This is a genomic window from Phenylobacterium sp. J367 (genome assembly GCF_024699985.1).
In the GTDB taxonomy this organism is placed as follows: Bacteria; Pseudomonadota; Alphaproteobacteria; order Caulobacterales; family Caulobacteraceae; genus Phenylobacterium.
The window spans coordinates 4,629,925-4,685,387 of sequence record NZ_JAJONA010000001.1 but is presented as its reverse complement, the minus strand read 5'-3'; the positions used below and the strand labels follow the sequence as shown (position 1 = coordinate 4,685,387).

Genomic DNA, 55,463 nt, shown 5'->3' with positions numbered 1-55,463 from the left:
CCACGGGGACGAGCCCGCTGCTGCCCTACGAGGAGGTCCGCGACTTCTTCCACTTCAAGGACAACTACATCGACGCGATCGACCGGGCGGCCGAGGAGCTCGCCCAGGAGATCGGCATCCAGGACGGCCGCGCGTCCGACATGCTGCTGGAGATGCACCTGCGCGAGCGCCTGGGCGTCAACGTCCGCTACGACAGCGCCGGCGACGTCATGCGCCGCTACGACCCCGCGACCCGCGTGCTCAGCCTCAACGCGGTTCAGCCGGCGGCCACGCGGGCGTTCCAGATGGCCTATCACGTGGCCTCGACCGTTCTGGCCGACCTGATCGAGCGGGAGCTGGAGGCGGCGCGCTTCCGCAGCCGCGAGGCGGCCGACGTCTGCCGGATGGGTCTCGGCAACTACGCGGCCGGCGCCTTGCTGATGCCCTACGCCCGGTTCGCGGCCCAGGCCCGCGCGCGCCGGCACGACGTGGAACAACTGGCCGCCCAGTTCGGCGCGAGCCTGGAGCAGGTCTGCCACCGTCTCAGCAATCTGCAGCGGCCCGGGGCGCGGGGCGTGCCGCTCTACTTCGTGCGCCTGGACTTCGCGGGGAACATCACCAAGCGGCACAGCGCGACCCGCTTCCGCTTCGCGCGGTTCGGCGGGGCCTGCCCCTTGTGGAACGTCCACGAGGCGGTGAGCGCGCCGGAGCGCTTCCTGGTGCAGCTCGCCGAGATGCCGGACGGGGTCCGCTACCTGTGCGTGGCGCGGGCGGTGGTGAAGCGGTCGGAGAGCTACCTGGAGCCCGACCGGCGCTACGTCCTGGGTTTCGGCTGCGAGGTCGAGCACGCCCACGAACTGGTCTATTCGGCCGGCGTGGACCTGAAGGGTCCGGCGACCCCGATCGGGGTGAGCTGCCGGATCTGCGAACGCGACGACTGCGCCCAGCGGGCCTTCCCGCCGGTGGACCGGCCCCTGAGCGTCCCGCGCCACGAACGCCGGAGCGTGCCCTTCAGACTTGGCGGTTAGGCGTCCCAACGCTCGGCATCATGTTACCGCTAACTTTTCCGTTGACAGCGTTATCAGTCACTCGCAGTCTGCTGTTCGCATAACAGCGGCCACGCGCGAACGATGGCCGGGAGGAGACGACCAGATGAGCCTGCCTCGCGGCCGCCGTGACGCCTGTGCGTCCGCTTTCTTCCCTTCCCCTGACTGGCGCGGCGTGCCCATCGCCGCGTCCTCCTTCTTCCTCGCCTGACCGGGCATGAGGGGGCGCCGCACATCCCTGCAGGCTCGCGCCCTGGCGGGCGTGGCCGCCGCGGCCTTGCTCGCGGCGCCGGCGCATGCCCAGACCCCCGGCGTGGCGCGCCCCGAGGTGTTCCCGAAGGCCCAAAGCGTCGGCCTCGTGAACCCCACGACCGAGGCCTTCGTCACCGACCTGATGCGCCGCATGACGCTCGAGGAGAAGGTCGGTCAGCTGATCCAGGCCGACCTGTCCACGGTGAAGCCCGAGGACCTGCGTGAGTATCCCCTGGGCTCGATCCTGGCCGGCGGCGACAGCCCGCCGACCGGCGCGCCCGACCGCTCGCCCGCCGGCCCCTGGCTCGCCACGTCGCGCGCCTTCCGCGCCGTCTCGCTGGAGCCGAAGCCCGGCCGCACGCCGATCCCGGTGATCTTCGGCGTCGACGCCGTGCACGGGAACAACAACGTCATCGGCGCGGTGGTCTTCCCGCACAACATCGGCCTGGGCGCGGCGCGCGATCCAGACCTGATCCGCCGGATCGGCGACGTGACCGCGAAGGGAGACCGCCGCGGTCGGCATCGACTGGGCCTTCGGTCCGACCGTGGCCGTGGTCCGCGACGACCGCTGGGGCCGCACCTACGAGGGCTACGCCGAGGATCCCGAGGTGGCCGCGGCCTACGCCGGCGAGCTCGTCCGCGGGCTCCAGGGGGACGCCGGACCGGTGGCCCGCGCTCAAGTCCGGCCATGTGGCCGGCTCGGCCAAGCACTTCCTGGGCGACGGCGGCACCGAGAACGGCAAGGACCAGGGCGACAACAAGGATACTGACGCCGAGCTCGCCCGGATCCACGCCCCCGGCTACGTCGCGGCGATCGACGCCGGGGTGATGACGGTGATGGCGTCCTTCTCGTCCTGGCAGGGCGTGAAGAACCACGGCAACAAGAGCCTGCTCACCGACGTGCTCAAGGGCCGGATGGGCTTCGACGGCTTTGTGGTCTCCGACTGGAACGCCCACGGCCAGGTGGCCGGCTGCACCAACGAGAGCTGCCCCCAGGCGATCAACGCCGGCATCGACATGCTGATGGCACCCGATAGCTGGAAGGGCATCTACCGCAACACCCTGGCCCAGGTCCGCTCGGGCGAGATCCCCATGGCCCGTCTGGACGACGCGGTCCGCCGGATCCTGAGGGTGAAGGTCAAGACGGGCGTGTTCGGCGAGCGGCCGCTGGAGGGCAGGCTCGAGCTGATCGGCGCGCCCGAGCACCGCGCGGTCGCCCGCGAGGCGGTCCGCAAGTCCCTGGTGCTTCTGAAGAACAACGGGGGCGTGCTGCCCGTGCGCGGCTCGGCCCGGGTGCTGGTGGCCGGCGACGGGGCCGACAATGTCGCCAAGCAGTCGGGCGGCTGGACGCTGTCGTGGCAGGGCACCGGCAACAAGCCTGGCGACTTCCCGAATTCACAGTCGATCTGGGGCGGCGTGAAGGCGGCCGTCGAGGCCGGCGGCGGCAAGGCCGAGCTGAGCCCCGACGGCAGCTTCACCGCCAGGCCCGACGTGGCCATCGTCGTCTTCGGCGAGGACCCCTACGCCGAATTCCTCGGCGACCGGCCGAACCTGGAATACAAGCCCGCCGACAAGTCCGACCTCGCCCTGCTCAGGAAGCTGAAGGGGCAGCGGGTTCCGGTGGTGGCGGTCTTCCTGTCGGGCCGGCCGCTCTGGACCAACCCGGAGATCAACGCCGCCGACGCCTTCGTGGCCGCCTGGCTGCCGGGGACGGAGGGCGGCGGCGTGGCCGACGTCCTGATTGGCGACGCGGCCGGCAAGGCCCGCCACGACTTCCGGGGCAAGCTCTCCTACTCCTGGCCGAAGCGCGCCGACCAGTACGTCCTGAACCGGGGCGACAAGGGCTACGACCCGCTGTTCGCCTACGGCTACGGCCTGACCTATGGCGACAGGCGCACCGTGGCCGCGCTCTCCGAGGTTTCCGGCGTCACCAATGCGCTGGCCAACCCCGACCGCTACCTGATCGCCGGCAAGATGGCCGAACCATGGAAACTCTCGCTGCGCGACGGCGGCGGGGCGACCGAAGCCGGGGCGGGCGACGCCCGGAGCCCGGGCGGGGCGCTCTCCGTCGCGCTCGTGGACGCCGGCGGCGTACAGGGGCGCCGGGCGGGGCTTCACCTGGACCGGCCCCGCCCAGGCCGTGGTCGACGGACCGCCGGTCGATCTCAGCCGCCAGGCCAACGGCGACATGACGCTCTCCGTCACCTACCGCCTGGACCAGAAGCCCGCGGGCCCCGTCCGGCTCGGTCTCGGCAAGTCCATGGTCAGCCTTGACGGCGAGCTCGCGAAGGCCGCGCCGGGCGAGTGGAGGACCGTGAAGGTCAAGCTCGCCTGTTTCCGCAAGGACGGCGAGGACCTGACCCAGGTCACCGCTCCCGTCTCGATCGCAGCGGCCGCCCGGCTTGGCCTTTCGGTGTCCGAGCTGCGGCTCGCCCCCAATCAGAACGATGCGGTGTGCCCATGATCCGCCGTCCTGAAAGTTTCGACGTTCGAGTCAAAAGTTCGCGTCACCAGGGCCCCGGCGACCGCCTAAACCCCTGATAAATGTCAGCGTTGTCAAAAAACCATGAACCCAGCTTGACTAAATCGGAGGACGGATGATATCGCTACCATAGTCAGAGATAGAGCATCCTGGACGTTCGAATTCAGTATTCGAACGACGAGGATGTTGCAGTGCAAAAAGAAGCCAAGTCCATCTCGCGCCCGAATCCTTAGGGGGATCAGCCATGAAGCGGCGTCACCGCTTGCGCACGTCTGCGTCGTTTGTCGCCTTGTCAGCCGCCTTCTTCGCCGCTGGCCCGACGGCCGCACAGGAAGTCGAAGAAGTCATCGTCACCGGCATCCGCGCCTCGATCGAGCAGTCGATCGACATCAAGCGCTCGGCCGACGGGGTCGTCGATGCGATCGCCGCCGAGGACATCGGCAAATTCCCGGACACCAACCTCGCGGAATCGCTCCAGCGCATCCCGGGCGTGTCCATCGACCGTACGAACGGTGAAGGTTCGCAGGTGACGGTCCGCGGCTTCGGCGGCGGCTTCAACCTCGTGACCCTGAACGGCCGGTCCATGCCGACCGCCAACGTCGTCACGGTGGGCGGCGACGGCAGCGCCGACTTCGCCGGCGGCACCAGCCGCTCGTTCGACTTCAGCAATCTCGCCTCGGAAGGTGTGAGCACGCTGGAGGTCTACAAGACCGGCCGCGCCTCGGTGCCGTCCGGCGGCATCGGCGCCACCATCAACGTCCACACCCGCCGCCCGTTCGAGGCCGGCGCCGGCCTGTCCGGCAGCCTCGGCGTCAAGGCCGCCTACGACACGAGCGTCGAGGAGAGCCTGGAAGACGCCGACAAGATCACGCCGGAACTGTCCGGCCTGGTGAACTGGGTGGCTGACAACGAGGCCTTCGGCGTCACCGTGTTCGGCAGCTACCAGAAGCGGAACTACACGACCCGCAGCGCCACCCAGAACGACTGGAACATCCGCACCTACGCGGACTTCATCAACCCGTCGAACGGCTTCGTCCGGAACAACAACTCGACCCAGATCACCGGCGCGCCGGCCAGCCCGTCGACCCTGGTCGCGATCCCGAACGACAGCCGCTACCACTTCTCGGAAGGGGGAGCGGGAGCGCCTGAACGGCCAGGCCAGCGTGCAGTGGCGTCCGATGGAGACGCTCACCATCACGGCCGACGCCCTCTATGCGAAGAACAAGGCGTTCGAAGAGCGCAGCGACCAGACCAACTGGTTCAACCGCCCCTTCGACCAGGTGACCTTCGACGGCAACCCGATCGTCTCCACCGCCACCTTCCTGCGTGAGACGCTGAGCGGCACCAAGGACGTCGGCTACGAGCAGCAGTATCGGGCCAACACCGACACCCTGCAGTCCTTCGCCCTGAACGGCCTGTGGGAAGTCTCCGACACCTTCCGGGTCTCGCTCGACGGCCACAAGTCGAAGGCCGAGAGCAAGCCGGGCGGCCGGAACGGGGCCAGCTCGACCATGGTCTCGATCGGCGCGCCGATCATCTCGTCCCACTCGGTGGACTTCACCGGGAAGATCCCGGTCCAGGCCAGCACGATCAACGACGCCGCCCCGCGCGGCAACGGCAACGGCCGTCTCGACGCCGGCGACCTGGGCAGCCAGGTTGCCCGGACCTCCGCCCAGTGGCAGAGCCAGGACATCACCGAGTTCCGCGGCGATATCACCTGGGACCTCGACGACAACGGCAGCCGCTTCGACGCCGGCGTGAACTGGCGCAAGTCGGAGATGGAGCAGTCCAACATCAACACCCAGCAGGACCTGGGGTCGTGGGGCATCTCCAACCCGCGTGACGTGTCGCAGTACGCGGGCAACCTGATCAGCGAGTTCTGCCTCGCCTGCTCGTTCAACAACTTCGATCCGAAGCAGAGCGGACCCGGCCTCGTGGCCTTCCGGGCCAACGCCATCGACCTCTATGAGGCGCTGTCGCCGGTCTATGTCGCGCGCGGCAACGCGGTCGGCGTCACCGGCCAGAACCAGAATGCCGTGAACGAGGACATCCTCTCGGTCTACGGCCAGGTGACCTGGAAGGGCGAACTGGCAGGCCGTCGGGCCAGCATGCTCGCCGGCGTCCGGTACGAATGGACCGACGTCGACTCGGTCTCGGCGATCCGCACCCCGTCCGCGGTGGTGTGGACGGCGGACAACGACTTCCGGATCGACACGTCGAGCACCTACCTGCCGGTCGAAGGCAGCGGCAAGTACAACAACCTGCTGCCGGCCCTCGACTTCAATATCGAGCTCATGGAGGACGTGACGGCGCGGGCGTCCTTCAGCCGGACGATCGCACGGCCTGACTTCGGCAACCTGTTCGCCGCCCAGACGGCTGGGGCGCCGAACCGGCCGATCGCCAACGGCGCCATCCCGCTCGGCACCTCCGGCAACCCGGACCTGGAGCCGCTGATCTCGGACAACTTCGACCTCTCGATCGAGTGGTACTACAAGCCGGGAAGCTTCGTGTCGGCGGCGGTGTTCGAGAAGCGGGTCAAGAACTTCGTCGGGACCGGGACCTCGAGCCGGAACCTGTTCGGCCTGCGTGACCCGAGCTCCGGCCAGGCGGGCACCCGCTCCGGCGACGCTGTCACCCTGCTGAACAACGTGGGCGCCGACCGGACGGACGTAAACCTGTTCACGGCCACGGCCCTGATCATCCAGACGGGCTCCGTGGCCGCGGCCCAGGCGATCTTCCAGGCCAACCGGACCGCCGGTCCGGGCGGGACCTTGGGCGATCTCAACCAGGGCTTCGTCGACCAGATCCTCGCGGCGGTGGACATCGCGCCCAACGGCCAGGATCCGCTGATGACCTTCCAGGTGTCCCAGCCGGTGAACAACCAGGAAGCCAAGATCTACGGCTTCGAGCTGATGGGCACCCACTTCTTCGGCGACACCGGCTTCGGGGGTGCAGGCGGCCTACACCTATGTGGACGGCGACGTCGGGTTCAACATCGCGTCCAATCCCAGCCAGGACCAGTTCGCCCTGCTCGGGCTCAGCGACACGGCCAACGTGACGCTGATCTACGAGAAGTACGGCATCTCGGCCCGGCTGACCTGGAACTGGCGCGACGAGTACCTGTCGGCCCTGAACCGCGGCGGCTCGCGCAACCCCGTGTTCGTGGCGCCGTTCGACCAGGTCGACTTCAGCGTCTCCTACGACATCAACGACCAGTTCGCGGTGTCGCTGGAAGGGATCAACATCCTGGAGGAAAGCGTCCGGACCTACGCCCGCGACGAGAACCAGATCTGGTTCGCCCAGGAGTTGGACTCCAGGTACCTTCTCGGCCTGCGCTACAAGTTCTAGCCTGACTTCAGAGCTGGATAGGATCGGGGGAGGTCGCTGCTCGCAGCGGCCTCCTTCGTCGCTCCGGTCGGCCGGAAGGCGGACATGACGAACAGAGTACTGCTCAACAACGTCGACCACGCGGACCTGCGCGTGATCGCCCGGCACGGGCCGGAGTTCGGCGACAGCGTGAACCAGGTGCTGGTGCTGCCCACCGAATTCGAGGCGGTGCAGCGCGAGTATCCGATCTTCTTCCGCCGTGACGCCAACGGCGAGTTGCAGGCCGTCGCCCTGCTGGGCCTCGACCGCGACGAGAACCTCTTTCTTTCGGGTGGCGGCTGGAACGCCCGCTACGTGCCCGCCGTCCAGCAGCGGGGACCGTTCTCCATCGCCATGCAGTCGAGCGGGGAGCCCATGCTGCACATCGACCTCGACCACCCGAGGGTCAGCGCGACGGAAGGCGAGGCGCTCTTTCTTCCGGCCGGCGGCAACTCGCCCTATCTGCAGCACGTCGCGCGCCTGATGGGCCTGATCTATGACGGCCTGGAGGTCAGCCGGCCGTTCTTCAAGGCGCTGGAGGACGCGGACCTGATCGAGGCGGTCGACGTGCAGGCGACCCTGGGCGACGGCCGCGAGTATGCGCTGCCCGGCCTCTTCACGATCGGCCAGAACCGCCTGGCGGCGCTGGGCGGGGAGGACCTCGAGCGGCTGCACAGGACAGGGGCGCTTCGCGCCGCCCACATGGTCGCGGCCTCGCTCGGCAACATGCCCGACCTGATCGACGCCAAGCGCCGCCGGCTGGCGGCGGCCTGATGGCGGTCCCCCGGCCCGTCGAAGAGGTCCGCGGCGTCACGCCGGACGCGATCCCCTTCGACGAGATCCTCGAAGGCCAGCGGCCCATGGTGTTCAAGGGGATGGTCGCCGACTGGCCGCTGGTCCGCCAGGGCCTGCAGTCCCCCGGCGCAGCCATCGCCTACCTCAAGGCCTTCGACGGCGGCGAACCGGTCGTGGGCTACACCGGCGGGCCGGAGATCGGCGGGCGGTTCTTCTACGACGACACCCTGACGCGCCTGAACTTCCGCGCCGAGCGCGTCGGGCTGTCGGCGTTCCTGGACCGCATGGCCGCGACGCCGGACGACGGGGATGCGCCCTCGCTCTACATCGGCTCCACCGATCTCGACGGCTACCTGCCGGGCTTCCGGGCGGAGAACGACCTCGGCCTGGACCCCGCGGCCTTCGGCGGCCGCGACCCGCTGGTCAGCATCTGGATCGGCAACCGCACGACCGCGGCGGCGCACTACGACATGTCGAACAACATCGCCTGCTGCGTGGTCGGCCGCCGGCGCTTCACGCTCTTCCCGCCGGACCAGGTGGCGAACCTCTATCCGGGCCCGCTGGAGCCGACGCCGGGCGGCCAGGTGGTGACGACCGTCGACCTGCGCGACCCGGACTTCGAGCGCTTCCCGCGGGTCCGCGACGCGCTCGCCCGCGCCCAGGTGGCCGACCTCGAACCCGGCGACGTCCTCGTCTATCCGGCGCTCTGGTGGCACGAGGTCGAAGCCCTGGAGCCGTTCAACGCGCTCGTGAACTACTGGTGGAACCCGTCGCCCGGCTTCGTCGACACGCCCCAGACCACCCTTCTGCATGCCCTGCTGAGCCTGCGCGACCGGCCCGAGCACGAGAAGGCCGGGTGGAGGGCGCTCTTCGACTACTACGTCTTCGGGCCGAGCGACGCCGCGGCGTCGCACCTGCCGGAGGCCGCCCAGGGCCTGCTTGGCCCGCTCGATGAGATGAAGGCGCGGAGGCTTCGCGCCCAGCTGATCAACCGCCTCAACAGATAGAAGAGGGGCGGGGGGAGGAACGAGATGGCGGAACAGGTCGTGAAGAAGGTGGTGGTGGCCGGCGGCGGCACCGCGGGCTGGATGGCCGCGGCCGCGCTCTCCAAGCACCTCGGCAGCCTGGTCGAGATCACGCTCGTCGAGTCCGACGACATCGGCACGGTCGGCGTGGGCGAGTCGACCATCCCCACCGCGCGGACCTTCAACCAGCTCCTGGGCATCGACGAGCGCGAGTTCATGCGCGCGACCCAGGCGAGCTTCAAGCTGGGCATCCTGTTCGAGGACTGGGCCAGGATCGGCGACCGCTACGTCCACGCCTTCGGCCAGGTCGGCAAATCCACCTGGATGGCCGGTTTCCATCACGTCTGGCTGCAGGCGCGGGCCGAAGGTCTGGCCGGCCCGCTGGACGACTACTGCCTGGAGGGCAAGGCGCTCAAGGCTCAGAGGTTCGTCGCCGGCGAGAACGGTCCGCTGAACTATGCCTACCATCTGGACGCCACGCTCTACGGCCGCTTCCTCCGCGGGATGTCGGAGAAGGCCGGCGTCCGCCGCGTCGAGGGCAAGATCCAGCGCGTCGACCAACACCCCGAGACCGGTTTTGTCCGCGCGCTGGTGATGGAGTCAGGTGAGGAGGTGGCGGGCGACCTCTTCGTCGATTGCACCGGCTTCCGGGGGCTGGTCATCGAGCAGACGCTGAAGGCCGGCTACGAGGACTGGAGCCGCTGGCTGCCGACCAACAGCGCCGTGCCGCTGCAGACCGTGTCGGTGGGGCCCGCCGTGCCCTACACCCGCGCCATGGCCCACACCGCCGGCTGGCAGTGGCGGATCCCGCTGCAGCACCGGGTCGGCAACGGCCTCGTCTACTGCAACGAATTCATGTCCGACGACGAGGCGATCGCCATGCTGCTCGACCAGGTCGAGGGCGAGACGCTGATGACGCCCCGGGTGATCCGCTACGTCACGGGCAAGCGGCGCAAGACCTGGGACAAGAATGTCGTCGCGCTCGGCCTCGCCAGCGGCTTCGTCGAGCCGCTGGAATCCACCTCGATCCACATGATCATGATCGGGGTGTTGCGGCTGATGCAGCTCTTCCCGCTGAACGGCGTCTCCGACGCGCTCGCCGAGCGGTTCAACCGTCTGCAGGACGCCGAGCTGGAGGCGATCCGCGACTTCATCGTCCTCCACTACAAGCTGACCGAGCGGACGGACGCCCCGTTCTGGAACCACTGTCGGGAGATGCCCATCCCGGACACGCTCGCCCACCGGATCGCGCTCTTCCAGGAGGGCGCCCAGGCCTACCAAGCGGCCGGCGAGCTCTTCCAGGTCGACTCCTGGCTGCAGGTGATGCTGGGCCAGCGGCTGGAGCCCCGGGCCTGGCATCCGATGGGCCGGCTGATGAAGCGCGACCAGTTGCGCGGCGCGCTCGGCGACCTGCGCAGCAACATCGCGCGCGCCGTCGACCGCATGCCGACGCACCAGCAGTTCCTCGATCAGTACATGGGCCAGGCGCCGTCGGTGAAGGCGGCCCGCCCGGTCGCGGCGCGACGATAACAACAAGAAGACGAGGTTCTGGGAGGACCCGATGCAGGATCAGGTTGTGAAGAAGGTGGTGATCGCGGGCGGGGGCTCGGCGGGCTGGATGACCGCCCAGGCCCTGGTCACCCAGCTTGGCCCGCTCGTCGACATCACCCTCGTGGAATCCGACGCCATCGGCACGGTCGGCGTGGGCGAGAGCACCATCCCGACGGCCCGGACCTTCATCCACCTGCTTGGCCTCGACGAGCGCGAGTTCATGCGCGAGACCAAGGCCACCTTCAAGATCGGCATCCTGTTCGACAACTGGGCCCGGATCGGCGACCGCTACATCCACTCCTTCGGCGAGGTCGGGAAATCGACCCTGCTGGCCCACTTCCATCACATCTGGATGAACGCGCGCGACCGCGGCATCGGCGGCGACCTGGGCGACTACTGCCTGGAGCTGAAGGCGTCCGAGGCGAGCCGCTTCTTCACCAGCGAGAACGGCCTGCTGAACTATGCCTATCACCTCGATGCGACCCTCTTCGGGCGCTACCTGCGCGGCCGCTGCATCCAGCAGGGCGTCACCCGCGTCGAGGGCAGGATCGAGCGGGTCGAACAGAACGGCGAGAGCGGCTTCGTGGAGGCCCTCGTCATGGAGAACGGCGAGCGGATCGCGGGCGATCTGTTCATCGACTGCACCGGCTTCCGTGGCCTGCTCATCGAGCAGACCCTGAAGACCGGCTTCGAGGACTGGGGACACTGGCTGCCGAACGACCGGGCCGTGGCCATGCAGGTCAGCGCCACCGAGCCGGCCGCCCCCGCTGACCCACGCCGAGGCCCACTCTGCCGGCTGGCAGTGGGGCATCCCGCTGCAGCACCGCGTCGGCAAGGGCTGGGTCTACTGCTCAGAGCACATGTCGGACGATGAGGCGCGCGACACCTTCATCGGCCAGCTCAAGGGCGAGAAACTGACCGAGCCCTGGCTGATCCGCTTCCGGCCGGGCCGCCGGCTGAAGAGCTGGAACAAGAACGTCATCGCCCTGGGCCTGGCCGGCGGCTTCATCGAGCCGCTGGAATCCACCTCGCTGCACATGATCATGATCGGCATCACCCGGATGCTGCAGCTCTTCCCGTTCCAGGGGATCAAGCAGCCGCTGATCGACCGGTTCAACCACCTGGCGGACCAGGAGATCATCCGCATCCGCGACTTCGTGGTCATGCACTACAAGCTGACCGAGCGGAACGACACCGCCTACTGGGACCGCTGCCGGACCATGGAGGTTCCCGAAAGCCTCTCCGAGCGGATCCAGCTCTTCCGCGAAACGGCCCAACTGCACCAGGTGCCGGGCGAGCTGTTCCGCATCGACAGCTGGCTGCAGGTGATGATGGGCCAGCGCGTCATTCCCGAGACCTATCACCTGATGGGCGCGATGATGTCCGACGAGCAACTCGCCAGGGCGCTGTCGGACCTCGGCGGACACGTGGCGCGCGCCGTCGAGCGGATGCCCCCCGCACCAGGAGTTCGTCGACTGGTACGTGCGCCAGCCCGCCCCGGAGCCCGCCTAGGGCAGGGCAGGGGCGTCGGACGCCTTGCCGGGGAAGCTCGGCGCCCGCTTCTCGAGGAAGGCGGCGACGCCCTCGCGCACGTCGGGGCCGGCGCCGAGCTGCATGGCGAGCGCGCCGTCGACCTTCAGCAGGCCGAAGGGGTCCGGCTGGCCGGCGTAGCGCCAGAGCATCTGGCGGGTCAGGGCGATGGAGACCGGCGCGGTGTTCTCCGCGATCTCGAGCGCGATCTCGCGGGCGCGGGCCAGGAGCTGGTCGTCCGGGACCACCTCGCTGACCAGCCCGCCGGCCTCCGCCTCCCGGGCCGGGAACAGCCGTCCCGACAGGCACCAGCGCAACGCCTGCGGCAGGCCCACGAGCCTCGGCAGGAACCAGGCGCTGCCGGCTTCGGGCACGAGGCCGCGGCGGGCGAAGACGAAGCCGAACTTCGCGCTCTCGGCGGCGATCCGGATGTCCATCGGGAGCGTCAGGGTCACGCCAACGCCGACCGCCGCCCCGTTGATCGCGGCGATGGAGGGCTTCCGGCAGTGGAAGATCGCGCCGACGAACCCGGCGCCGCCGCCGGAGGCGGGGCTGGCACGGGGCGTGGCGAAGGCCACCGAGCCCTCGCGCCGGAGATGTCCGCCCCGGCGCAGAAGCCGCGGCCCGCGCCGGTCACGATCACCACGCGGACGGCGTCGTCGGCGTCGGCCTGCCGGAAGGCGTCCCGTCGGCCTCAGCTCGGCGTCCATGGTCGCGGTGTAGGCGTTCAGCTTTTCGGGCCGGTTCAGGGTGATGGTGAGGATCGGGCCATCGACCTCGTAGAGCAGGGTTTCGTAGGGCATCGGGACCTCCCAGGCGAAGGAGCCTCCGCCCCCCGTCCGCCACGTCAGTCCAGCGCGCCGGAGATTCCCTAACTGGGGGGCGCCCTATCAGTTCTGTTAGCTTGCGCCGCCTGACCCGCGCGCCGACCGTTGGCCCAAGAACCGGCGGGCACGTCGGCAGCCGTTGGGAGGCGGCCCGTGACGACAGTGAAACGCGCCGCCCGGCCGGGCGAGCTCGAGCCCCGCAAATGGCCGCGGCAGGCCCGGTCCCAGGCGACCTTCGCCGCCATCCTGGACGCCTGCGCCCGGATGCTGGCGCAAGGGCCGTATGACGCGCTCACGACCAACGCCATCGCCGAGCGGGCCGGGGTCAGCATCGGCACCCTCTACGAGTACTTCCCGAACCGCGAGTCGATCGTGGCGGCGCTCGCCGCGGAATCCTGCCGGCGGCTGGTGACGCGGATGGAGGCCGCGATCGTCGAGACCATCGGCATGCCGCCGTTCGACGGGGTGGAGCACCTGATCCGCGTCGGCGTGGCTTCGCTGCGTGCGCCGGAGAACGTCTTCACCGTCCTGATCCGGGAAGCGCCCTTCGTGCTTCGTCTGCCGGCCTTCCAGGCGGCGCGCGAGGCCCTGACCGAGCTCTGCCAGGAGATCCGCGTCGGATCGCCAACGCCGCTGACCCTTCCCGAGCCCCAGGCCGACACCTGGCTGATCTCCCAGATGCTGTTCAGCGCCATGCTGGAGATCGCCTTCATCGAGGGGCCGGGACAGCCGCCGGTCCATGCTGGAGACCGAGCTCGCGAAGCTGACGGTCCGCATGGCGCTCGGCTGCGATCCGAGAGACCTAATCCGAGCGGCGGCCGGTCGCCCCGAGGGCGCAGAAGCCGAGTTTTCCGAGCCTGGCTCGGCGAGTGCCGTTTAGGATAGGCCCATGAGCATTCTCGATGCAGGCGCCCGCATGACCGCGCCGCGGCTTGGCTCCTGTCGGGAGGCCGGGTGAATTACCTGGAGCCGAAGGGCGATCCCGGGTTCTTCGGGCCGGACTCCATGGCCTGGAAGGTCCACGCCAACCCGATCGCCCTGGCCATCGGCGGCGTGGCGGCAGTGATCCTGGAACTTGCCGAGCCCCGCGTGCGGACCGGGGTCTGGGAGCACTCCATCTTCCGGACCGACCCGCTGACCCGGATGCAGCGGACCGGCGAGGCGACCCTGATCACGACCCAATGCCCGACCGCGGCCGCTCAGGCGCGCGTCGACATGGTCACCCGAATGCACGCCCGCGTGGGCGGGGTGACGCCGGAGGGGCAGGCCTACGCCGCCCTCGAACCCGAGCTGATGGCCTGGGTCCACGTCACCGCCGGCTGGGGCTTCCTCACCGCCTACAGAGCCTATGTCGAGCCGGGGATCAGCCGGGCGGATCAGGATCGCTACTACGGCCGAGGGCGCCAGGCTCGGCCGGGCGTTCGGGGCGGTGGATCCGCCGGGCAGCGTCGCCGAGGTGGAGGCCTGGTTCGACCGGATGCGGCCGAAGCTCGTGCCGCATCCGATCATCGACGAATTCCTGAACATCGTCTCCACGACCTCGCCCGCCGGCGCCGTCGGCCGGGCGCTGCAGCCGCTGGTCGTCCAGGCCAGCATCGACCTCGTGCCGCGCGACCTGATCCAGAAGCTGGAACTGCCGGCGGACCGCAGCCGCCTGGCGCTGGCGCGGCCGACCCTCAAGGCGATGGCGTTCGCCGCGAGGCTCGCGCCCGGCGACGTTCCGCGCCAGGCCCGGGCCCGCATGGCGGCGGCCTGATCGATCAGGCGTCGGCGGTGTGAGGCCTGTGGCTTCGCTCGGCGCCGATGTAGCCAGGCCCGCGGCGCGTGGTGGATCGCCTGGGAGCGGCCGGTGACGCCCATCTTCCGCGAGGCGTTGGCGATGTGGAAGCGGACCGTTGGGAGCGAGATGCCGACGATCTGGCCGACCTCCACGTCGGTCTTTCCGGCCGCCGCCCATTTGAGGCACTGGATCTCCCGGCGGGTCAGCCTGGCGGTCAGCCGGGCCAGGTCGGCGCCGCCCGCCTCCGCATAGGTGGCGACGAACTTCAGCGCGAGCGTCTGCAGGTCGCCGGCCCGGGCGGCGAACACCGCCTCCCCCCACGTCGAAGCTCTCGTCCGAGGTCGCCCAGACGACGGCGGCCGATGACGCCGCCGGGCAGGTAGGCCGGGACGACGATGGCGGCGCCCACGCCGAAGGTCTCGATCGGCCCCTCGGCGGTCAGGGCGTGGAGCTGGGCGTTCGGCCGCCAGGAGCCGAAGACTCCGCCGCGGAACCAGAACGGCTCCGAACAGCGCCGGCAGGCGTGGATGAAGGCGGCGCGGAGCGCGAAGCCGCGATCCTCCCAATAGCGGAGATCAGGATCCACCCAGCGGAACAGGGTCTCGGCCAGCGGCCGGCCGTCCACGCCGATCGGTGGGTGAGGATTCGAGATGTCGGCGGCCGCCGCCAAGGTGGGGCAGGCCGATCGACGCGCCGACCTCCACCAGCTCGCGGGCGAAGTGCTCCGCAAGCTGGAGGTCCGAGGCTGGTCCCGAACTCATGGCCCGGCCGTGCTCCCTATCACTTCCGCTAGCTTGTTCGCTGGCGTTCCACTCCGCAAGCTCCGAGCATCGCTCGCTTTATGCGGGCCCAGACAGAGCCGCCCGGCCAAGGGCGGACGGGGAGGACGAATGAGGATCCAGAAGTACGCCGCTTCCGCGGCCGTGATCGCCCTGGCGTGCGCCACCCACGTGCAGGCCCAGACCGAGGCGCAGGAAGTGGAGGCGGTGATCGTCACCGCCCAGAAGCGCGAACAGAACCTGCAGGACGTTCCGATCGTCGTGAACGTGGTCTCGGGCCAGCAGCTCCAGGACGCCGGCGTCCGCGACGTGAAGGACCTGCAGGTCCTGACGCCGGGTCTCAGCGTCACCTCGTCCACGGGTGGGGCGCAGACCTCGATCCGGATCCGCGGCGTCGGCACGATCGGCGACAACCCCGGCCTCGGAGTCGTCGGTGGGCACGGTCGTCGATGGCGTCTACCGCGCCCGCAGCGGGGTGGCCTTCGGCGACCTGGGCGAACTGGAGCGCATCGAGGTGCTGAAGGGCCCGCAGGGCACCGTGTTCGGCAAGAACACCTCGGCCGGGGTGATCAACGTCATCACCAAGGCGCCGGAGTTCGACTTCAGCGCCCAGGGCGAGGTGACCGCCGCCAACTATGACGGCTTCGGCATCGCCGGCTCCGTGACCGGCCCGATCAGCGAGACCGTGGCCGCGCGCCTCTACGCCGCCCGCCGCGTCCGCGATGGCTTCTACCATGTGCGCAACGGCGCGGGGCCGAGCAGCCAGAAGGACAATGACGACCAGGACGTGTGGACGGTCCGCGGCCAGGCGCTGTGGCTGCCCACCGACACGCTGTCGCTGAAGTTCCTCGCCGACTACACCAAGCGCGAAGAGCAGTGCTGCCTGAACGTCACGACGCTCGTCGGGCCCACCGGCGCGATCATCGACGCGCTCGCCGCCGACGAGGGCACCCCTGCGCCCCGCCGACCCGGGCCGCCGCATCGCCTACGCCAACCGCGGATCCAGCCAGGACATCGAGGACTACGGCGCCTCGCTGCAGGCCGACTGGGAGATCAACGACGACATCACCCTGACGTCGATCACCGCCTGGCGCGACTGGACCAACTACCAGGCCAACGACATCGACTTCTCGTCGGCCGACATCTGGTACCGCCCCGACGACGGCCGGACCTCCGGCAAGTTCGAGACCTTCTCCCAGGAGGTCCGGCTGGCCGGGCGTCGCCGGCCCGCTCGACTGGCTGGTGGGCGGCTACTATTCGGACGAACAGCTCGAGACCAGCGCCTTCACGCCGAACGGGACCGCCTATGAGACCTATTTCGGCCTGCTGCTGTCCGCCGGCGCCAACCCGGCCACCGTCTCGGCGCTGACCGGCATTCCGTTCGGCCAGAACTTCATCGCCGGCCAGGGCGCCTACGACCAGTACGACCACTCGGCCAAGGGCTGGGCGTTCTTCACCAACAACACCTGGCACGTCACCGACGCGCTCGAGTTCACCTTCGGGCTCCGCTACACCGACGAGACCAAGGAGGTCACCTCCCGGTACTCGAACACCGCCCCGGGCAATGCCTGCGCGGCGGCGATCGCCCGGCCGATCCCGGCCGCGGCCCGCTCGGCGATCTGCGCGCCCGGCCAGGACCCGGCGTTCAACAATGTCACCACCGAACAGAAGCGCGGCGAGGACCGCTGGGGCGGCACGGCGAAGCTGAGCTACCGGCTCAACCCGTCGCTGATGACCTATGTGTCCTACGCCAAGAGCCACAAGAGCGGGGGCTTCAACCTCGACCGCGCCCGCCTGTCGGCCGGGGGTGATCAACCCGGACACCAGCTTCCCGGCCGAAACTGTCGAGAGCTATGAGGCGGGCTTCAAGAGCAACCTGGGCTCCGCCCTGGTGCTGAACGCCGCGGTCTTCGACCAGACGTTCAAGGACTTCCAGCTCAACACCTTCACCGGCATCAGCTTCGTGGTCGCCTCGATCCCCGAGGTGACGACCACGGGCGTGGACCTGGACTTCGTCTACCGGACGCCGTTCGAGGGGCTGACCCTCAACGGCGGCGTCACCTATGCGGTGACCCAGTACGGCGACTTCACGCCCGGCCCCGGCATCGGTCCGCGCCTTCCGGGCTCGCGGCTCTCGTACGCGCCGCTGTGGTCGACCTCCTGGGCCGCGGCCTATGAGACCGACCTCGGCTCGGAGATGAAGCTGCGCGCCAGCCTGTCGGGCCGCTACACCTCCCGGTACAACACGGGCTCGAACCTCGACCCGCTCAAGGACCAGCCGCCGATCACGCTCTGGAACGGCCGTGTGGCGGTGGGCAAGGCCGACGACCGGTGGGCCGTGGAGCTGTTCGCCCAGAACCTGACCAACGAGCGCTTCTACCAGGTGGTGGTCGACCAGCCGCTGCAATCCGGCACCTACGCCGCCTTCCTTCTGGGCGCCCCGCACACCTGGGGCGTGACGCTCCGGACGGAGTTCTAGGACCCCCGATGGATCTCGAGCTCACCCCCGAAGACCTGGCGTTCCGCGACGAGGTCCGCGCCTTCTTGGACGCGAACCTGACGCCGGAGCTTCGGGCGGTGGGCCGGGCCACGACCAGCGTGTTCTGCGAGCCGCAGCACACCCTGCCGTGGCAGCGGATCCTGAACGCCCGCGACTGGGCGGCGCCTAGCGTCCTAGCGCGAGGGCGGGCCGGTGTGGAACGAGCTGCAGCGCTCGATCTTCGCCGCCGAATGCGCCCGGGCCGGCGCCCCGCCGCTGGCCCCCATGGGGCTGCGGATGGTGGGCCCGGTGATCATGGGGTTCGGCACGCCGGAGCAGAAGGCGCACTACCTGCCGCGCATCCTCTCGGGCGAGGACTACTGGTGCCAGGGCTACTCCGAGCCGGGCGCGGGGTCGGACCTCGCCGCGCTGCAGCTTCGCGCCGTAAGCGACGGAGATGATTACGTTCTCTCCGGTTCGAAGATCTGGACGACCCACGCGCAGTTCGCCAACCGGATGTTCTGCCTCGTCCGCACCAGCACCGAGGGCAAGCTGCAGGCCGGCATCACCTTCCTGCTGTTGGACATGCAGACGCCCGGGATCAGCGTGAAGCCGATCATCACGCTCGCCGGCGAGCACGAGGTGAACCAGGTGTTCTTCGATGCGGTGCGTGTGCCGAAGTCCGGCCGCATCGGCGCGGAGAACCAGGGCTGGACGGTCGCCAAGCACCTCCTGGAGTTCGAGCGGGGCGGCGGCTCGGCGCCCCGGGCTCCAAGTGGCGCTGGGCCGCGTCCGGACCATCGCCGACGACGAGGGCGCCGACAGCCCGGACTACCGCCGCCGGCTGGCTGAGGCCGAGATCGCCACCTGGGCCATCGACGTCTCGGAGCGCCGCGTGCTCTCGGCGCTCGCCAGCGGCAAGAACCCCGGTCCCGCCTCCTCCATGCTGAAGATCAACGGCACGGAGCAGATGCAGCGGATCGACGAGCTCGCCATCGAGGCGGCCGGCGCCTACGCCCATGTGGACCAGCCGCAGGCCCGCGAGCCCGGCTCCAACGTGGCGGCCGTCGGGCCCGGCCACAGCCTGACCGCAATGCCCCGCTACCTGAACAACCGGGCGGCCTCGATCTACGGGGGCTCGAACGAGATCCAGCGCGACATCATAGCCCGTCTGGTGTTGGGACTCTGAAGGAGATGACCATGCGACCCAACCTGCGTCGTCCACCGTACCGGACCTATTCGATCACCCAGCTGTGCCGTGAGTTCGGCGTCACCGCCCGGGCGCTCCGGTTCTACGAGGAGCAGGGCCTGGTGTTCCCGGGCCGCCGGGACCTGCAGCGGGTCTATTCCTACAAGGACCGCGCGCGCCTCGCCCTCGTGGTCCGCGGCCGCCGCGTCGGCCTGTCGCTGGCCCAGATCCGCGACATCCTCGACCTCTACGAGGAGGAGGGCGCCGGGGCCCAGAACACCAAGGCGCTCGACATCTTCCGCGAGCGCATCGCCGAGCTGGAAGCCCAGCGCAAGGACGTGGACGAGGCCATCGCGACGCTGGAGCGGGCTTCCCAGAGACTGGCCGGCGTCGGGATCGCCGCCGAATAGACGGCGTCCGCCGCCGCGACGCCGCGGCGCTGGACTGACGTTGCGGCGGGTGTCTAGCCTCACTCCGACAACCGCAGCAGGAAGGCTGCGGGAAGGGAGTTGAGATGGCGGATTTCGGCGGCGACGTGGACCTCGAGGCGTTCCGGGCGGAAGCCCGCGGCTGGATCGCGGAGAACTTCCCCAAGAGCCTGGAAGGCAAGGCCGGCCTCGCCATGGCCATGATGGAGGGGCTGCAGCCCACCGGCGACCTGAAGCTCTGGAAGGAGCGGATGGGGGCCAAGGGCTGGGGCACGCCCACCTGGCCGACCGAGTACGGCGGCGGCGGCCTTTCCAACGCCCAGGCCCGTGTCCTGCAGCAGGAGATGGCGAAGGCCGGGGCCTTCAACCCCCTGACCTTCGGCATGGGCGTGACCATGATCGGCCCGACGATCATGGATTACGGCACCGAGGAGCAGAAGCGGAAGCACATCCCGCCGATCGTGAAGGGCGAGGTCCGCTGGTGCGTCGGCTACTCCGAGCCCAACGCCGGCTCCGACCTGGCGAGCCTGCAGATGCGCTGCGAGGACGCCGGCGACCACTGGAAGATCAACGGCCAGAAGACCTGGACGTCCGGCCCCAGTGGTCCGATTGGTGCGGCGCCCTGGTCCGCACCGACTTCTCGGCCAAGAAGCATGAGGGCATCACCTTCATGCTCATCGACATGCACCAGCCGGGCATCGAGCCCCGGCCGATCTCGCTGATCAGCGGCGCCTCGCCGTTCTGCGAGACCTTCTTCACCGACGCGGTGGCGCCGAAGGACGCGGTGTTGGGCAAGATCAACGAGGGCTGGAGCGTCGGCAAGCGGCTCCTCCAGCACGAGCGGGCCAGCCAGACCGGGGCTGCCGGCGGCGGCAAGGTCACGCCGCTGCAGGACATCGCCAAGAAGTACGTCGGCACGGACGAGCAGGGCCGCATCGCCGACGGCGAGCTGCGGCTCAAGGTCAATCGCAATGTCATGGACGCGCGCGTCCACGGCCTGACGCTGGCCCGGGCGATGGCGGAATCCAAGGGCAATGGGGCGACCAACGCCGCCTCGGTGCTGAAGAATTCGGCGACCCACGTCGCCCAGACCCGCGCCGAGCTGCTGCTCGAGATCATGGGCCACCAGGGCCTCGGCTGGGAGGGCGAGGCCTTCTCGAACGAGGAGCAGGAGGCCGTGAAGAGCTGGCTCTGGGGCAAGGCGATGTCGATCTACGGCGGCTCGGCCGAGATCCAGAACAACATCATCTCCAAGCGCATCCTGGGCCTGCCGGACAGCACCCACTCGACCTGATCAGGGCGCGGCGGCCACGCGAACCCGCACGCGGGCGCCGTCGCGCACCTTGTCGGAGGGGAAGACCACCACCCGCTCGCCGGGCTGCAGGCCCTGCCGCACCTCGGCGTCCTTGTCCGTCACGGCGCCGACCTCGATCGGCGTCAGGCGCGCGCGGCCGCCCTCGATCCGGAACACCGCCCAGCGACCATCCGCGCGGACCAGCGCGCCCACGGGCGCCGTGGTGGCCGCCGGCGCCCGCCGCAGGATCACCCGTCCCCACAGACGGTAGCCCGGACCGAGGCGCGCCCAACGGTCGGACGGTCCGTCGAACTGCAGGAGGACCAGGACGCGCTGCTCCTCCACGCCCAGGGCCGAGACCTTGGTGAAGCCCTGCGGCTCGACCCGCCGTACGATGGCCGGGATCACGCCGTCCCCGCCCCAGTCATAGATCTCGGCCGGCATCCCCTCACGGATGCGGACCGCGTCCTGGGTCAGGAACTCGACGGCGGCTTCGAGCCCCGCCTGGTCCCCGATCTCCACCAGCGGCGCGCCCATGACCACCGTGCGCTCGCTCTCCTGGAGCACGCGGGTGACATAGCCGGAGGCGGGCGACGTCACCGGGATGGCTCCGCCGCCGGGCGCGTCCGGACCCAGAAGGGCGGCCCGCGCGGCCGCCAGCTCCGAGCGCCGCATGCCGAGCTGGGCCGCGGCGGAGCGGACGGCGGCCCGCGCGGCGCGGGCGTCCGCCTCGGCGTTCTCGACGGCGCGCGCAGCGGCGAAGCCCTGCTCCGACAAGGTCTGCGCGCGGCGCAGTTCGCTGTCGGCCCGCCGCGCTTCCGCCGCCAGCTGCTCCTGTTGGGCGGTGGCCGCGCCGACCGCCGCCGCGGCGGCGGCGACCTGGGCCTCGGCCTGCGCTCGTGCGCGGGGATCCATCAGGTCGGCGCTGGCCGGAAAGAGCCGGGCCACCACGGTCTGGCCGGCCGTCACCCGATCGCCCACGTGCATGTCGAGGCGCTGGAGGCGGCCTGAGACGGGCGCGGCCACGACATACGCCTCCCGCACCCTGGCGTAGCCCTGGTCGGCGACCGTCTCGGCGATCGGGCCCCGGCGGACGGACGCCGCATCCACCTCGACCGGACGCGGCGCAAAGAGGAGGGCGAGCACCGTCGCCACCAGCGCCGCGATCGCCAGGCCAAGGCCCCAGCGCGCCCATCTGACCTTTCCCACGTCTATTCCCTCGTCTTCAGGACAGCCACCAGATCGAAGCCCCAGATGCGCCGGCCCACGAGGACGGCCGCCAGGGTCACCGCCGCCAGGAAGGCCAGCAGGGAGATCCCGTAGCTGCGGGGCGCCGATCACGGCCGGGAGCCGCAACTCGTCACGGGAGTAGGCGGCCACCAGGCCGTGCGCGAGCGCCTGGCCGCCCAGCATGCCGAGCGGGATGGCCACAAGCGTCAGGACGGCGAGTTCGCCCACCAGGATGTAGGCGCAGTCCGCGCGGCCAAACCCCAGGACCTGCAAGGTGGCGAGATCGCGTGACCGTTCGGAGAGCGCGATGCGGCTCGTATTGTAGGCGACCCCGAAGCCGATCGCCGCGGCGAAGCTCACGTAGAAGCTGATCATCACGCGAAAGGCCTCGGCCATCGCCAGCCGCCAGCTCGCCACCGTGTCGTCGCGCGACGATGCGCCGGTCACCTGGGGCGTGCTTTCGATGGCGCGATAGAATTCAGGCCGGGCGTCGGCGGCGATCAGCAGTTGCGCCCCGCTGATCACGTCGCCTTCCTCAAGGAGGCGGTTGAGGGCCCGCCGCGGCAGGTAGGCGGCGAAGCCGCTGTAGTCGCGGGTCACCGCCAGGATCCGCATGTCCGCCGCCACCGGCCGCCCTTCGACCGGCTCCACCCGGACCAGGGCACCCTCGCGAACGCCAAGCCGTCCGGCCAGCGCCTCGCTGAGCACCAGCCCGTCGCCCCGGAACGGGACCGGTCGTCCGCGGGCGTCGAGCGGGGTCTGAAGGGCTGCTGCGGGCTCGACCCCGACCAGGCGCGAGAGTTCCTGCCGGCCGCCGGCTTCGAGGCGCGCCGCCACGATCCTGACCGGCTCGGCCGCATAGACGCCGGGCAAGCGTCCCACCTCCGCCAGGGCGGCGATGCTGCGCGCCTCGGCGAACCCGACCGCCTCGTTCCACCTCTGGCTGCGGAAGTAGGTGTGGTCCAGGACCGCGTCGAGGCTGTCGAAGAGGAACTGGGTGCCCACCAGCAGCGACAGGCTGGCGGCCAGACCCGCCGTGGCGAGCGCCGCGCGCCCGGGAAAGCGCTCGAGGTTGCGGACGATCATCCGCGTCGCCTGGTCCACGGCCGGCCCGCGCACCCAGCGATCGAGCAGGCCCTTGCGGTAGGCGGCCGGGCGCAGGGGCTGCATGGCCACCGCCGGCGACAGGGCCGCGGCCCGCCGCACGGCCGAGAGGGAGCCGGCCAGGGTCGCCGTCACCGCGACCGCCGTCGCCCCGGCGAAGGCGGCCAGGTGGAAGCGCGGCTCCAGCACCGGGAAGCGGAAATACTCGCGGTACTGCTCGACGATCGCCGAGGCGAGCAGAACGCCGGCCAGGCCGCCGGCCAGCGCCCCTGTCGCGCCGATGATGGCGGCGAGCCGGAGATAGGGGAGGCGGCCTCGCCGTTGCGGTAGCCGAACGCCTTCAAGAGGCCGATCTGCTCGCGCTCGGCCTCCACCAGCCGCGAGACGGTCAGGTGCACCAGCGCCGCGGCCACCAGCAGGAAGACAGGAGGCAGGATCGTCGCGGAGGTGGACAGTTCCTTGAGTTCGGCCGCCAGGAAGGCGTGGGAGGCCTGGTCCTCGCGGGCGTAGGCGGCGCGTCCGCCATAGGGGGCGAGGCGCTGGTCGAGCGCCTGCACCACTGACGGAACCGAGGCGCCCGCCGCCACGCGCACGGCGATGGCGTTGACCGTGCCCGCCATTCCCGTCGCCCGTTCCACCGCATGGTGCGGGCGCCCAGATGACCGCCTGGTGGGCGTCGTCGGGCATGAAGGATTCCTGGGCCGGCACGTAGACGTATTCCGGCGACAGGGCGGCGCCGACCACGGTGAAGGTGAAGGCGCGGCCGTTGACCACGGCGTCGAGACGATCGCCCAGGCTCACGCCGGCCGCGTCCATGAAGGTCTTCAGCGCCACGGCCTCGTCCGCGCGCGCCGGGTCGGGCATGCGCCCGGCGGTCAGGGTGATGCGGTTCAGGGCCCGGGCCTCGTCCACGGGCAGCGACACGAGCCGGACCGTCGCGGGCCGGGCAAGGCCCGGCACGTCCATCAGGCCGGCCTCGACAATGCGGGCGTCGACCGCCACCACGCCGTCGAGCCGCGCGAGGTCGCGGACCCGCGAGGCCGGGATACGCCGGGCGGTGGCGAACACGTCGGCGAAGCGGCTCTCGGCGTAGAAGCCCGCCTGGGCGACCACCAGCGCCCGCTGGGCGGAGAAGGACATCACCGCCACCGCGACGCCGCAGGCGACGAGGAGCGCGATCGCCAGCGTCTGCCAGCGGAGCCGCCAGAGGTCGCGCAACAGCTTGCGGTCGAGGGGCGAGAGCCTCACCAACTCATCTCCCTTGGCGGAACCTTCGCGGCGTTGCGCTCGGCCACCTGGATCCGACCGTCGCGGAACCGCACGATCCGGTCGGCCAGGCCGGCGATGGCGGTGTTGTGCGACACGATCATGGTGGTCGCCGCGACCTCGCCGGCCACGTCCACGATCGCCTGCAGGACCTGGACGCCGCTCTCGGTGTCGAGGGAGCCCGTGGGCTCGTCGCACAGCAGCAGCTCCGGCCGCTTGGCGATGGCCCGCGCGACGGCGACCCGCTGCTGCTGGCCGCCCGAAAGCTGGGATGGGAAGTGGTCCATCCGGTCGGCGAGGCCGACGCGCGCCAGGGCTTCCTCCGGGGTCATGGGGTCCACGGCGATCTCGGTGATCAGGGCCACGTTCTCCCGCGCCGTCAGGCTCGGCACCAGGTTGAAGAACTGGAAGATGAAGCCCACCGACCGGCGCCGGTAGAGCGTCAGCTCCCGGTCGCTGGCGGCCGTGAGTTCGACGTCGTGGAAGCGGACCTGCCCGGCGCTCGCGCGGTCGAGGCCCCCAGGATATTGAGGAGGGTCGACTTCCCGGAGCCGGAGGGTCCGAGCAGCACGAGGGTCTCGCCAGGCGCGATGTCGAGATCGACCCCCCGCAGCGCGTGCACGTCGCCCGCGCTGCTGGGATAGACCTTGTCGAGGCCGCGGATCTCGAACGCCGGACGGACGGTGGAGGCAGGAACCGACATGGCGCGTTGCTAGCCGCTCCATCAATCCGCGGTTTGATGCGCCGCAAGGGCTCGCCAATGATCTTTCATTGTCGATTTGACGAAGCGCAAGGTTTCGCGACCGCGGAAGCGCAAGTTGCGGTGCAGGTCGATGATGGAGGCCAAGATGACGGTGACAGACAAGGACCTGATCCCAAGTATCCAGCGCAACGCAGCCGCGGCGTTCGCCCCGCTTCAACGGGAATTCAACCGCCTATTCGACGAACTGGGCGAGGGCTGGAACGCCATCGCGGAAATCCGCCCCACACCGCGGATGGACGTGGTCGATACCGCGGCGGGCCTCGAGATCAGCGTGGAACTGCCGGGCATGACCCGGGACCAGGTGAAGATCACGGTCCAGGACGACATGCTGACCATCAGCGGGGAAAAGACGGCTAGCCGCGAGACGGCCGACAAGGCCTACCGCCTGCTCGAGCGCAGCTACGGCGCCTTCTCCCGCTCGGTCTATCTGCCGCGCAGCCTCGACGCCGGCGGCATCGCGGCGACCATGGCCGACGGTGTCCTGAAGATCGCCATTCCGAAGCGCCCCGGCGCCGAGAGCAAGACGATCGAGATCCAGTCCAAGTAGGAAATTCCCCCAGACATCCTGCGGACTGGCGGAGCGCTCCGGACGACGGGGCGCTCCTTGCGTTCTGCCCCAGGCCATCGCGCCGGGCGACCGGCGCCGGCGTTTCGCCGTCTGGGCGCCTGAAAGGCAGGCGAACTCATCACATCCGCCTGATCTCGCCATGCCGGTTGTTGCCGGGAAACGCCCCTGTGGCGCAGGGTTCGTCCGCGGACGCACGGTCACGCCCAAGGGGGCGGCGGGGCGCAGGCGTCACAAACCATCCGTAGGGTTTCCTCGGCCCGCCGGCGCGCGGCGGCGCGAGGAGTGACGCGTATCACCGGGCGCGCGCGCCGCCCGTTCCGGATCAAAAGGAGCCCCCCCATGCCGACCATCACCGTCAAGGATGGCGCCGAGATCTTCTACAAGGACTGGGGCTCGGGGCAGCCGATCGTGTTCAGCCACGGCTGGCCGCTGACCGCCGACGACTGGGACATCCAGATGATGTTCTTCGCCGACCGCGGCTACCGGGTGATCGCCCACGACCGGCGTGGCCACGGGCGCTCCAGCCAGACCTGGACCGGCAACGAAATGGACACCTACGCCGACGACCTGCGCGAGCTGGTCCTGGCGCTGGACCTGAAGGACGCCATCCACGTCGGCCACTCCACGGGCGGCGGCGAGGTGGCCCGCTATCTCGGCCGCCACGGCACGGACCGCGCCGCGGCGGCCGCCCTGCTGGGCGCGGTGCCGCCGGTGATGGTCAAGAAGGACAGCAATCCCGAAGGCCTGCCGATCGAGGTCTTCGACGGTATCCGCGACGGCACGCTCAATAACCGCTCGCAGTTCTACAAGGACCTCGCATCGGGGCCGTTCTACAGCTTCAACCGGCCCGGCGTGACCCTGAACCAGGGCATCGTCGACAAGTGGTGGCTGCAGGGGATGATGGGGGGCGTGAAGGCCCACTACGACTGCGTGAAGGCGTTCTCGGAAACCGACTTCACGGAGGACCTGAAGAAGATCGACGTGCCGGTCCTGCTGATGCACGGCGACGACGACCAGATCGTGCCGATCCACGACAGCGCGATGAAGGGCATCAAGCTGCTGCAGAAGGGCACGCTGAAGGTCTATCCCGGCCTGCCGCACGGCATGGCGACGACCCATGCCGACGTGATCAACGAGGACCTGCTGGCCTGGCTCGCCGAGGTGGGGGGCTTCGGCGTCGAAGGCCAAGCCCGTGCTCGAACCGAGCTGAGCCCGAGGGCGCTCGGAACCGGCGGACCTACTCCGCCGGCTCCGGCGCCAGGTCCAGCCGCTTCACCACCTTCACGCGGGCGACGTCGTCGCCGGTCCGGCGGCCGAAGCCGAGGTTCTCGGCCAGTTCCAGCATGCGGTCGTTGTGCCGGGCGACGTCGCCCCAGACCTCCTTGATGCCCCGCGCCTTCGCATGGTCGAGCACGGCGCGGAGCAGGAGGCCGCCGAGGCCGCGATGCTGGCGGTCGGAGCGCACCATCAGGGCGAACTCGGCGGTTTCGCCCTCAGGGTCGCCCACCAGCCGGCTGACCCCCAGGATCTCGCCGTCGGCGTTCTCGGCGACCAGCGCCATCTCGCGGTCGTAGTCGATCTGCGACAGGCGCGCGGCCCAGCCGGGCGGCAGATGGCGGAAGCCTGACGCGAAGCGCAGGCGCACGTCCTCGGGCGTGGAGCGGTCGATCAGGTCCTCGATGCGCGGCGCGTCCTCCGGCCGGATCGGGCGGACGTGCAGGGCGCCGCCGTCCTCGAACGTGATGTCCCGTTCCAGGGCCCGGGGGTAGGGCAGGATGGCCGGGCGCGCCGCCGCCTGGCCGGGCGCGCGCAGGCGGATCCTGGCGTCGAGGCAAAGCACGCCGCGGTCGTCGGCCAGCAGGGGGTTGATGTCCAGCTCGGCGATCTCGGGCACGCCGCTGGCCATCTCACCGAGCGTCACGAGCACGTCGGCGATCGCCGGAAGGTCGGCGGCGGGGCGGTCGCGGAAGCCGGACAGCAGCTTCGCCACCTGGGTCCGGCGGATCATGTCGCGGGCCAGGACGTCGTTGAGCGGCGGCAGGCCGATGCTCCGGTCGGCGAGCACCTCGGTGGCGACGCCGCCGTGGCCGAACAGCACGACCGGACCGAACGTCGGGTCGCGGGTGACGCCGCAGAGCAGCTCGTGGGCATGGGGGCGGGCGACCATGGGCTGGACGACGAAGCCCTCGATGCGGGCGTCCGGCCGCGCGGCCTGCACGCGGGCGATCATCCCCTCGGCGGCTTCCAGCACGTCGGCGGGTCCGTCGAGGCCGAGCGCCACCCCGCCCACGTCCGTCTTGTGGCTGATGTCGGGCGACAGGATCTTGAGCGCCACCACGCCACCGATCTCGCGGGCGGCGGCGGCGGCCTCGGCCGGATTGCGCGCCGTGCGGTCCTCCACCACCGGAAGGCCATAGGCCTTGAGCACGGCGCGCGCCTCGGGATCGGTGAGCACCAGCCGGCCTTCGGCCAGCGCCGCGTCGACCACCACCCGCGCGGCTTCGGCGTGCTGCGCCAGCGGGCGCCGGTCGGCCGGGGTCTGCATCAGCAGCTCCTGGTTCCGCCGGTGGTCGACGAGGTGCATGAAGGCGCGCACCGCCTCGTCCGGTGTCTCGTGGGTCGGGATGCCCGCAGCGGCGAAGATCCGGCGGCCTTCGCCGGCCGCCTGGTCGCCGAGCCAGCAGGTCAGCACGGGTCGGCCGAACGGACCCTTCGGCGCAACGGCGACCACTGCCTCGGCGGCGTCGGCCGAGGAGGCCACCGCCGTCGGACAGTTCATCACCAGGATGGCGTCGTTGTCCTTGTCGGCCAGCAGCGCCTCGAGCGCGTGGCCGTAGAAGCCGGGCCGGGCGTCGCCCAGGATGTCCACGGGATTGGCGTTCGACCATCCGTGCGGCGCGAGCTTGTCGATCGCCGCCACCGTCTCCGGCTTCAGCGTCGCGAGGCGGCCGCCGCGCTCGGCGAGCGCGTCCACGGCCATGACGCCGGCGCCGCCGCCGTTGGTCAGGACCGCCAGCCGGTCGCCGTGGACCCTAAGGCCGGCGGAGAGCGTGGTCACCGCGTCGAACAGTTCCCGCAGGCCGCCGACCCGCAGCATGCCGGCGCGGCGGAAGGCGGCGTCATAGACCGCGTCGGAGCCTGCCAGGGCCCCGGTATGGCTGAACGCGGCGGCCGCGCCGGCCGCCGTCCGTCCCGCCTTGATGACGACGACCGGCTTGGCGCGGGCGGCGATCCGGCCGGCGGTCATGAACTTCCGCGCGTCGCCGATGCTCTCCAGATAGACGAGGATGCCCTTGGTGTCGGGGTCGAGGGCCAGGTAGTCCAGCAGGTCGCCGAAATCGACGTCGGCCGCATCGCCGATGCTGATCACGTGCGAGAAGCCGATGCCCCGCGGCTGTGCCCAGTCGAGCGCCGCGGCGCAGATCGCCCCGGACTGGGCGACGAGGGCCAGGCCGCCCGGCGCGGGCGTCAGGTGGGCGAAGCTGGCGTTGATGCCGACGCGTGGCGAGATGAAGCCCAGGCAGTTGGGGCCTACCAGCCGGAGCAGGTGCGGCCGCGAGGCGTCCAGCATCTGCTGCTTCAGGCCGGGCGTGACGCCGGCGCTGATCACCACCGCGGCGCGGCAGCCGGCGGCGCCCAGCTCGGCGACGATCCCGGGGACGGTCGGCGCGGGCGTGGCGATCACCGCCAGGTCCACCGGGCGGGGCAGGGCGGCGATGTTGGGGTAGGCCAGCGAGCTGCCCACCGAGGCGGCGTGCGGGTTCACCGGCAGGACGGGCCCGGCGAAGCCGGCGTTCAGCAGGTTGTGGGCGATCACCCGGCCCACGGAGCCCGGCGTGTCGCTGGCGCCCACCAGCGCGATGGCCTGGGGATGGAAGAGGGCGTCGAGGTTGCGCGTCGTCATGGCGGGTCCTCTCCGCCCGGATGTGCCGGGCCGCCCGACCGCCGTCAACGCCGGAGATACCGAGGGATCAGCCGTGCGACATCCGGCGCAGCGGGGACTTCACGAAGAGGACGAGGGTCTCGGCGAACTCCGCCCGGCAGCGGTGGCCGGCCGCGAAGTCGCCGATCCGCGCCTCGCCGGGACCGTCGACCCCGAACAGCCGCTCGGCGTCGGCTCGCGACAACGCGAGCCGATCACCCCTGGCGAGACCGTCCAGGGGAGCCTGCAGCCAGGTCAGCCCGATGGGGGACGGTTGCGCCATGGCGACGCTCAGTGGCTGAGCAGCAGATAGCGGCCAGGCGCCCGGAGGAGCGTACGCGTCACGCCGCCGAACACCCATTCCCGCGTCCGGCTGTGGCCGTAGGCGCCGCAGACGATGAGGTCGGCGCCGATGTTGGCGGCCTCGGCGTTCAACTCGTCGACGACGCTGGCGTCAGGCGCCGTGACCACCAGGCTGCGCGCCGGAACGCCCCGGCGGCGCAGGGTTCCGGCCACGTCGTCGACCTGGGCCTTGCTGACCTCGACCGCGTTCTCGGCGCAGACCGCCATGACCACGACCTCCTCGGCGGCGACGAGGAACGGCAGGGCGTCGAGCAGGGCGCGGCGCGCCTCACGGGTCTCCTTCCAGGCCAGCACGATACGGCTGGCCTCCAGGCGCTCCGCGCCTTCGGGGACGACCAGGACCGGGCGCGCGGCGGTCAGCACCACCTCGCCCGGGTCGGCGGCCTGGTAACCGCTGGCGCCGCGTCCCTCCCGGGCGCCCATGACGATCAGGTCGCAGGCGCGCGCCTCGGCGGCCAGCGCCGCGTTCGGCATGGCCCGGGATGTCCGCCACTCGGTCTCGTGGGCCTGGGCGGCGTCACGCCCGAAATCCTCGGCGGCGCGGGCCTGGCGGGCCTCCAGTTCGCGGGTCATCTCGACCACCATCTCGGCGAGGAGCTGGCTGGAGTAGGGGTCGGAAGCCACCGGCGGCTCCAGGGCCTCGGCGCCCAGACCGATCAGTCGGGCCTTGAAGCGCCGGCTCAGTCCTGCGGCCACCTCGACGCGCCGCGAGGCGGGGAGGCCGGGCTCCACATGGACCAGCAGGCTGTCATAGCGCGCCGTAGCGGCGCTTACGGGAGACGCGGACTCAAGGGTCTGTGGCATGGCGTGCCTCCTTTGGTTGGCAGGCTCACGTTCCGCCAAACCGCCGCCCGGCAACATTCCGCAGCGCCACCTAAGTACCGGTACGGAGGCGTCCGGCCTCCGGGTTTGACACAGGTCAGAGAAGCCTCACCGTCTGGTCTGCGAGGGTGGTCGCGAGCGATGGAGGAACCCATGATCAACGAGGGCGTCACCTGGATCGTCGCCGCGGATGGCGGCCATGTGCGGGTCTTCGAGGAGCGCCGGCGCGCCGGAGACGTTCGGGAGCTGGCCGATCTCGCCATGCGGATCTCCGAGTCAGACCGGCGGCCGAGCCATGCGCACACGGCCACCGTGCACGAGCGGGCAGGCTACGGCCGCCACGCCGGGGAGCAGACGAAACCCGAACAGGCGGCCGAGGAGCGCTTTCTCGCCCGCGCCGTGGAGACGCTGCATGCGGCGGCCCAGCGCCGGGCGTTCGACCGCCTGGCGATCATGGCGCCGCCGACCGCTCTGGGTGAGATCCGGCGCCGGCTCACCGCCCCGCTCGTCGCCCGTCTCGACGTGACCGACCCCCATAACCGCACCCTCGACGATGCGGAGGCGATCCGTGAGCACCTGCGCGAGGCGCGGGCCCGGGGCTGACACATGTGGAGGGCCGCCCTCGCGAGCATTGCGACCGTGGCTTTCGCCACAGGCTGCGCCACGGTCCCCGAGGAGCCCCTTCCGCCCGATGTCGCCTTCGGGAAACGTCTGGCGGAGCAGCATTGCGCCGGCTGCCACGGTGCGGCGCCCGGCCGGACGAGCCCGCACCGCGGCGCGCCGCCGTTCTGGATGCTGGACGGCCTGCACACGCCGGAGAGCCTGCAGCACAGCGTGGCCGACTCCGGCCGGCACACCCTCTATGGCATGCCCAGCGTGGTGATCACCCGCGGCGAAGCGGCCGCGATCCTGGCCTACATGGATGCGGTCGCGACGGCCGACGCCGCCACGGCGCGTCGCCTCGACATGCCGCCGTGCGTCGCGACGGCCTGCTGACGAAATCGGGATCCTAGCCGCGGACCTTCAGCGGCGCCGGGGCCGGGCGCGCGGCCCAGGCGAGGCTGGCGAGGCCCATGGCGAACAGGGCGGCCGCCGCGGCGCACCACCCGCAATGTGGCGCGGAGGCTCCGCAAATCTCGCCGAGCAGCGCCATGTGCTGCACCGCGAGGCGGCCTGCCAGCGCGGCCGAAGCCAGGAACGCGACGCCGGCGCCCGCCACGCCGATCCGGAGCGCGGCGTCAGGTTCAGGGGCGCGGTCGGGGCGCATGGCGAGGCTCCTTCGAGGTCGGTCTTCTGATCGTCCGACAGGCCGAAAGGCGCCTTGATCCACGTCAAGGCGACTCTGCCCGCTGCACCGCACAACGGCCCCAACTTCTGCTCAAGGCGCCTGGGGGCCATGACCCAACTCACGACCACCGCGGACGACGCGCCGTTCAGCGTCCTCCTGATCTACACCCTGACCGGCATGGCGGCGCTGGCGTCGGTCCTCATGACCGCGCTCTCGCCCGACCCGCTGTTCCGGCTGCACGGCTGGATCTTCACCGGCGCCTTCACCGTCGCCTTCCTGGTGATGTCGGCGGGCCTCGGCCATGACCGCTTCCGCTCCGACGAGAGCCGTTACGAGGACGGCGTCGTCCGGGCGGGCGTCATCGCCACCATGGTCTGGGCCATCGTCGGCCTCGGCGCGGGCGTGCTCATCGCCGCCCAGCTCTCCTGGCCCAACCAGTTTTACTTCCCGGAGTACGGCTTCCTGAACTTCGGGCGGCTGCGGCCCCTGCACACCTCGGGCGTGATCTTCGCCTTCGGCGGCAACGCGCTCATCGCCACCTCCTTCTACGTGGTGCAGCGGACCTGCAAGGCGAGGCTCGCCGGCGGTCTCTGGCCGTGGTTCGTCTTCTGGGGCTACCAGCTGTTCATCGTGCTGGCGGCCACCGGCTATGTCGCGGGCATCACCCAGAGCCGCGAGTACGCCGAGCCTGAGTGGTACGTGGACCTGTGGCTGACGATCGTCTGGGTCGCCTACCTGCTGGTCTTCCTGGGCACGCTGTGGAAGCGCAAGGAACCCCACATCTACGTGGCCAACTGGTTCTACCTGTCCTTCATCGTCACAATCGCCCTGCTGCACGTGGTCAACAACCTGGCCATGCCGGTCGGCCTGCTGGAGACCCGCAGCTACTCAGCCTTCGCGGGCGTACAGGACGCCCTGACCCAGTGGTGGTACGGCCACAACGCCGTCGGCTTCTTCCTGACCGCCGGCTTCCTGGCGATGATGTACTACTTCGTCCCCAAGCGGGCCGAGCGGCCGGTCTATTCGTACCGGCTCAGCATCGTCCACTTCTGGTCGCTGATCTTCATCTACATCTGGGCGGGCCCGCACCACCTGCACTACACGGCCCTGCCGCAGTGGGCGCAGACGCTCGGCATGACCTTCTCGATCATGCTGTGGATGCCGTCCTGGGGCGGCATGATCAACGGCCTGATGACGCTCTCGGGCGCCTGGGACAAGCTGCGCACCGACCCGGTGATCCGGATGATGGTCGTGGCCATGGCCTTCTACGGCATGGCGACCTTCGAAGGTCCGCTGATGTCGATCCGGGCCGTCAACTCGCTCAGCCACTACACCGACTGGACGATCGGCCACGTGCATTCCGGCGCGCTCGGCTGGAACGGGCTGATCACCTTCGCGGCGGTCTACTGCCTGGTTCCGTGGCTCTGGAAGAAGGAGCGCCTCTACTCGCTGAAGCTGGTGGAGTGGCACTTCTGGATCGCGACGTCGGGCATCCTTCTCTACATCGCCGCGATGTGGGTCTCCGGGATCATGGAGGGCCTCATGTGGCGCGAGTACACGCCGCAGGGCTTCCTCGCGAACTCCTTCGTCGAGACCGTCGCGGCCAAGCACATCGAGAACGTCATCCGCACCATCGGGGGACTGCTGTTCCTCTCCGGCGCGGTGATCATGACCTACAACCTGTGGCGCACGATCCGCATGCCCGGCACGGCTCAGGCCGAGCTGCCGGCGACCTCGGCCGCGCCCGCCCCCGCCCTCCAGGCGGCTGAGTAAGGGCCCGCCCCATGTGGAACCGTCACCATAAGTTCGAACGCCACTCGCTGTGGCTCGTCATCGGCATCCTGGTCGTCGTCTCGATCGGCGGCCTCGTGGAGATCAGCCCGCTCTTCTACCTGGAGAGCACCATCGAGAAGGTGAAGGGCGTCCGTCCCTACACGCCGCTGGAGCAGGCCGGCCGGGACATCTACGTCCGCGAGGGCTGCTACGTCTGCCACTCGCAGATGATCCGGCCGCTGCGCGACGAGGTCGAGCGGTACGGCCACTACAGCCTGGCCGCGGAGAGCATGTACGACCACCCGTTCCAGTGGGGCTCCAAGCGGACCGGGCCGGACCTCGCCCGGGTGGGCGAGAAGTACTCTGACGGCTGGCACGTGGACCACCTGACCGACCCCCGATCGGTGGTGCCGGAATCCAACATGCCGCCCTACGCCTTCCTGGCGGCGAAGGACCTCGACTACCGGGCGATCGAGGCGAAGCTCACGGCGCTGCAGCGGGTGGGCGTGCCCTACAGCGCGGCCCAGATCGAGAACGCCAAGCTGGACCTGGAAGCGCAGACGGACCCGTTCGCCGGGGCCACGTCCGACCTTCGCAAGCGCTATGGCGCCAAGTCGCGCAGCGGGACTTCGACGGCAATCCCGAGCGGATCTCCGAGATGGATGCGCTGATCGCCTACCTGCAGGTCCTGGGGACCATGGTCGACTTCAAGACCTACCAGGCCGAGGACCCGGAGAACCTCAGATGAGCGGCCTGACCTACGAGACCGTGGCCCGCTTCGCCCAGCAGGGCGGGACCCTCTACTTCGCGCTGATCTTTGCCGCCGCCGTTGCCTACGCGCTCTGGCCCCAGCACAAGGAGGCGTTCCAGCGCCTCGCCCAACTGCCGCTCGAGAAGGACGAGAGCGAGGATGTCTGACCGCAATCGCGAGACCGACGAACACTCCGGCGTCGAGACCACCGGGCACGAGTGGGACGGCATCAAGGAGCTCGACAACCCCCTGCCGCGCTGGTGGCTGTGGGTCTGGTACGGGACCATCGCCTGGGCCTTCGTCTACTGGGTCTTCATGCCGGCCTGGCCGGGGATCACCGGCTACACCAAGGGTATCCGCGGCCAGTCCGACCGCGCCGAGGTCAGCCAGGAACTGGCGGCGCTCAAGGCCCAGCGCGGGGCGGGCGAGGTCAAGCTGCAGGCCGCCTCGCTGCAGCAGATCGAGCAGGATCCGGAGCTGCAGGCCTACGCCCTGCAGGTCGGCCAGTCGGTGTTCGGCGACAACTGCGCCACCTGCCACGGCGCAGGCGGGGCGGGCGCCAAGGGCTATCCGAACCTGCGCGACGACGTCTGGCTGTGGGGCGGCTCACTGGACGACATCCGCCACACCATCGACGTGGGCGTCCGCGCCGGCCATCCCCAGACCCGCGGCGAGACGGTGATGCCGGCCTTCGGCCGCGACCAGATGCTGGACGAGCCCAAGGTCGCCGATCTCACCGAGTACGTCATGGCGCTGTCCGGCCGGAAGGCCGATCCGGCCGCCGTGGAGCGGGCGCGCCAGACCTATGTCGACCAGTGCGTCGCCTGCCACGGCCCCGCCGGCGCCGGCGACGCAGTCCGCGGCGTGCCGAACCTGACCGATGCGGAGTGGCTGTATGGGTCGGACCGCAAGGCGATCCACGACCAGATCTGGAACGGCCGCAACGGCGTCATGCCCACCTGGGGCGGGCGGTTCAGCGCCGAGACCATCAAGGCGCTGGCGGTCTACATCCACGCCAACGCCGGCGGGGCTGATGACGTCGCCGAGGCGCCCCGGCCGCAAGCCAGCGCAGGCGGCGCCGGCCGATGACCGTCGTCATCGACCGCGTCTCGAGGACCGAGCCCGTGGCGCGCGAGGCTCCGGTCTCGGCCGCCGAACGGGTCCGGAAAAAGGACGCGGGCGGCGGCCTCTACAAGCCGCGCACCCCGATCTATCCGAAGCTGGTCCACGGCAAGTGGCGCGCGATCAAGTGGGCCCTGCTCATCGTGATGCTCGGCATCTACTACGTCACGCCGTGGATCCGCTGGGACCGGCCGGGCAAGCTGCCCGACCAGGCGGTGCTGGTCGATTTCGCCGGACGCCGGTTCTACTTCTTCGACATCCAGCTCTGGCCGCAGGAAGTCCACTTCATCACCGGCCTGCTGATCATCGCGGCGCTCGGGCTCTTCCTGGCGACGGCGCTGTTCGGGCGGCTTTGGTGCGGCTACGCCTGCCCGCAGACGGTCTGGACCGACCTGTTCATCCACGTGGAGCGGCTGTTCGAGGGCGACCGCAACGCGCGTATGCGCCTGGACGCCGCGCCCTGGTCCCTCGACAAGGCCTGGCGCAAGGCGGGCAAGCACCTGACCTGGCTCGCCATCGGCTTCGGCACCGGCGGGGCGTGGATCTTCTACTACCACGACGCCCCCAGCCTGCTGCGGGACTTCTGGATCGGCCAGGCGCCGGCGACCGCCTACATCTTCTGCTTCCTGCTGACCGCCACGACCTATGTGTTCGCCGGCTTCATGCGCGAGCAGGTCTGCATCTACATGTGCCCCTGGCCGCGCATCCAGGGCGCGATGCTGGACCGACACTCCCTGCAGGTCACCTACCGCTACGACCGCGGCGAACCGCGCGGCGCGCACAAGAAGGGCCAGGACTGGGCCGGCCGCGGCGACTGCATCGACTGTCGGCAATGTATCGTGGCCTGTCCCATGGGCATCGACATCCGGCAGGGTCCGCAGCTCGAGTGCATCAACTGCGCCCTGTGCATCGACGCCTGCGACGAGATCATGGTGAAGGTCGGCCGGCCGAAGGCGCTGATCGCCTTCGATACCGACGCGGCCGTGGTCGAGCGTGAGCAGGGCCAGACGCCGCGCTACCGCTTCCTGCGCTCGCGGACGGTCTTCTACGCCGTGGCCCTGATGGTGGTCTCCGGCCTGATGACCTTTGGCCTGATGACCCGGCCGTCGTTCGAGCTGCACGCGCTGCGCGACCGCAACCCGACCTTCGTGCGGCTGCACGACGGGGCGATCCGCAACGGCTACACGCTGAAGATCGCCAACCGCACCTTCGCGCCGCAGACCTTGGAGGTCCGGTTCGACGGCGTAGCCGGGGCCCTGGTGAAGAGCCCGGGCCGCCCGGCCGGCCAGCCCCTCGTGCTCACCGCCCAGCCGAACGAGGTGACCGCCATTCGCGTCTTCGTGACCGCGGCGCCCGACCAGATCGCCCAGGCCAACATGCCGGCCGCCTTCGAGATCCGCGCCGCCGGCCAGGCGGTGAGGACGAAGACCACCTTCCTGTCAGGAGACGCCAACCCATGAGTGCGACCCATGCGCCTGACGGCTATCGCGTCCGCGGCTGGCATGTGCTCGGCGGCGTCACGGCCTTCTTCGCCGTGGTGATCGGCGTCGACGTGACCTTCATGGCGCTGGCGCTGAAGACCTACCCCGGCGAGGTCTCGGTGACCCCCTACGAGGACGGCCTGCTCTACAACCGGCGGATCGCCCAGCTCGAGGCCCAGGCGGCGCTCGGCTGGCGCGCCGCCGCCGAAGCCCAGCCGGGGGTCGTGGTGGTGCAGGTCCAGGACCGCACCGGCGCGCCGGTGGCCGGCCTCTCCGTAAGCGGCCGGCTGGAACGCCCGGCGACCGAAGCCGGGCGGCGGATGCTGACTTTCCAGCGCACGGCGCCCGGGCGCTACGAGGCGACGACCGGGGCGATCGACGGCGCCTGGGACCTGACGGCCGAAGCGCGGGACGGCCAGGGGAGGCTGTTCACGGCCGAGCGGAGGCTCACGTGGCGCTGACCTATGACGCGGGGCCGGGCGCCGACTTCTCCGCCTTCCTGGCGAAGGGCGAGGACGGCCGCGCCAGCCTGGACCTCCTCGTGCGCGGGGCCCGCTGCGCCGCCTGCATGGCGAAGATCGAGACGGCGGTCGGCAAGCTGCCGGGCGTCGAGACCGCGCGGCTGAACCTGACCAGCGGCAAGCTCGCGGTGGGATTCAAAGGCGCCGACGGCGACCCTGGCCAGGTGATCGCGACGCTGGACCGCCTCGGCTATCCGGCGACCCCCTACGATCCCGGACAGGCCCAGGCGGCGCACGACCGCGAGGGCCGCCGGCTGGTGCTGGCGCTCGCGGTGGCGGCGTTCGGGGCCATGAACACCATGATGTTCTCGGTGCCGCTGTGGGCCGGCCTGTTCGGCCAGGAGCTGGGACCGGCCACGAAGCAGGTGATGATGTGGCTGTCCGGCGCGGTCGGCGCGCCGTGCGCCGTCTATGCCGGGATGCCGTTCTTTCAGTCGGCCTGGAGGTCGCTTAAGGCCGGCCGCGCCAACATGGATGTGCCGATCTCCATCGGCGTGATCCTGACCCTGGTCATCAGCTTCTCCGAGACCCTGCTGAACGGACGCGACGCCTATTTCGACGCCGCCGTCTCGCTCCTCTTCCTGCTGCTGATCGGCCGCTGGCTGGACCATCGGCTGCGGGCCCGCGCGCGCAGCGCCGCCGGCGACCTCCTCGCCCTGCAGGCCCCGGCCGCGGCGGTGCTGGACAGCCTGGGGCGCGAGCGTCGCAAGCCTCTCAGCGAGGTGCAGCCTGGCGATCTTGTCCTGGTGCGGCCCGGCGAGCGCATTCCGGTCGACGGTCGGATCGAGGCAGGCGCCTCGTCGCTCGACGACGCCCTGCTGACCGGCGAGACCGCCCCCGTCGCCGTGGAGGAGGGGACGCTCTGCCGGGCCGGCGCGCTGAACCTCTCGGGCTTCATCACCCTGCGGGCCACCGCGCGCTCGGAGGATTCGGCGCTCGCCGCCATCGCCCGGCTCGTCGAGGCCGGCGCCCAGTCCAAGTCGAGATACGTCCGGCTCGCCGACAAGGCCGCCGCCATCTACGTGCCGGTGGTGCACACCGCCGCGGCGCTGACCTTCGCCGGCGGCTGGGCGCTCGGGCTCGGGCCGCGCGAGGCGCTGATCCGGGCGGTGGCGGTGCTGATCATCACCTGTCCCTGCGCCCTCGGCCTGGCCGTCCCGGCGGTCCAGATCATGGCGTCGGCCCGCCTGTTCCGCCGGGGCGTGCTGGTGAAGTCCGGCGCCGCGCTGGAGCGGCTCGCCGAGGTCGACCATGTGGTGTTCGACAAGACCGGCGTGCTCACCGAGGGCCGGCCCAGCCTGATCGACCCGTGCCCGGCGGCCCTGACGCTCGCCGCGCCGCTGGCGCGCGCCTCGCGGCATCCGCTGGCCCGCGCGATGGCGGATGCGGCGGGGAGGGGCCCTCAGCGTCCGACGTGCGCGAGCAGGCCGGCCAGGGCGTCGAGGGCGTCATCGACGGCCGCCGAGCCCGCCTGGGCCGGGCCGCCTTCGTCGGCGTCGAGGGGCGCGCCGCTGGCGAGACGGAGCTGTGGTTCGGCTTCGAGGGTGACACGAAGATCCGCTTCCGGTTCTCCGACCGCCTGCGGGCCGACGCCGCCGGCACCGTCGCGGCGCTCAGGGCCCGCGGCCTGACCGTCGAGGTGCTGTCGGGCGACGTGGCCGGGCCGGTGGCCGCCGCGGCGGAGGCGGCCGGGATCGACGCCTGGCGCGCCGGCCTGACGCCGCAGGACAAGGCCGCCGCGATCGATGCGCTCGCCGCCCAGGGACGCCGGGTCCTGATGGTCGGCGATGGCCTGAACGACGCCGCGGCCCTGGCCCGGGCGCACGCGGCCATGGCCCCCGGCACGGCGCTGGAGGCCAGCCAGAACGCCGCGGACCTGGTGTTCTCGGGCGAGGGCTCGCGGCCGTCGCGACCGCCATCGACGTCGCCACGACGGCGCGGCGCCGGGCGCTGGAGAATTTCGCCTTCGCGGCGCTCTACAACCTGGTCGCCGGCCCGGCGGCCATGCTCGGCCTGGTGAACCCGTTCGTGGCGGCGCTCGCGATGTCCGGTTCGTCGCTGGCGGTGACGCTCAACGCGCTCAGGATGGGGCGCCGGACATGACCATCCTGCTGTTCCTCGCGCCGTTCTCCGTCGGCCTCGGGCTGCTGGCGGTCGCCGCCTTCTGGTGGACGCTCCGCGACGGCCAGTACGACGACCCGGCCGGAGATGCGAACCGCATCCTCCTGGACGATCCGGACGACAGGCCCGAGGCTTGATCTGGATCACGGCGGGGCGCGAGCCTCCCGGGCAGTCTGGAACCATGACCGCCCTCGCCGAAGTCCCGCTCTCCCAGGCCCAGCTGGTGGCCAAGTACGACGGCCGCGCGCCGCGCTACACGAGCTATCCGACCGCCCTGCAGTTCAGCCCCGAGGTGGGCGCCGATACCTATCGCGCCTGGCTGGCCGCCCTGCCGGCCAAAGAGGCCGTCTCGCTCTACCTGCACATCCCGTTCTGCGCGCGTCTGTGCTGGTACTGCGGCTGCAACACCCGGGCGGTGAACCGCCACCAGCCGGTCGGCGACTACGTCCAGCATCTGCTCGCCGAGATCGCCCTGCTGGAGGGCGCCCTGCCGGGCCGGCTGCCGGCCAACGCCATCCACTTCGGCGGCGGCACGCCCAACATGCTCACGCCCGACGAGCTGGCGGCGATCCTGGGCGCGCTCGGCCGGGTCTTCGACCTGACGCCGGATCTCGAGGTCGCCGCGGAGCTGGACCCGGCGGTCCTGACACCGGCCTGGGTGCAGGCGGCCGGCTGCCCTGGGCCTGACGCGCGCCAGCCTCGGCGTCCAGAACCTGTCGCCCCAGGTCCAGCGGGCGGTGAACCGCCGGGAGTCCTTCGCCGAGATCGAGGCCGGCGTCGGCTGGCTGCGCGAGGCGGGCGTGCGTTCCGTCAATCTCGACCTGATGTACGGCCTGCCCCATCAGACGGTGGAGAACACGCTCTCCACCCTCGACGCCGTCCTGACACTCCGGCCGGAGCGGATCGCGCTCTTCGGCTACGCCCACGTGCCCTGGATGAAGAGCCATCAGCAGCTCATCCACGAGGCCGCCCTGCCGGGCCCCGCCGAGCGCCTCGACCAGGCGGACGCGGCGGCCGAACGGCTGATGACGGCCGGCTATGTCCGGATCGGCCTCGACCATTTCGCGGTCCCGGACGACGAACTGGCGCTGGCTCTGACGCAGGGCCGGCTGCATCGCAACTTCCAGGGTTACACGACCGACCAGGCCAGGACCCTGCTTGGGCTCGGCGCTTCGGCGATCGGGGCGCTGCCGCAGGGCTTCGTGCAGAACGTGGCGCAGGAACTCGGCTGGCGGGCTGCGATCGCGGCCGGAGAGCTGCCGATTGCGCGCGGCGTCGCGGTGACCGCCGACGATCGGTTCCGGGGCGAGATCATCGAGCGGCTGATGTGCGACCTCGAGGTCGACCTGGCGGCCGTCTGCGCACGTCACGGGCGCGATCCCGCCGACCTGGCGGCCGCCCGCAGCCGGCTCGCCCCCTTCGCCGCCGACGGGCTGGTGCGCCTTTTGGGCCCGAAGGTGGAGGTCAGCGAGGCCGGCCGCGCGGTGGTCCGCTCGGTCTGCGCGGTGTTCGACGCCTATTTCCAGCCGGATGGCGGCCGGCATTCGAAGGCGCTCTAGCCATGACCGCGGCGAGCCTCGCCTATCTGGCGCTCGTGCTGGGCGCCTATGCGGTGTTCGTGGGCGCGCTGGGGCTCATGTGGCTCCGGGCCGGCCGCAAGCGGCCCCCGGCCCCGCCGATCGAGATCACCCAGGCGAAGAGCGTCTCCCGGCCCGACCCGCCGTCCGGAGACGTCTAGAAGCCGGCCAGCAGCGCCATCCTCACCAGTTCCGAGAGGCCGGCGGCTCCGGTCTTGGTCATCACATTGGCCCGGTAGACCTCCACCGTCCTTGGGCTGATGCCAAGCTCGTAGGCGATGATCTTGTTCGCCTTGCCGGCGATGACGCCGCGCAGGACCTCGGTCTCGCGCGGCGAGAGGCTTTCCAGCATCGCCTCGAACCGGCGCTTTTCGGCGTCCTTCTGGTCCTGTCGCTCCCGGGCGTCGAGCGCGGAGCGGACCGCCCGCAACAGGACCTCGTCGTCGAACGGCTTCTCCAGGAAGTCGACGACGCCGGCCTTCATGGCGTCGACGGCGAGGGGCACGTCGCCATGGCCGGTGATGACGATCACCGGATGGGGGATGTTCCGGTCCTTCAGCTTCCGGACCAGCTCCAGCCCGTTCATCTCCGGCATCCGCACGTCGGTGATGATGCAGCCGGGCGCCAGCGCGTCCGCCTGCGCCAGGAAGGCCACGGCGGACTCGTAGGTCGTCGCGCGCAGGCCCGCGGTGTCGAGGAGGAAGGCGAGCGAGTCCCGCATCGCCTCGTCGTCGTCGATCACATGGACAACTTGATCACTCACCGTCCGTCAGCTCTCCTTCGGGCGCCGCCATGATGGTGAAGCGGAAGATAGCCCCGCCGGGCGGATTCGGTTCAACCCAGATGCGGCCGCCATGGGCCTCGATGATCGTGCGGGAGATCGAGAGGCCGACGCCCATGCCGTGGGCCTTGGTGGTGATGAAGGGCTGGAAGAGCTGGTCGGCCACTTCCGGACTGATGCCGGGACCGGTGTCGGTGACCGAGACCTCCACCATGTCGTCGTCGGCCGCGCGGGCCGCCACCACCAGCTCGCGCCGGGGGCTGTCCTCCATGGCGTCGATGGCGTTGCGCATCAGGTTCAGCACCACCTGCTGGATCTGGACCTTGTCGGCCAGCACGAGGTCGACCCCGCGGTCGATGGTGAAGCGCAGGCGCACGCCGCGCCCTTGGCCCCCACCATGGCCAGGGCGCCGGCCTCCTCGAGGAGCTGTGGGAGGCTCTCGAGCCGCCGCTCGGCCTCGCCCTTGCCCACGAAGTCGCGGAGGCGGCGGATGATCTGGCCGGCGCGCAGCGCCTGTTCGCCGGCGCTTTCCAGGGCCGCCTTCACCTTCGGGCGGTCCACGGGCTCCTGCTCGATCAGCCGCGCGCTGCCCTTCACGTAGTTGGAGACCGCGGCCAGGGGCTGGTTCAGCTCGTGCGCGAGCGCCGAGGCCATCTCGCCCAGGGCCGTCAGGCGCGACACATGGACCAGTTCCGATTGCAGGTCCTGCAGCCGCCGCTCGGTGGCCTGGCGCTCGGTCAGGTCGCGGACGAACCCCGTGAAGAAGCGCCGCTCGCCGGAGCGCATCTCGCCCACGGCCAGCTCCATGGGGAAGGTCGAGCCGTCGCGCCGCTCGCCCACCACCACGCGTCCCAGCCCGATGATCCGCCGCTCGCCGGTGTCCAGGTAGCGGTGCAGGTAGCTGTCGTGGGCGTCGCGATAGGGGTTGGGCATCAGGATGGAGACGTTCCGGCCGATCGCCTCGGCGGCGGTCCAGCCGAACAGGCGCTCGGCGGCGATGCTGAACGACTGCATGATCCCCTGCTCGTCGATGACGATCATGGCGTCGGGGACGGTGGCGAGGATCGACTGCACATGGGCCTCGCGGGCCTCCAGGTGCTCCAGGGCCGCGGCGGTCTCGCGGGCCCCGTTCGCCAGGCGCGAACCCGCGATGCCGCTGGCGATCCCGAGCAGGAGGAAGACCACCGCGTCGACGAGGTTGGCCGTGTCGGTGACGAGCGCCGCGCCGCTGAACCCGGTGGCGGCGGCGACGCTGAGGATCGTGGCCAGGATCGCCGGGCCGAACCCGCCCATGGCGGCGCTGAGCATCAGGGCCGGCGCGAACAGCAGCAGTCCGGTCTGGGCCTCGAAGAAGGGACCGAGCGCCAGGCGCACCAGGGCGCAGCCCACGGTGGCGATCACCGCCACCGCGTAGGGCGCGGCGCGTCCAAGGGGCGAGGCGCGAAGGGCGATGCTCATCGCCGCAAGCGGTAGGGCCCGCGCCGCCGTCGCGCAACCGCGGCGGCTAGTCGGCCAGTTCCTCCAGGCGCTCCCAGCGGCGGACACGGAAGCGGCGGGCCGAGGGGAACTCCACGATCTCCTGGGCCTGGAGCTGCGTCAGCATGCGCGAGACGGTCTCGATGGTTAGGCCCAGGTAGTCGGCGATGTCCTGGCGGCCCATGGGCAACTCGACGGGACGGCCCTCGTCCTGCGTCTCGGCGTGGGCCAGCAGGAAGGCGGCGACCTTTTCCTGGGCGGTCTTGCGGCCGAGCAGCAGGAGATGGGCCTGGGCGCGTTCCAGTTCGCGGCGCGTGGCCTGCAGGATGGCGCGTTCCAGGGCCGCCTCTCCACCGTGGGCGCGGATGGTCGTCCGGCGGATCACCATGATGGCGCAGTCGGCGAGCGCCTCGGCCGAGAAACAGTGGTCAGGGCCGGTCTCCAGGCCGAACAGGTCGCCGGGGTAGTAGAAGTCCCCCCACCTGCCGGCGGCCGTCGCTGGCCAGCCGGATCGTCCGCACCGATCCGGACACCACGCGGTAGAGGAACTCCGCCGGCTCGCCCTGGGCGTAGATCTCCTCGTTGCGTGCGAAGCCCATCCGCACCGCGGCGCGATCCATCAGTTCGGTGAGGCCGGCCGACGGAAGCTCCGTGCGAGGATCGTCGAGGGGGTAGGCGAGGGACATCGGCGGCTCCTTTTCCGATGCTTAAGCGGTAGCCCCGCGCCCCCGAGTCCGAAATTCGGGACCGTCCCCTAAGTAGTCGTACGGAAGGCCGCGCAGCGGTTGCCATCCCCGCCGAGGCGCTGCATAAATTACAGACATAATACGGAGGGTGGCCGTGACGACGGACTATGGCCTGAGAGGCAGGCGGCGGATCGGCGCGGTAGCGGCCCTCGGCCTGGGCGCGGTCGCCGTCGGGGTCGCGGCCTTCGCCGCCTGGGAGCTGCGCGACTTCCTTGAAAGACGGGCGGCGGCCGTCGCCACGGCCGGCCAGTGGGCGGTCGACGGCCCGCCATGCCCCAGCCTGACGCCGGGGAAGCCCGGGCGCGGGGCCTGAAGGCGCCCAAGGCCTTCGAGTTCGAGGGCGTGGTGATGGCCAGGCGCTTCGGCCACGTGAACTGCGCCGGCGTCCGCACGCGCGGCGGGACCGGTCTGTCCCTCTATCCGGTCTGCCAGTTCACCGGACCGGGGACCCTCAGGGTGGTGACAGAGGCGGGCGAGACCTGGTTCGACACCGGCCTTGGCCAGCCCGCCACGGTCTCGACCGAAGGTGGCAAGGCCCGCTGTGTGCTCGACTCGAGGTTTCGGCTGGAGGGGGGCCGCTTGACCGACGGTTAACCAGCTAACGGCATTCTCCCGGAAAAAGACAACAACGTTACGGGGAGTAGCGGTTGGACCGTACGGACAGCACCGGCGCGCCGGGGCCGGTGACGGCCGTGGACCGCGGATCCAGCGGGCTCAGCCTCTATGCCGCGTCCGCCCGCAACGTCGTGCCCCGGGTGATCAGCAGTATCGCCGTCGTGGCGGTCGCCGCCTTCTACGTCTCGCCGCTCTGGACCGGGATGTGGGTGATCGCCGTCTGGGCGACCCTGTTCGCCAGCATCTCGCTGACCGGAGCCATCGAGCGGCACGGCCGCGGCCCCAACCTCCGCCGCCTGTGGTTCGCGCTCAACACCAACAGCGTGCTGAGCGGCGCCGTGCAGTGCGCGATGATCATCGCGCTCTGGGAGAGCGGCTATGCGGTGGCCGGCGCCTTCGCGCTCGTCACGGCCTTCCTGGGCGCCACCTATGTCCTCCTGCAGTACTACTCGAGCCCGATGCTCTTCCGGCTCCTGCTGTCGCCCTATGTGGGCGTGCTGGTCTGGATCGCCGCCGACCTGGCGCTGACCGCGCGCACCCCGATGGCGACCATCGCGGCGCTGGCGGCGGCCGTCACCTGCGCCAACTTCTTCTTCCTCGCCCGGCGGATGCTGGACCGCTCACGAAACGCGCTGCGGCAGGCGCGGGAGCGCGCCGAAGCCGGCGAACTGGCCGCCGAAGCCGCCAACGCGGCCAAGAGCACCTTCCTGGCCACCATGTCGCACGAGATCCGCACGCCCCTGAACGGCGTGCTGGGCATGGCCCAGGCCATGAGCGCCGACAAGCTCACCCCCGTGCAGCGCGACCGCCTGTCGGTCATCCAGCAGTCGGGGAGGCGCTGCTCGCCATCCTCAACGACGTGCTCGACCTCTCGAAGATCGAGGCCGGCAAGCTGGAACTGGAGGCCATCGAGTTCGACCTGGCCGAAGTGGTGCGCGGCGCGCACTCCGCCTTCACCGCCCTGGCCAACAAGAAGGGCCTGTCGTTCGCAGTCGACGTGGAGCCGGCCCGCGGCCGCTACGTGGGCGACCCGACCCGCATCCGCCAGATCCTCTACAACCTGATCTCCAACGCCGTGAAGTTCACCGAGGCCGGCGAGATCCGGGTGACGGCGCGGCGCAGGGGCGAAACCCTGGAGATCGCGGTCACCGACACCGGCGTCGGCATCTCGGAGGAGGGGCTCGCCCGCCTGTTCGCCAAGTTCGACCAGCTCGACTCGTCCACCACCCGGAAGTTCGGCGGCACCGGCCTCGGCCTCGCCATCTGCCACGAGCTGGCGGTCCTGATGGGCGGCGAGATCCGCGTGGAGAGCACGCTCGGCATGGGCTCCAGCTTCGTGCTCTGCGCGCCGCTGGCCCGTGTGGGCGAGGAGCGGCTGGTCGCCGAATACGCCCCGCCGCCGCCCAACCAGCGCGCGGCCCTGGAACTCCGGGTGCTGGCCGCCGAGGACAACACGGTCAACCAGCTCGTCCTGAAGACCCTGCTGCACCAGCTCGGCGTCGAGCCGGTGGTGGTGGATTGCGGGCAGGCCGCGGTCGATGCCTGGGAGACGTCCGACTGGGACGTGATCCTGATGGACATCCAGATGCCGGACATGGACGGCGTCACCGCCACGCAAATGATCCGCGAGCGTGAACGCGACACCGGCCGGGCACGGACCCCCCATCGTGGCCCTGACCGCCAACGCCATGAGCCATCAGGTGGCCCAGTACCTGGCCGTCGGAATGGACGGCCACGTGGCCAAGCCGATCCAGGCGATGGCGCTCTTCCAGGCGATCCGCGACGCCACCGAGGCCAGCGACGAGGGCGATGCCCCCGCCGCCGAGGTCGGCTAGTCCCTCACTTGTAGCGCTCGAACCAGGCGAGGATCGCCTCGGCCTTGGCGGCCGACTGCGAAGGCCTGGCGGTCAGGCCGCCGTGGCTCGCGCCCGGCACCCGGACAAGCGCCGTGGGCACGCCGCGGAGCTGCAGGGCTTGGTAGTACTGCTCGGACTCCGGGGGCGGGGTCCGGTAGTCCTCCTCGCCCACGACCACGAGGGTCGGCGTCTTGACGTTGCCGACCAGGCTGAGCGGCGAGCGGGCCCAGTAGCCCTGCGGGTCCTCCCACGGCATCTTCCCGAACCAGTAGCGGGCCATGAAGGTGTAGCCGTCGACGGTCAGCACCTGGCTCGTCCAGTTGATCACCGGCTTCTGGGTGGCCGCCGCCTTGAAGCGGTCGGTCTTGCCGACGATCCAGGAGGTCAGGGCGCCGCCGCCGGAGCCGCCGGTGACGTAGAGCCGGTTGGGATCGGCGTAGCCCTTGGCGATCGCCGCATCCACGACGCTCATCAGGTCGTCGTAGTCGTGGCTCGGGTAGTTGCGGTCGATCTCGTTGGCGAAGGCCTCGCCGTAGGACGTCGAGCCCCGCGGGTTGGAATAGACCACCACATAGCCGGACTTGGCGTAGAGCTGGACGTCGGTGGAGAAGCTCGGCCCGTACGACTGGAACGGCCCGCCGTGGATCTCGAGGATCAGCGGATACCTCCTCGAGGGATCGTAGTTCGGCGGCAGCGCCACCCAGGCGTCGATCGGCTTCTGGTCGTAGCTCGACACGGCCGGCAGGTGCTCCACCCGGGCCATGGTCTTGTTGGCCAGCAGGTCGTCGTTCAGCCGGGTCAGCCGCTGGGACTTGCCGCCGCGCCAGACCGCGAGGTCGGCCGGGCGGTCGGGCGGGCTCTCGGTGTAGGCGATGATCCCGCCGCGGCCGACCGAGAAGTCGCCGCCGGAGTAGGGTCGGTCCAGCGACCCGCCGCCCAGACCCGAGACCACGGTCTCCAGCCGGCCGTCGAGGCCGACGCGGGCGACCTTGGTGACCCCCTTGTCCACGTAGTCGACGTAGATCGACCGGCCGTCCGGTGCCCATTGCGGCGCGCCGACGCTGCGGTCGAGGCCGCCCGTCAGGACGCGCTTGTTCCCGCCGTCACGGTCCATGACGTAGAGCCGCTGGTTCTCGTAGCCGCGGCGGCGCTCGTCGTCATAGCCGACATAGGCGATCTTCGCGCCGTCCGGCGACACGGCCGGCGCGCCGTCCGGGCCGACCCGGTCGGTGAGCCGCGTCAGCGCCCCGTCGGCGATGGCGACCTGGTAGATGTCGCTCTCCCGGTCGCGCTCCCAGCCCGGCTTGCGGTCGGTGGAGAACAGCAGGCCCCGGCCATCGGCGGTGAAGCTGATCGGGCCCTGGTCGTCGAACTTGCCGAAGGTCACCTGCCGGGGCGAGCCGCCATCGGCGCTGACCACGAAGAGCTTGCGGTAGCCTGGCTTCAGGTAGCCCGCGCCGTCGGCTCGATAGGTGATCCGGTCGATGACCTTCAGGGGATCGGCCCACCGGGCGCCTTCCGGCCGCTTCATCGGCGCGCCGAGCGAGGCCCCTTCGTCGAGGACCAGCATGGAGAACCCGAGGGTCCGGCCGTCCGGCGACCAGGCGATGTCGTTGGGCGCCTGCTCCAGGGTGGCGACCTTCGCCGAGCGGCCCGAGGCGATCCAGTGGACGTAGAGCTGCGGCGCGCCGCCGGGCGTGGCCATCACATAGGCGAGGCGGGAGCCGTCCGGCGACCAGCGCGGGGTGAAGCTGGAGCTGTCCTCCGAGACCAGGGGCGACTGGCCCCCGGACTGGGCGTCGACCAGCCAGATCGACCGGCGCCCGGCGTCGGTCATGATGTCATAGGTGGTCCGCACATAGGCGATGGACCGCCCATCGGGGCTGACCTGCGGGTCGGAGGCCGCCCTGAGCCCGAAGAGGTCGCGCCCCGTGAACAGCCGCGAGGGGCCGTCGCCGACCTGGGCCGCAACCGGCGCGGAGATCGCCACAACCACCGCGAGCGCGGCCGACATCAATAAACCTGGACGCATAAAAAACCCCGCTCCGACACAAAATCCGTAGCCGAATAAACGGCCCGCTAACCGCGTCGCGTCAATCTCCCGACCGTTTCCTCAAGAGTTCCCGGATGTCCCGCCGAAGCCTGCCCAGCGCCAGCCTGCGTCCCGACGACCTCTCGCAGCTCAAGCTGCTGATCGTCGACGACAACGCCAATGTGCAGCGCCTGATCGGCGACGTGCTGCGGGCCGGCGGCGTGGGCTTTGTGGAATTCGCCGAGGATGGCCTGCGCGCCCGCGAGATGCTGGCCCGCTGGGACCCGGACATCATCTTCTCCGACTGGAACATGCCGCTGATGGGCGGGCTGGAGCTGACCCGCTCGATCCGCCGCGCGGCCGTCCACCCGGATCGCCGGATCCCGAACCCGGAAGTGCCGGTGATCATCGTCACCGCCCACCGCTCGCAGCGCGAGGTGGAGGAGGCGCGCACGGCCGGGGTCAACGAGTTCGTCATCAAGCCGTTCACGCCGGCCGCGCTCCTGTCGCGGATCCAGTTGGTGCTCACCAAGCCCCGGCAGTTCATCGTCAGCGAGGTCTACATCGGTCCGGACCGGCGCCCGCCGCGTCGAGCTGAGCTATTCCGGCCCCCTGCGCCGGATGAGCGACCCCGAGGAGGTCGTGGACGAGGTCGAGCGCACCGCCACCCGCGAGACGATCAGCGTCGAGCTCGAGGCGCTCCGTCGCCTGATCCAGGTCCGCGGCGGCGTCGACCGCGACACGCTGAAGATGACCTACCGCGTCATGCAGCACACCAGCTTCCGCGCCCGCCAGGTGCGCGACAGCCTGGTCGACCGCGCGTCCCGCCTGCTGATGGAGTATGTGGACGCCGCCGGCGGTCCCGAGGGCTGCGACCCGAAGATCATGGACATCCACTTCAAGGCGATCGGCAACCTCCTGGAGCTCGCCCCCGAGGACCACCAGGAAGGCGCCAAGCTCGTCAGTCACTTGTCGGCCGTGGTCCGGCAGAAGGGCGGCAAGGGCAAGAAGGCCGCGTGACTTCGAAGGGCCGGGGCGGCTAAACCCCGCCCATGGCCGAAGCCTTCAATGACAAGATCCTGCCGGCCGCGAAGGCCGCCCGCTACGCCGCCGTCGCCGAGGAGATCGCCTCGGTCCTGGAGGGCGAGCCGAACCTGACCGCCCGTATGGCCACGGTCGCCTCCATGCTGGCCAACACCTTCGACGACTACTTCTGGACCGGCTTCTATGTGGTCGACCCCCTGAAGCCCGCCGAGCTGGTGGTCGGACCCTACCAGGGGACGCTCGGCTGCCTGCGGATCGCCTTCGGCCGCGGCGTCTGCGGAACGGCGGCGCAGACCGGCGAGACCCAGGTCGTCCCCAACGTCCACGCCTTCCCCCGGCCACATCGCCTGCGACAGCCGCTCGGCCAGCGAGATCGTCGTGCCGGTGAAGGACGCGGCCGGCCGCCTGCTCGCGGTGTTCGACGTGGACTCCGAGCGCCCCGCCGCCTTCGACGCGACCGACGCCGAATGGCTGCAGAAGATCCTGGGCGCGACCTTCTCCCGCTGACGGCGCCTGCGAGGCCGTTGGCTTACGCTGCGTACGCCCCATACATGTGTTTGGAACGCGCCGGGGAAGCCCCGCGCCCCGAACGACATTGGGAGCTTGAGAGATGGCTGAGGCCTATATCGTCGCCGCAACCCGCACCGCCGGTGGCCGCAAGGGCGGCCGCCTGCGCGAATGGCACCCGGCCGACCTGGGCGCGGTGGTGCTGAACGAGCTGGTGGACCGCACCGGCGTCGATCCGGCGGCCGTCGAGGACGTGGTCATGGGCTGCGTGATGCAGGTCGGCGAGCAGTCGACCAACATCGCCCGCAACGCCGTGCTGGCCTCGAAGCTTCCGGAAAGCGTGCCGGGCACCTCCGTCGACCGGCAGTGCGGCTCCTCCCAGCAGGCCCTGCACTTCGCGGTCCAGGGCGTGATGTCGGGCACCCAGGACATCGTCATCGCCTCGGGCGTCGAGAGCATGACCCGCGTGCCCATGGGCCTGTCGGTCAGCCTGCCGTTCAAGGAAGGCTTCGGCGTGCCGAAGAGCCCGCGGATGGAGGAGCGCTACCCCAACATCCAGTTCAGCCAGTTCATGGGCGCCGAGATGGTCGCCGAGAAGTATGGCCTGACCAAGGACCAGCTCGACGAGTACGGCTACCACTCGCACCAGCGGGCGATCGCGGCCACCCAGGCCGGCGCCTTCCGGGACGAGATCGTCGCCGTCGACGGCAAGGACGCCGAGGGCAATTCGGTGCGCCACGACAGCGACGAGGGCATCCGCTACGACGTCTCCATCGACGGGATGCGCGGCGTGAAGCTGCTGCGCGAGGGCGGCCGGATCACCGCGGCCACCTCCAGCCAGATCTGCGACGGCGCGTCCGGCGTGATGATCGTCTCGGAGAAGGCGCTGAAGGAGCACAACCTCACGCCGATGGCCCGCATCCATCACCTGTCCCTGCTGGGCCACGACCCGGTGATTATGCTGGAAGCGCCGATCCCGGCCGTGGAGCGGGCCCTGCAGAAGGCCGGCATGAACGTCGACGACATCGACCTCTACGAGGTCAACGAGGCCTTCGCCTCGGTGCCGGTGGCCTTCCTGCAGAAGCTCGGCGCCGATCCGGACCGCCTGAACGTCAACGGCGGCGCCATCGCGCTCGGCCACCCGCTCGGCGCGTCCGGCACCAAGCTGATGACCACCCTCGTCTATGCCCTGAAGAACCGCGGCAAGAAGTACGGCCTGCAGACCATGTGCGAAGGCGGCGGCATGGCCAATGTGACCATCGTCGAGCGGCTCTAGCCCTTTCCGGCGAAATGCGGTTTTGAGGGACGGCCGGGGGAAACCCCGGCCGTTTCTCGTTCGAGGGGGAAGAATCATGGCCGGCCGCATCATCGCGATCACCGGGGCGTTCGGGGTCCTGGGTTCCGTCGTGGCGGAGGCCGCCGCCGCCCAGGGCGCGCGCCTTGCCCTGATCGACTACGCCAAGGATGCGCCGGCGGGCGTCCCCCTCAGGCCAGGACGCGTTCGTCCAGGGCGGCGTGGACCTGGCCGACGCCGTGGCCGCGGGCGCGGCGATCGACGCGGCGGCCGAGCGCTTCGGCGGCCTCGACGTGCTCCTCAACATCGCGGGCGGCTTCACCTGGGAGACGGTGCAGGCCGGATCCTGGGGAAAGCTGGCCGGGCATGTACCGGCTGAACGTGCTGACCGCCACCAACGCCTGCCGCTCGGCGATCCCCCCACCTGAAGCGCTCGGCGGCCGGCCGGATCGTCAACGTGGGGTCCAACGCCGCGCTGAAGGCCTCGCTCGGCATGGGCGCCTACGCCGCCGCCAAGGCCGGGGTGCACAGCCTGACCCAGGCCTTGGCCGAGGAACTGAAGGGCGACGGCGTGACCGTCAATGCGGTCCTGCCCTCGATCATCGACACGCCGGCCAACCGCAAGGACATGCCCGACGCCGACCCCTCGGCCTGGGTGGCGCCCGACGACCTCGCCGCGGTGATCCTGTTCCTGGCGAGCGAGGCGGCGAGGGCGGTGACCGGCGCGCTGCTGCCCGTTACCGGCCGGGTCTGACACGGGCCTTGGCGCCGCGCACGTCAACCGGCGTAAGCTGTCGGCCTGACAGGGGAGGACCGTCATGATCGGCTACGCCACCATCGGGGCCAACGACCTCGAACGCGCCAAGACCTTCTACGACAAGGTGCTGGAGCCGCTCGGCGGCAAGCGCATCTTCGCCAACGAGCGGATGCAGTTCTACGGCGGCGGGTCTGCGCCCGGCATGCTGGCCGTCTGCAAGCCCTACGACGAACAGCCGGCCAGCGTCGGCAACGGCAGCATGTTCGGCCTGAACGCCGCCACCCGCGAGGCGGTCGACGCCGCCCACGCCGCTGCGGTAGCCGCCGGCGCGACCTGCGAGGGGCAACCGGGCCTGCGCACCGAGACCTTCTACGGCGCCTACTTCCGCGATCTCGACGGCAACAAGATCTGCGTCTTCAAGATGGGCTGAAGCTAGGCGTCCTCGGGCTCGGGGGCTGCCCGTTCGAGCGGCAGCTCCAGTTCGCAGACCAGTCCGGTTTCCCGCCAGTCGAGGCGGGTCTCTCCGCCCAGCGGCCCTTCGAGGGCCCTGCGCAGCATGCTGGTGCCCAGTCCGCGGCGGGAAGGCGTCGCCACCGGCGGGCCGCCGACCTCTTCCCAGACGATCCTGAGGACGCCCCCGTCCCGGCGCCAGGCCACCCGCACCTTGCCGGCCGGGACGGAGAGCGCGCCGTACTTGGCTGCGTTCGTCGCGAGCTCGTGGAGGGCCATGGCGATGGCCTGGGCCGCCGCCGGAGGCAGGGCCACCTCGTCGCCCTCGATGCTGACCCGGGCGGTCTCGCCCAGGCTAAACGCCAGCAACTCCTCCTCGACCAGGCGCCGGAGGTCGGCGCCTTCCCAGCGGGCCTCGGCCAGCAACTGGTGGGCGCGGGCCAGCGCGCTGACCCGGCCGACGATCACCGCCTTCAGGGCCTCCACGTCCTCCGCCTTGCTGAGCGTGACGGTGCCCTGGACGACGGCCAGCAGGTTGTTGGCCCGGTGGTCGACCTCGCGGGCCAGCAGCTTCAGCCGTTCCTCGGCGTCCCTGCGGTCGGTGACGTCGAGGACGACGCCGACCGCGCTCTTCGGCGCGCCGTTCGGTCCCATCTGGAACTCGGCGCGGATCAGCAGCCAGCGGCTCTCGCCGTCCGGGCGGATGTAGCGCATCTCGGTCTCGGCGAACCGGTCCCCGCGCGCCAACGCCTTGCGCCCGCCGACCCGGGCCCGCTCCAGTTCGCCGGGCGCATAGCGGGCGTTGACCTCCTCGAGCGTCGGCCGGGCGTCGTCCGGGAAGCCCAGGATCCGGTTGAGCTCGGGGCTGTGCGACAGGCCGCCGGTGGCCGCGTCGGCGTGCCAGACAGCCATCCGGCCGGCTCCGAGGGCGAGCCGGAGCCGGGCTTCGGACCCCTCCAGGGCGCGCTCGGCCTGTTTGCGGGCCGTGATGTCCTGGATGGTGCCGACGTAGCGGGTCGCGACGGACTGGCCGTCGCGATCCTGAAAGATCGCGCGGCCGCGGGCGAGGATCCAGCGCTCCTCGCCGGCCGGGGTGATGATCCGGTATTCGTAGGGGGTCTCATCGCGTACCGCCGGGTCGCGGGCGCGTTCCGACTGCGCCCGGGTCCAGGCGACGTCGTCGGGATGGGTCAGGGCGCGCACCATCTCGAGCGTTATCGGCTTGTCGGGCGTGAAGCCGAAAATGGCGCGGGCCTCGGGCGAATAGATCATTTCGCCGGTGGCGATCCGCCAGTCCCACACCCCCCACCTCGCCGGCGGAGGTGGCGAGGTCGAGCCTCGCCTGGCTCTCGCGCAGCGCGGCGAGCAGGGCCTCGCGCTCCCGAAGCTGCGTCGCGCTCTCCCCGGCGAACCGGAGCGCCGAACCGCGGTAGGCGTCGCCGACCAGGACGATCAATCCGGCCGACAAGGCGTAGATGAGGACGTTCACCATCGCCGACGGGTGCTCGGCGGCGAACGAGAAGCGCGGCTCGACGAAGAAGTACCAGGGCCCCAGGCCGCCGAGGACGAGCGCCATCAGGCCGGCGCGGCGCCCGGCCAGCATGGTGGCGGCGAGAACGGCGGGGAAGGAGAGGGCGAAGGGCAGGATCCCGGGCGACACGACCTCCAGCGCCGAGCGCAGGGCCATTGCCGCCGCCACCAGGACCAGGGCAAGGCCGGCTTCCGCGACCAGCTTGGGGACACCCAGGCGGCCTGGCAGGTCGAACTCGGTCAGACGGCGGATCAAGCGGGGCCTTGGGCGCAGGGCGGCGGAGCGTTCGGGCGGGGTCTGACTTCGCCGCCGTTTGGCGGCCGGGTCAAGGCTGCGGGGCGTCCGGCGCCACCCGCCAGATCACCCCCCACGTCGTCGGCGACCAGCAGCGCACCCTGCTTGTCGACCACCACGCCCACGGGCCGGCCCTGGATCTTGTCGTCGGCGTTCAGGAAGCCGCTCAGGAAGACCTGCGCCGGAACCTGCGGTCGCCCGCCCGCGAAGGGGACGAAGACCACGCGGTAGCCGTTCAACGGCTTGCGGTTCCACGAGCCGTGCTGGCCGATGAACGCCCCGCCGCGGTACGGCGCCGGGAAGGCCGCGCCCTTGTAGAAGGCCAGGCCGAGGGAAGCTGTGTGGGGGCCCAGGCCGTAGTCGGGCGTCAGGGCCGAGGCCACCATCGCGGGGTTCTGCGGCTTCACCCGCTCGTCCACGTTCTGGCCGGCGTAGCTGTAGGGCCAGCCGTAGAAGCCGCCGTCCTTCACGCTCGTCAGGTAGTCCGGCGGCAGGTCGGGCCCCATTTCGTCGCGCTCGTTGGAGACCGTCCACATGACGCCGGTGGCCGGCTCGAAGTCGAGGCCGTTCGGATTGCGGATGCCGCTGGCGAACACCCGCGAGCGC

The 55,463-nt window shown here is 70.6% G+C and carries 53 protein-coding genes and 11 pseudogenes (2 of these 64 only partly in view); 45 read left to right on the top strand and 19 right to left on the bottom strand.

The window, feature by feature from the left end:
• The 7 genes and pseudogenes from LRS04_RS24920 to LRS04_RS24890 form a co-directional block, all read left to right on the top strand.
• A protein-coding gene (locus tag LRS04_RS24920; RefSeq protein ID WP_257818758.1) for a helix-turn-helix transcriptional regulator crosses the window boundary here: on the top strand, positions 1–1,007 show its 3' portion. It extends 406 nt beyond the left edge of the window; the window shows 1,007 of its 1,413 coding nt (coding positions 407–1,413); the start codon falls outside the window, past its left edge; it ends in the stop codon at positions 1,005–1,007.
• Positions 1,008–1,242: 235 nt separating this feature from the next.
• Positions 1,243–3,741: pseudogene (locus LRS04_RS24915) on the top strand (glycoside hydrolase family 3 N-terminal domain-containing protein).
• A gap of 262 nt (positions 3,742–4,003) precedes the next feature.
• A pseudogene (locus LRS04_RS24910) lies at positions 4,004–7,107 on the top strand (TonB-dependent receptor).
• Between the two features lie 84 nt (positions 7,108–7,191).
• Positions 7,192–7,899 carry a SapC family protein gene (locus LRS04_RS24905; protein ID WP_257818757.1) on the top strand — a complete coding sequence of 236 codons (708 nt, stop codon included), beginning with the start codon at positions 7,192–7,194 and terminating at the stop codon, positions 7,897–7,899.
• Positions 7,899–8,927, top strand: coding sequence for a cupin-like domain-containing protein (locus tag LRS04_RS24900; protein WP_257818756.1), 1,029 nt, complete (start codon positions 7,899–7,901; stop codon positions 8,925–8,927). The genes LRS04_RS24905 and LRS04_RS24900 overlap by 1 nt, the downstream gene beginning before the upstream one ends.
• Before the next feature lie 24 nt (positions 8,928–8,951).
• A complete protein-coding gene (locus LRS04_RS24895) occupies positions 8,952–10,475 on the top strand; it encodes a tryptophan halogenase family protein (RefSeq protein ID WP_257818754.1) in 1,524 nt (507 codons plus the stop codon).
• 31 nt (positions 10,476–10,506) lie between these two features.
• Positions 10,507–12,008, top strand: a pseudogene (locus LRS04_RS24890) (tryptophan halogenase family protein).
• Here the strand turns inward: LRS04_RS24890 and LRS04_RS24885 are convergent.
• Both LRS04_RS24885 and LRS04_RS27335 read right to left on the bottom strand, forming a co-directional pair.
• Positions 12,005–12,541, bottom strand: coding sequence for an enoyl-CoA hydratase-related protein (locus tag LRS04_RS24885; protein ID WP_308238434.1), 537 nt, complete (start codon positions 12,539–12,541; stop codon positions 12,005–12,007). The pseudogene LRS04_RS24890 and the gene LRS04_RS24885 sit on opposite strands and share 4 nt — an antisense overlap.
• Positions 12,478–12,663 (bottom strand): hypothetical protein, encoded by a 186-nt coding sequence (locus tag LRS04_RS27335; RefSeq protein ID WP_308238432.1) that lies wholly within the window; start codon positions 12,661–12,663, stop codon positions 12,478–12,480. Before LRS04_RS27335 ends, LRS04_RS24885 begins: the two co-directional genes overlap by 64 nt.
• Before the next feature lie 343 nt (positions 12,664–13,006).
• Here LRS04_RS27335 and LRS04_RS24880 point away from each other — a divergent pair, with 343 nt between their 5' ends.
• The 3 genes and pseudogenes from LRS04_RS24880 to LRS04_RS24875 all read left to right on the top strand — a co-directional run bounded on the left by LRS04_RS24880 (position 13,007) and on the right by LRS04_RS24875 (position 14,609).
• Positions 13,007–13,738, top strand: coding sequence for a TetR/AcrR family transcriptional regulator (locus LRS04_RS24880; protein WP_257818752.1), 732 nt, complete (start codon positions 13,007–13,009; stop codon positions 13,736–13,738).
• A gap of 120 nt (positions 13,739–13,858) precedes the next feature.
• Positions 13,859–14,197 (top strand): annotated as a pseudogene (locus LRS04_RS28555) (oxygenase MpaB family protein); the annotation flags it as partial.
• Between the two features lie 4 nt (positions 14,198–14,201).
• Positions 14,202–14,609 (top strand): oxygenase MpaB family protein, encoded by a 408-nt coding sequence (locus LRS04_RS24875; RefSeq protein WP_257818751.1) that lies wholly within the window; start codon positions 14,202–14,204, stop codon positions 14,607–14,609.
• A gap of 125 nt (positions 14,610–14,734) precedes the next feature.
• On the opposite strand, the pseudogene LRS04_RS28550 reads toward LRS04_RS24875, so the two are convergent.
• Together LRS04_RS28550 and LRS04_RS24870 are read right to left on the bottom strand one after the other, a co-directional pair.
• Positions 14,735–14,785, bottom strand: a pseudogene (locus tag LRS04_RS28550) (hypothetical protein); the annotation flags it as partial.
• A gap of 113 nt (positions 14,786–14,898) precedes the next feature.
• Positions 14,899–15,303, bottom strand: a complete 405-nt coding sequence (locus LRS04_RS24870; RefSeq protein ID WP_257818750.1) for a hypothetical protein — start codon at positions 15,301–15,303, stop codon at positions 14,899–14,901.
• Between LRS04_RS24870 and LRS04_RS27330 the strand changes: the two are divergent.
• From LRS04_RS27330 to LRS04_RS24845, 9 genes and pseudogenes are all read left to right on the top strand, one after another.
• Positions 15,284–15,763 (top strand): annotated as a pseudogene (locus LRS04_RS27330) (hypothetical protein); the annotation flags it as partial. The gene LRS04_RS24870 and the pseudogene LRS04_RS27330 overlap by 20 nt on opposite strands.
• 82 nt (positions 15,764–15,845) lie before the next feature.
• Entirely contained in the window at positions 15,846–16,781 is a 936-nt protein-coding gene (locus LRS04_RS28545) for a TonB-dependent receptor plug domain-containing protein (RefSeq protein WP_374576998.1), read from the top strand.
• Positions 16,736–17,269, top strand: coding sequence for a TonB-dependent receptor domain-containing protein (locus LRS04_RS27320; RefSeq protein ID WP_374577324.1), 534 nt, complete (start codon positions 16,736–16,738; stop codon positions 17,267–17,269). The genes LRS04_RS28545 and LRS04_RS27320 overlap by 46 nt, the downstream gene beginning before the upstream one ends.
• The gene (locus tag LRS04_RS27315; protein WP_308238242.1) at positions 17,220–17,891 is read left to right on the top strand and encodes a TonB-dependent receptor domain-containing protein; all 672 of its coding nucleotides are present in this window, start codon (positions 17,220–17,222) and stop codon (positions 17,889–17,891) included. Before LRS04_RS27320 ends, LRS04_RS27315 begins: the two co-directional genes overlap by 50 nt.
• Positions 17,892–18,104: 213 nt before the next feature.
• Positions 18,105–18,743, top strand: coding sequence for an acyl-CoA dehydrogenase family protein (locus tag LRS04_RS27310; RefSeq protein ID WP_308238240.1), 639 nt, complete (start codon positions 18,105–18,107; stop codon positions 18,741–18,743).
• Entirely contained in the window at positions 18,667–19,080 is a 414-nt protein-coding gene (locus LRS04_RS27305) for an acyl-CoA dehydrogenase family protein (RefSeq protein ID WP_308238237.1), read from the top strand. Before LRS04_RS27310 ends, LRS04_RS27305 begins: the two co-directional genes overlap by 77 nt.
• 11 nt (positions 19,081–19,091) lie before the next feature.
• Complete coding sequence (locus LRS04_RS24855; RefSeq protein ID WP_257818749.1) at positions 19,092–19,490, top strand: MerR family DNA-binding transcriptional regulator; 399 nt, start codon at positions 19,092–19,094, stop codon at positions 19,488–19,490.
• A gap of 104 nt (positions 19,491–19,594) precedes the next feature.
• Entirely contained in the window at positions 19,595–20,230 is a 636-nt protein-coding gene (locus tag LRS04_RS24850; protein WP_257818748.1) for an acyl-CoA dehydrogenase family protein, read from the top strand.
• Entirely contained in the window at positions 20,179–20,802 is a 624-nt protein-coding gene (locus tag LRS04_RS24845; protein ID WP_257818746.1) for an acyl-CoA dehydrogenase family protein, read from the top strand. The genes LRS04_RS24850 and LRS04_RS24845 overlap by 52 nt, the downstream gene beginning before the upstream one ends.
• Here the strand turns inward: LRS04_RS24845 and LRS04_RS24840 are convergent, their stop codons facing one another.
• Entirely contained in the window at positions 20,803–24,384 is a 3,582-nt protein-coding gene (locus tag LRS04_RS24840; RefSeq protein ID WP_257818744.1) for an FtsX-like permease family protein, read from the bottom strand.
• Positions 24,381–25,105, bottom strand: a pseudogene (locus LRS04_RS24835) (ABC transporter ATP-binding protein). Before LRS04_RS24835 ends, LRS04_RS24840 begins: the two are co-directional and overlap by 4 nt.
• A gap of 145 nt (positions 25,106–25,250) precedes the next feature.
• On the opposite strand from LRS04_RS24835, the gene LRS04_RS24830 reads away from it, so the two are divergent.
• Entirely contained in the window at positions 25,251–25,712 is a 462-nt protein-coding gene (locus LRS04_RS24830) for an Hsp20/alpha crystallin family protein (RefSeq protein ID WP_257818742.1), read from the top strand.
• 360 nt (positions 25,713–26,072) lie between these two features.
• Positions 26,073–26,885, top strand: a pseudogene (locus LRS04_RS24825) (alpha/beta fold hydrolase); the annotation flags it as partial.
• Between the two features lie 85 nt (positions 26,886–26,970).
• Here LRS04_RS24825 and LRS04_RS24820 read toward each other — a convergent pair.
• From LRS04_RS24820 to LRS04_RS24810, 3 genes are all read right to left on the bottom strand, one after another.
• Complete coding sequence (locus tag LRS04_RS24820) at positions 26,971–29,637, bottom strand: bifunctional acetate--CoA ligase family protein/GNAT family N-acetyltransferase (RefSeq protein ID WP_257818741.1); 2,667 nt, start codon at positions 29,635–29,637, stop codon at positions 26,971–26,973.
• 67 nt (positions 29,638–29,704) lie between these two features.
• The gene (locus LRS04_RS24815) at positions 29,705–29,938 is read right to left on the bottom strand and encodes a hypothetical protein (protein WP_257818740.1); all 234 of its coding nucleotides are present in this window, start codon (positions 29,936–29,938) and stop codon (positions 29,705–29,707) included.
• Between the two features lie 8 nt (positions 29,939–29,946).
• Entirely contained in the window at positions 29,947–30,822 is an 876-nt protein-coding gene (locus tag LRS04_RS24810; RefSeq protein ID WP_257818738.1) for a universal stress protein, read from the bottom strand.
• A gap of 171 nt (positions 30,823–30,993) precedes the next feature.
• Between LRS04_RS24810 and LRS04_RS24805 the strand changes: the two genes are divergently transcribed.
• Entirely contained in the window at positions 30,994–31,443 is a 450-nt protein-coding gene (locus LRS04_RS24805; protein WP_257818737.1) for a host attachment family protein, read from the top strand.
• Between the two features lie 36 nt (positions 31,444–31,479).
• Positions 31,480–31,836, top strand: a complete 357-nt coding sequence (locus LRS04_RS24800) for a cytochrome c (RefSeq protein ID WP_257818736.1) — start codon at positions 31,480–31,482, stop codon at positions 31,834–31,836.
• A gap of 13 nt (positions 31,837–31,849) precedes the next feature.
• Here the strand turns inward: LRS04_RS24800 and LRS04_RS24795 are convergent, their stop codons facing one another.
• Positions 31,850–32,107: a hypothetical protein gene (locus LRS04_RS24795; protein WP_257818735.1), complete on the bottom strand. Its 258-nt coding sequence runs from the start codon at positions 32,105–32,107 to the stop codon at positions 31,850–31,852.
• A 303-nt stretch (positions 32,108–32,410) separates the two neighbouring features.
• On the opposite strand from LRS04_RS24795, the gene ccoN reads away from it, so the two are divergent.
• From ccoN to LRS04_RS24740, 11 genes and pseudogenes are all read left to right on the top strand, one after another.
• Entirely contained in the window at positions 32,411–33,901 is a 1,491-nt protein-coding gene (ccoN, locus tag LRS04_RS24790; RefSeq protein WP_257819250.1) for a cytochrome-c oxidase, cbb3-type subunit I, read from the top strand.
• Positions 33,902–33,912: 11 nt separating this feature from the next.
• A pseudogene (gene ccoO / locus LRS04_RS24785) lies at positions 33,913–34,649 on the top strand (cytochrome-c oxidase, cbb3-type subunit II).
• Positions 34,646–34,819 carry a cbb3-type cytochrome c oxidase subunit 3 gene (locus tag LRS04_RS24780; RefSeq protein ID WP_257818734.1) on the top strand — a complete coding sequence of 58 codons (174 nt, stop codon included), beginning with the start codon at positions 34,646–34,648 and terminating at the stop codon, positions 34,817–34,819. The pseudogene ccoO and the gene LRS04_RS24780 overlap by 4 nt, the downstream one beginning before the upstream one ends.
• Positions 34,812–35,741: a cytochrome-c oxidase, cbb3-type subunit III gene (ccoP, locus tag LRS04_RS24775; protein WP_257818733.1), complete on the top strand. Its 930-nt coding sequence runs from the start codon at positions 34,812–34,814 to the stop codon at positions 35,739–35,741. Before LRS04_RS24780 ends, ccoP begins: the two co-directional genes overlap by 8 nt.
• A complete protein-coding gene (ccoG, locus tag LRS04_RS24770; RefSeq protein ID WP_257818732.1) occupies positions 35,738–37,234 on the top strand; it encodes a cytochrome c oxidase accessory protein CcoG in 1,497 nt (498 codons plus the stop codon). Before ccoP ends, ccoG begins: the two co-directional genes overlap by 4 nt.
• Positions 37,231–37,716 carry a FixH family protein gene (locus tag LRS04_RS24765; protein ID WP_257818731.1) on the top strand — a complete coding sequence of 162 codons (486 nt, stop codon included), beginning with the start codon at positions 37,231–37,233 and terminating at the stop codon, positions 37,714–37,716. The genes ccoG and LRS04_RS24765 overlap by 4 nt, the downstream gene beginning before the upstream one ends.
• Positions 37,707–39,407 carry an HAD-IC family P-type ATPase gene (locus LRS04_RS24760; protein ID WP_257818730.1) on the top strand — a complete coding sequence of 567 codons (1,701 nt, stop codon included), beginning with the start codon at positions 37,707–37,709 and terminating at the stop codon, positions 39,405–39,407. Before LRS04_RS24765 ends, LRS04_RS24760 begins: the two co-directional genes overlap by 10 nt.
• The gene (locus LRS04_RS24755; RefSeq protein ID WP_257819249.1) at positions 39,302–39,796 is read left to right on the top strand and encodes an HAD-IC family P-type ATPase; all 495 of its coding nucleotides are present in this window, start codon (positions 39,302–39,304) and stop codon (positions 39,794–39,796) included. Before LRS04_RS24760 ends, LRS04_RS24755 begins: the two co-directional genes overlap by 106 nt.
• A gap of 79 nt (positions 39,797–39,875) precedes the next feature.
• The gene (ccoS, locus tag LRS04_RS24750; RefSeq protein ID WP_257818729.1) at positions 39,876–40,034 is read left to right on the top strand and encodes a cbb3-type cytochrome oxidase assembly protein CcoS; all 159 of its coding nucleotides are present in this window, start codon (positions 39,876–39,878) and stop codon (positions 40,032–40,034) included.
• Positions 40,035–40,574: 540 nt separating this feature from the next.
• Positions 40,575–41,456 carry a radical SAM protein gene (locus LRS04_RS24745; RefSeq protein ID WP_308238429.1) on the top strand — a complete coding sequence of 294 codons (882 nt, stop codon included), beginning with the start codon at positions 40,575–40,577 and terminating at the stop codon, positions 41,454–41,456.
• A gap of 2 nt (positions 41,457–41,458) precedes the next feature.
• Entirely contained in the window at positions 41,459–41,635 is a 177-nt protein-coding gene (locus LRS04_RS24740; protein ID WP_257818728.1) for a hypothetical protein, read from the top strand.
• On the opposite strand, the gene fixJ is transcribed toward LRS04_RS24740, so the two are convergent.
• Genes fixJ through LRS04_RS24715 form a run of 5 tightly spaced genes read right to left on the bottom strand, consistent with a single transcriptional unit; the run spans position 41,632 to position 44,417 of the window.
• A complete protein-coding gene (gene fixJ, locus LRS04_RS24735) occupies positions 41,632–42,237 on the bottom strand; it encodes a response regulator FixJ (protein ID WP_257818727.1) in 606 nt (201 codons plus the stop codon). The genes LRS04_RS24740 and fixJ overlap by 4 nt on opposite strands.
• The gene (locus tag LRS04_RS24730) at positions 42,230–42,631 is read right to left on the bottom strand and encodes an ATP-binding protein (RefSeq protein ID WP_257818726.1); all 402 of its coding nucleotides are present in this window, start codon (positions 42,629–42,631) and stop codon (positions 42,230–42,232) included. Before LRS04_RS24730 ends, fixJ begins: the two co-directional genes overlap by 8 nt.
• The gene (locus LRS04_RS24725; RefSeq protein ID WP_257818725.1) at positions 42,553–43,713 is read right to left on the bottom strand and encodes a PAS domain S-box protein; all 1,161 of its coding nucleotides are present in this window, start codon (positions 43,711–43,713) and stop codon (positions 42,553–42,555) included. The genes LRS04_RS24730 and LRS04_RS24725 overlap by 79 nt, the downstream gene beginning before the upstream one ends.
• Positions 43,714–43,759: 46 nt before the next feature.
• Positions 43,760–44,119 (bottom strand): helix-turn-helix domain-containing protein, encoded by a 360-nt coding sequence (locus LRS04_RS24720; protein WP_257818724.1) that lies wholly within the window; start codon positions 44,117–44,119, stop codon positions 43,760–43,762.
• Positions 44,120–44,159: 40 nt separating this feature from the next.
• The gene (locus LRS04_RS24715; RefSeq protein ID WP_257818723.1) at positions 44,160–44,417 is read right to left on the bottom strand and encodes a cyclic nucleotide-binding domain-containing protein; all 258 of its coding nucleotides are present in this window, start codon (positions 44,415–44,417) and stop codon (positions 44,160–44,162) included.
• 154 nt (positions 44,418–44,571) lie between these two features.
• Between LRS04_RS24715 and LRS04_RS24710 the strand changes: the two genes are divergently transcribed.
• From LRS04_RS24710 to LRS04_RS24695, 4 genes are all read left to right on the top strand, one after another.
• Complete coding sequence (locus LRS04_RS24710; protein ID WP_257818722.1) at positions 44,572–44,790, top strand: hypothetical protein; 219 nt, start codon at positions 44,572–44,574, stop codon at positions 44,788–44,790.
• Positions 44,748–45,071 (top strand): hypothetical protein, encoded by a 324-nt coding sequence (locus LRS04_RS24705; RefSeq protein WP_257818721.1) that lies wholly within the window; start codon positions 44,748–44,750, stop codon positions 45,069–45,071. The genes LRS04_RS24710 and LRS04_RS24705 overlap by 43 nt, the downstream gene beginning before the upstream one ends.
• A 98-nt stretch (positions 45,072–45,169) precedes the next feature.
• Complete coding sequence (locus tag LRS04_RS24700) at positions 45,170–46,156, top strand: HAMP domain-containing sensor histidine kinase (protein WP_257818720.1); 987 nt, start codon at positions 45,170–45,172, stop codon at positions 46,154–46,156.
• Complete coding sequence (locus LRS04_RS24695; RefSeq protein ID WP_257818719.1) at positions 46,090–46,941, top strand: ATP-binding protein; 852 nt, start codon at positions 46,090–46,092, stop codon at positions 46,939–46,941. Before LRS04_RS24700 ends, LRS04_RS24695 begins: the two co-directional genes overlap by 67 nt.
• Here the strand turns inward: LRS04_RS24695 and LRS04_RS24690 are convergent.
• On the bottom strand, positions 46,932–48,962 hold the full coding sequence (locus LRS04_RS24690) for a S9 family peptidase (protein WP_257818718.1): 2,031 nt from the start codon (positions 48,960–48,962) through the stop codon (positions 46,932–46,934). The genes LRS04_RS24695 and LRS04_RS24690 overlap by 10 nt on opposite strands.
• Positions 48,963–49,075: 113 nt before the next feature.
• On the opposite strand from LRS04_RS24690, the pseudogene LRS04_RS28540 reads away from it, so the two are divergent.
• The 7 genes and pseudogenes from LRS04_RS28540 to LRS04_RS24655 all read left to right on the top strand — a co-directional run.
• Positions 49,076–49,438 (top strand): annotated as a pseudogene (locus LRS04_RS28540) (response regulator); the annotation flags it as partial.
• A gap of 163 nt (positions 49,439–49,601) precedes the next feature.
• Positions 49,602–50,000, top strand: coding sequence for a hypothetical protein (locus tag LRS04_RS24680; protein WP_257818716.1), 399 nt, complete (start codon positions 49,602–49,604; stop codon positions 49,998–50,000).
• A gap of 32 nt (positions 50,001–50,032) precedes the next feature.
• Positions 50,033–50,531, top strand: a pseudogene (locus tag LRS04_RS24675) (GAF domain-containing protein).
• Between the two features lie 103 nt (positions 50,532–50,634).
• A complete protein-coding gene (locus tag LRS04_RS24670) occupies positions 50,635–51,807 on the top strand; it encodes an acetyl-CoA C-acetyltransferase (protein WP_257818715.1) in 1,173 nt (390 codons plus the stop codon).
• Between the two features lie 188 nt (positions 51,808–51,995).
• A complete protein-coding gene (locus tag LRS04_RS24665) occupies positions 51,996–52,253 on the top strand; it encodes a hypothetical protein (protein WP_257818714.1) in 258 nt (85 codons plus the stop codon).
• A gap of 29 nt (positions 52,254–52,282) precedes the next feature.
• Positions 52,283–52,579: an SDR family oxidoreductase gene (locus tag LRS04_RS24660; RefSeq protein WP_257818713.1), complete on the top strand. Its 297-nt coding sequence runs from the start codon at positions 52,283–52,285 to the stop codon at positions 52,577–52,579.
• A gap of 64 nt (positions 52,580–52,643) precedes the next feature.
• The gene (locus tag LRS04_RS24655) at positions 52,644–53,012 is read left to right on the top strand and encodes a VOC family protein (protein ID WP_257818712.1); all 369 of its coding nucleotides are present in this window, start codon (positions 52,644–52,646) and stop codon (positions 53,010–53,012) included.
• A gap of 2 nt (positions 53,013–53,014) precedes the next feature.
• Here the strand turns inward: LRS04_RS24655 and LRS04_RS24650 are convergent, their stop codons facing one another.
• The 3 genes in view from LRS04_RS24650 to LRS04_RS27300 are tightly spaced (each overlapping or abutting the next) and all read right to left on the bottom strand, a layout consistent with a single transcriptional unit that may run on beyond the window.
• On the bottom strand, positions 53,015–54,250 hold the full coding sequence (locus tag LRS04_RS24650) for a PAS domain-containing protein (RefSeq protein ID WP_374577321.1): 1,236 nt from the start codon (positions 54,248–54,250) through the stop codon (positions 53,015–53,017).
• Positions 54,153–54,818 (bottom strand): DUF4118 domain-containing protein, encoded by a 666-nt coding sequence (locus tag LRS04_RS24645; RefSeq protein WP_257818710.1) that lies wholly within the window; start codon positions 54,816–54,818, stop codon positions 54,153–54,155. Before LRS04_RS24645 ends, LRS04_RS24650 begins: the two co-directional genes overlap by 98 nt.
• Positions 54,815–55,463, bottom strand: the 3' portion of a protein-coding gene (locus LRS04_RS27300) for a PQQ-dependent sugar dehydrogenase (RefSeq protein ID WP_308238228.1). 251 nt of this gene lie beyond the right edge of the window; only the last 649 of its 900 coding nucleotides appear in the window; its start codon lies off the right edge, out of view; the stop codon is at positions 54,815–54,817. The genes LRS04_RS24645 and LRS04_RS27300 overlap by 4 nt, the downstream gene beginning before the upstream one ends.

What these genes read in the sequence shown, in the direction of transcription:
- LRS04_RS24665 (WP_257818714.1), top strand. Translation starts at nt 51,996, where the DNA reads ATGCGCCGGCGGGCGTCCCCCTCAGGCCAGGACGCGTTCGTCCAGGGC.
- LRS04_RS24780 (WP_257818734.1), top strand. Translation starts at nt 34,646, where the DNA reads ATGAGCGGCCTGACCTACGAGACCGTGGCCCGCTTCGCCCAGCAGGGC.
- LRS04_RS24900 (WP_257818756.1), top strand. Translation starts at nt 7,899, where the DNA reads ATGGCGGTCCCCCGGCCCGTCGAAGAGGTCCGCGGCGTCACGCCGGAC.
- ccoP (WP_257818733.1), top strand. Translation starts at nt 34,812, where the DNA reads ATGTCTGACCGCAATCGCGAGACCGACGAACACTCCGGCGTCGAGACC.
- LRS04_RS24670 (WP_257818715.1), top strand. Translation starts at nt 50,635, where the DNA reads ATGGCTGAGGCCTATATCGTCGCCGCAACCCGCACCGCCGGTGGCCGC.
- LRS04_RS24655 (WP_257818712.1), top strand. Translation starts at nt 52,644, where the DNA reads ATGATCGGCTACGCCACCATCGGGGCCAACGACCTCGAACGCGCCAAG.
- LRS04_RS24715 (WP_257818723.1), bottom strand. Translation starts at nt 44,417, where the DNA reads ATGTCCCTCGCCTACCCCCTCGACGATCCTCGCACGGAGCTTCCGTCG.
- ccoN (WP_257819250.1), top strand. Translation starts at nt 32,411, where the DNA reads ATGTCGGCGGGCCTCGGCCATGACCGCTTCCGCTCCGACGAGAGCCGT.
- LRS04_RS24765 (WP_257818731.1), top strand. Translation starts at nt 37,231, where the DNA reads ATGAGTGCGACCCATGCGCCTGACGGCTATCGCGTCCGCGGCTGGCAT.
- ccoG (WP_257818732.1), top strand. Translation starts at nt 35,738, where the DNA reads ATGACCGTCGTCATCGACCGCGTCTCGAGGACCGAGCCCGTGGCGCGC.
- LRS04_RS24905 (WP_257818757.1), top strand. Translation starts at nt 7,192, where the DNA reads ATGACGAACAGAGTACTGCTCAACAACGTCGACCACGCGGACCTGCGC.
- LRS04_RS24820 (WP_257818741.1), bottom strand. Translation starts at nt 29,637, where the DNA reads ATGACGACGCGCAACCTCGACGCCCTCTTCCATCCCCAGGCCATCGCG.
- LRS04_RS24810 (WP_257818738.1), bottom strand. Translation starts at nt 30,822, where the DNA reads ATGCCACAGACCCTTGAGTCCGCGTCTCCCGTAAGCGCCGCTACGGCG.
- LRS04_RS24895 (WP_257818754.1), top strand. Translation starts at nt 8,952, where the DNA reads ATGGCGGAACAGGTCGTGAAGAAGGTGGTGGTGGCCGGCGGCGGCACC.
- ccoS (WP_257818729.1), top strand. Translation starts at nt 39,876, where the DNA reads ATGACCATCCTGCTGTTCCTCGCGCCGTTCTCCGTCGGCCTCGGGCTG.
- LRS04_RS24875 (WP_257818751.1), top strand. Translation starts at nt 14,202, where the DNA reads ATGTCGAGCCGGGGATCAGCCGGGCGGATCAGGATCGCTACTACGGCC.
- LRS04_RS24845 (WP_257818746.1), top strand. Translation starts at nt 20,179, where the DNA reads ATGCTCATCGACATGCACCAGCCGGGCATCGAGCCCCGGCCGATCTCG.
- LRS04_RS24705 (WP_257818721.1), top strand. Translation starts at nt 44,748, where the DNA reads ATGCCCCAGCCTGACGCCGGGGAAGCCCGGGCGCGGGGCCTGAAGGCG.
- LRS04_RS24720 (WP_257818724.1), bottom strand. Translation starts at nt 44,119, where the DNA reads ATGGTGATCCGCCGGACGACCATCCGCGCCCACGGTGGAGAGGCGGCC.
- LRS04_RS24830 (WP_257818742.1), top strand. Translation starts at nt 25,251, where the DNA reads ATGACGGTGACAGACAAGGACCTGATCCCAAGTATCCAGCGCAACGCA.
- LRS04_RS24690 (WP_257818718.1), bottom strand. Translation starts at nt 48,962, where the DNA reads ATGTCGGCCGCGCTCGCGGTGGTTGTGGCGATCTCCGCGCCGGTTGCG.
- LRS04_RS24815 (WP_257818740.1), bottom strand. Translation starts at nt 29,938, where the DNA reads ATGGCGCAACCGTCCCCCATCGGGCTGACCTGGCTGCAGGCTCCCCTG.
- LRS04_RS24850 (WP_257818748.1), top strand. Translation starts at nt 19,595, where the DNA reads ATGGCGGATTTCGGCGGCGACGTGGACCTCGAGGCGTTCCGGGCGGAA.
- LRS04_RS24805 (WP_257818737.1), top strand. Translation starts at nt 30,994, where the DNA reads ATGATCAACGAGGGCGTCACCTGGATCGTCGCCGCGGATGGCGGCCAT.
- LRS04_RS24725 (WP_257818725.1), bottom strand. Translation starts at nt 43,713, where the DNA reads ATGAGCATCGCCCTTCGCGCCTCGCCCCTTGGACGCGCCGCGCCCTAC.
- LRS04_RS24795 (WP_257818735.1), bottom strand. Translation starts at nt 32,107, where the DNA reads ATGCGCCCCGACCGCGCCCCTGAACCTGACGCCGCGCTCCGGATCGGC.
- LRS04_RS24680 (WP_257818716.1), top strand. Translation starts at nt 49,602, where the DNA reads ATGAGCGACCCCGAGGAGGTCGTGGACGAGGTCGAGCGCACCGCCACC.
- LRS04_RS24855 (WP_257818749.1), top strand. Translation starts at nt 19,092, where the DNA reads ATGCGACCCAACCTGCGTCGTCCACCGTACCGGACCTATTCGATCACC.
- LRS04_RS24740 (WP_257818728.1), top strand. Translation starts at nt 41,459, where the DNA reads ATGACCGCGGCGAGCCTCGCCTATCTGGCGCTCGTGCTGGGCGCCTAT.